General features: G+C 72.5%; 41 protein-coding genes and 1 riboswitch. Of the genes, 32 read left to right on the top strand and 9 right to left on the bottom strand.

All coding sequences use genetic code 11. The features are described from left to right. Together DN069_RS22600 and DN069_RS22595 are read left to right on the top strand one after the other, a co-directional pair. Nucleotides 1-799: helix-turn-helix transcriptional regulator (locus DN069_RS22600; RefSeq protein WP_133260015.1), on the top strand; the 799-nt coding region annotated here is incomplete at its 5' end. A 59-nt stretch (nucleotides 800-858) separates the two neighbouring features. After that, nucleotides 859-1389, top strand: a complete 531-nt coding sequence (locus DN069_RS22595; protein ID WP_165845599.1) for an SRPBCC domain-containing protein — start codon at nucleotides 859-861, stop codon at nucleotides 1387-1389. On the opposite strand, the gene DN069_RS22590 is transcribed toward DN069_RS22595, so the two are convergent. Next, a complete protein-coding gene (locus tag DN069_RS22590) occupies nucleotides 1386-2552 on the bottom strand; it encodes a winged helix DNA-binding domain-containing protein (RefSeq protein WP_111503625.1) in 1167 nt (388 codons plus the stop codon). The two genes, DN069_RS22595 and DN069_RS22590, sit on opposite strands and share 4 nt — an antisense overlap. A gap of 55 nt (nucleotides 2553-2607) precedes the next feature. Then, nucleotides 2608-2670, top strand: a riboswitch (guanidine-III (ykkC-III) riboswitch). 51 nt (nucleotides 2671-2721) lie between these two features. Between DN069_RS22590 and DN069_RS22585 the strand changes: the two genes are divergently transcribed. After that, nucleotides 2722-3036: a DMT family transporter gene (locus DN069_RS22585; RefSeq protein ID WP_111503623.1), complete on the top strand. Its 315-nt coding sequence runs from the start codon at nucleotides 2722-2724 to the stop codon at nucleotides 3034-3036. 32 nt (nucleotides 3037-3068) lie between these two features. On the opposite strand, the gene DN069_RS22580 is transcribed toward DN069_RS22585, so the two are convergent. After that, complete coding sequence (locus DN069_RS22580; RefSeq protein ID WP_243639587.1) at nucleotides 3069-4004, bottom strand: LysR family transcriptional regulator; 936 nt, start codon at nucleotides 4002-4004, stop codon at nucleotides 3069-3071. A 58-nt stretch (nucleotides 4005-4062) separates the two neighbouring features. On the opposite strand from DN069_RS22580, the gene DN069_RS22575 reads away from it, so the two are divergent. The 6 genes from DN069_RS22575 to DN069_RS22550 all read left to right on the top strand — a co-directional run bounded on the left by DN069_RS22575 (nucleotide 4063) and on the right by DN069_RS22550 (nucleotide 8424). Beyond that, nucleotides 4063-4866 (top strand): NAD(P)-dependent oxidoreductase, encoded by an 804-nt coding sequence (locus tag DN069_RS22575; RefSeq protein ID WP_111503619.1) that lies wholly within the window; start codon nucleotides 4063-4065, stop codon nucleotides 4864-4866. Nucleotides 4867-4908: 42 nt separating this feature from the next. Further along, nucleotides 4909-5604: a hypothetical protein gene (locus DN069_RS22570; protein ID WP_111503617.1), complete on the top strand. Its 696-nt coding sequence runs from the start codon at nucleotides 4909-4911 to the stop codon at nucleotides 5602-5604. A 237-nt stretch (nucleotides 5605-5841) separates the two neighbouring features. Then, on the top strand, nucleotides 5842-6270 hold the full coding sequence (locus DN069_RS22565) for a type II toxin-antitoxin system Rv0910 family toxin (RefSeq protein WP_111503615.1): 429 nt from the start codon (nucleotides 5842-5844) through the stop codon (nucleotides 6268-6270). A 103-nt stretch (nucleotides 6271-6373) separates the two neighbouring features. After that, nucleotides 6374-7147, top strand: a complete 774-nt coding sequence (locus DN069_RS22560) for an SDR family NAD(P)-dependent oxidoreductase (protein ID WP_111503637.1) — start codon at nucleotides 6374-6376, stop codon at nucleotides 7145-7147. Further along, the gene (locus DN069_RS22555; protein WP_133260014.1) at nucleotides 7144-7719 is read left to right on the top strand and encodes a hypothetical protein; all 576 of its coding nucleotides are present in this window, start codon (nucleotides 7144-7146) and stop codon (nucleotides 7717-7719) included. The genes DN069_RS22560 and DN069_RS22555 overlap by 4 nt, the downstream gene beginning before the upstream one ends. Before the next feature lie 66 nt (nucleotides 7720-7785). After that, nucleotides 7786-8424, top strand: coding sequence for a hypothetical protein (locus DN069_RS22550; protein WP_111503611.1), 639 nt, complete (start codon nucleotides 7786-7788; stop codon nucleotides 8422-8424). 77 nt (nucleotides 8425-8501) lie between these two features. On the opposite strand, the gene bldD is transcribed toward DN069_RS22550, so the two are convergent. Then, nucleotides 8502-9005 (bottom strand): transcriptional regulator BldD, encoded by a 504-nt coding sequence (gene bldD / locus DN069_RS22545; protein ID WP_111503609.1) that lies wholly within the window; start codon nucleotides 9003-9005, stop codon nucleotides 8502-8504. 336 nt (nucleotides 9006-9341) lie between these two features. On the opposite strand from bldD, the gene pyrR reads away from it, so the two are divergent. From pyrR to DN069_RS22465, 16 genes are all read left to right on the top strand, one after another. Beyond that, the gene (gene pyrR / locus DN069_RS22540; protein WP_111503607.1) at nucleotides 9342-9899 is read left to right on the top strand and encodes a bifunctional pyr operon transcriptional regulator/uracil phosphoribosyltransferase PyrR; all 558 of its coding nucleotides are present in this window, start codon (nucleotides 9342-9344) and stop codon (nucleotides 9897-9899) included. Then, nucleotides 9896-10879, top strand: coding sequence for an aspartate carbamoyltransferase catalytic subunit (locus DN069_RS22535; protein WP_111503605.1), 984 nt, complete (start codon nucleotides 9896-9898; stop codon nucleotides 10877-10879). The genes pyrR and DN069_RS22535 overlap by 4 nt, the downstream gene beginning before the upstream one ends. Then, nucleotides 10876-12168, top strand: a complete 1293-nt coding sequence (locus DN069_RS22530) for a dihydroorotase (protein ID WP_207892232.1) — start codon at nucleotides 10876-10878, stop codon at nucleotides 12166-12168. Before DN069_RS22535 ends, DN069_RS22530 begins: the two co-directional genes overlap by 4 nt. Further along, entirely contained in the window at nucleotides 12165-12770 is a 606-nt protein-coding gene (locus DN069_RS22525) for a PH-like domain-containing protein (RefSeq protein ID WP_243639584.1), read from the top strand. Before DN069_RS22530 ends, DN069_RS22525 begins: the two co-directional genes overlap by 4 nt. After that, nucleotides 12770-13924, top strand: coding sequence for a glutamine-hydrolyzing carbamoyl-phosphate synthase small subunit (carA, locus tag DN069_RS22520; protein ID WP_111503603.1), 1155 nt, complete (start codon nucleotides 12770-12772; stop codon nucleotides 13922-13924). Before DN069_RS22525 ends, carA begins: the two co-directional genes overlap by 1 nt. Next, a complete protein-coding gene (gene carB / locus DN069_RS22515; protein WP_111503601.1) occupies nucleotides 13917-17222 on the top strand; it encodes a carbamoyl-phosphate synthase large subunit in 3306 nt (1101 codons plus the stop codon). The genes carA and carB overlap by 8 nt, the downstream gene beginning before the upstream one ends. A 121-nt stretch (nucleotides 17223-17343) precedes the next feature. Then, nucleotides 17344-18441: a quinone-dependent dihydroorotate dehydrogenase gene (locus tag DN069_RS22510; RefSeq protein ID WP_111503599.1), complete on the top strand. Its 1098-nt coding sequence runs from the start codon at nucleotides 17344-17346 to the stop codon at nucleotides 18439-18441. Nucleotides 18442-18480: 39 nt separating this feature from the next. Continuing rightward, a complete protein-coding gene (locus DN069_RS22505) occupies nucleotides 18481-19332 on the top strand; it encodes a dihydroorotate dehydrogenase electron transfer subunit (protein WP_111503597.1) in 852 nt (283 codons plus the stop codon). A gap of 1 nt (nucleotide 19333) precedes the next feature. After that, nucleotides 19334-20353: a dihydroorotate dehydrogenase gene (locus DN069_RS22500; RefSeq protein ID WP_111503595.1), complete on the top strand. Its 1020-nt coding sequence runs from the start codon at nucleotides 19334-19336 to the stop codon at nucleotides 20351-20353. Nucleotides 20354-20369: 16 nt separating this feature from the next. After that, complete coding sequence (pyrF, locus tag DN069_RS22495) at nucleotides 20370-21203, top strand: orotidine-5'-phosphate decarboxylase (protein ID WP_111503593.1); 834 nt, start codon at nucleotides 20370-20372, stop codon at nucleotides 21201-21203. 254 nt (nucleotides 21204-21457) lie between these two features. Then, nucleotides 21458-21781, top strand: coding sequence for an integration host factor, actinobacterial type (mihF, locus tag DN069_RS22490; RefSeq protein ID WP_037610072.1), 324 nt, complete (start codon nucleotides 21458-21460; stop codon nucleotides 21779-21781). Nucleotides 21782-21842: 61 nt separating this feature from the next. Continuing rightward, nucleotides 21843-22400, top strand: a complete 558-nt coding sequence (gene gmk / locus DN069_RS22485) for a guanylate kinase (RefSeq protein WP_111503591.1) — start codon at nucleotides 21843-21845, stop codon at nucleotides 22398-22400. A gap of 44 nt (nucleotides 22401-22444) precedes the next feature. Beyond that, nucleotides 22445-22714: a DNA-directed RNA polymerase subunit omega gene (rpoZ, locus tag DN069_RS22480; protein ID WP_042382490.1), complete on the top strand. Its 270-nt coding sequence runs from the start codon at nucleotides 22445-22447 to the stop codon at nucleotides 22712-22714. 116 nt (nucleotides 22715-22830) lie between these two features. Further along, nucleotides 22831-24039 (top strand): bifunctional phosphopantothenoylcysteine decarboxylase/phosphopantothenate--cysteine ligase CoaBC, encoded by a 1209-nt coding sequence (coaBC, locus tag DN069_RS22475; protein WP_111503589.1) that lies wholly within the window; start codon nucleotides 22831-22833, stop codon nucleotides 24037-24039. Between the two features lie 180 nt (nucleotides 24040-24219). Then, complete coding sequence (gene metK / locus DN069_RS22470; protein WP_111503587.1) at nucleotides 24220-25428, top strand: methionine adenosyltransferase; 1209 nt, start codon at nucleotides 24220-24222, stop codon at nucleotides 25426-25428. 318 nt (nucleotides 25429-25746) lie between these two features. Next, complete coding sequence (locus tag DN069_RS22465; RefSeq protein WP_111503585.1) at nucleotides 25747-26154, top strand: aggregation-promoting factor C-terminal-like domain-containing protein; 408 nt, start codon at nucleotides 25747-25749, stop codon at nucleotides 26152-26154. 74 nt (nucleotides 26155-26228) lie between these two features. On the opposite strand, the gene DN069_RS22460 is transcribed toward DN069_RS22465, so the two are convergent. Continuing rightward, nucleotides 26229-26657 (bottom strand): CBS domain-containing protein, encoded by a 429-nt coding sequence (locus tag DN069_RS22460; protein WP_111503583.1) that lies wholly within the window; start codon nucleotides 26655-26657, stop codon nucleotides 26229-26231. A 59-nt stretch (nucleotides 26658-26716) separates the two neighbouring features. Between DN069_RS22460 and DN069_RS22455 the strand changes: the two genes are divergently transcribed. After that, nucleotides 26717-27271: a GNAT family N-acetyltransferase gene (locus tag DN069_RS22455; RefSeq protein WP_165845598.1), complete on the top strand. Its 555-nt coding sequence runs from the start codon at nucleotides 26717-26719 to the stop codon at nucleotides 27269-27271. 7 nt (nucleotides 27272-27278) lie between these two features. Here the strand turns inward: DN069_RS22455 and DN069_RS40985 are convergent, their stop codons facing one another. Together DN069_RS40985 and lepB are read right to left on the bottom strand one after the other, a co-directional pair. Next, the gene (locus DN069_RS40985) at nucleotides 27279-29171 is read right to left on the bottom strand and encodes a putative Ig domain-containing protein (protein WP_207892231.1); all 1893 of its coding nucleotides are present in this window, start codon (nucleotides 29169-29171) and stop codon (nucleotides 27279-27281) included. Nucleotides 29172-29378: 207 nt separating this feature from the next. Then, entirely contained in the window at nucleotides 29379-30185 is an 807-nt protein-coding gene (gene lepB, locus DN069_RS22445) for a signal peptidase I (RefSeq protein WP_111503579.1), read from the bottom strand. Nucleotides 30186-30310: 125 nt separating this feature from the next. Here lepB and DN069_RS22440 point away from each other — a divergent pair, with 125 nt between their 5' ends. The 4 genes from DN069_RS22440 to DN069_RS22425 are packed head-to-tail and all read left to right on the top strand — an operon-like array spanning nucleotide 30311 to nucleotide 34210. Further along, nucleotides 30311-30946 (top strand): TetR/AcrR family transcriptional regulator, encoded by a 636-nt coding sequence (locus tag DN069_RS22440; protein ID WP_111503577.1) that lies wholly within the window; start codon nucleotides 30311-30313, stop codon nucleotides 30944-30946. Continuing rightward, nucleotides 30936-32618 carry an acyl-CoA dehydrogenase family protein gene (locus tag DN069_RS22435; RefSeq protein WP_111503575.1) on the top strand — a complete coding sequence of 561 codons (1683 nt, stop codon included), beginning with the start codon at nucleotides 30936-30938 and terminating at the stop codon, nucleotides 32616-32618. The genes DN069_RS22440 and DN069_RS22435 overlap by 11 nt, the downstream gene beginning before the upstream one ends. A gap of 35 nt (nucleotides 32619-32653) precedes the next feature. Further along, nucleotides 32654-33295, top strand: coding sequence for a DinB family protein (locus DN069_RS22430; RefSeq protein ID WP_111503573.1), 642 nt, complete (start codon nucleotides 32654-32656; stop codon nucleotides 33293-33295). 6 nt (nucleotides 33296-33301) lie between these two features. Further along, nucleotides 33302-34210 (top strand): phytoene/squalene synthase family protein, encoded by a 909-nt coding sequence (locus DN069_RS22425; protein ID WP_243639581.1) that lies wholly within the window; start codon nucleotides 33302-33304, stop codon nucleotides 34208-34210. Between the two features lie 11 nt (nucleotides 34211-34221). Here DN069_RS22425 and DN069_RS42450 read toward each other — a convergent pair whose 3' ends face one another. Continuing rightward, entirely contained in the window at nucleotides 34222-34977 is a 756-nt protein-coding gene (locus DN069_RS42450; protein ID WP_279387922.1) for a peptidylprolyl isomerase, read from the bottom strand. A gap of 169 nt (nucleotides 34978-35146) precedes the next feature. Between DN069_RS42450 and DN069_RS41785 the strand changes: the two genes are divergently transcribed. Beyond that, complete coding sequence (locus tag DN069_RS41785) at nucleotides 35147-35470, top strand: hypothetical protein (protein WP_243639578.1); 324 nt, start codon at nucleotides 35147-35149, stop codon at nucleotides 35468-35470. A gap of 224 nt (nucleotides 35471-35694) precedes the next feature. Further along, entirely contained in the window at nucleotides 35695-39567 is a 3873-nt protein-coding gene (locus DN069_RS41780) for a SpoIIE family protein phosphatase (RefSeq protein ID WP_243639577.1), read from the top strand. 17 nt (nucleotides 39568-39584) lie between these two features. Here the strand turns inward: DN069_RS41780 and DN069_RS22400 are convergent, their stop codons facing one another. Both DN069_RS22400 and DN069_RS40225 read right to left on the bottom strand, forming a co-directional pair. Next, nucleotides 39585-39953, bottom strand: a complete 369-nt coding sequence (locus DN069_RS22400) for a YbjQ family protein (RefSeq protein WP_111503571.1) — start codon at nucleotides 39951-39953, stop codon at nucleotides 39585-39587. Between the two features lie 16 nt (nucleotides 39954-39969). After that, the coding region (locus tag DN069_RS40225) for a hypothetical protein (RefSeq protein ID WP_207892230.1) at nucleotides 39970-40471 on the bottom strand (502 nt) is incomplete at its 5' end.

The raw sequence follows: 40471 nt of genomic DNA, 5'->3' as shown, positions 1-40471 counted from the left end.
CGCCGCGCAGCGCGGCGACGAGGCCGCCTGCGCGGCCGCGCTGCGCGCGGCGGAGGCCGAGGCCCAGGGCGGCGCGCCCGCGCTGTCCGGCGCGCCCTGGCGCCGGTGGGCCACCGGCCTGCTCGACCTCGGCCACGGCCGCGCCGAGGAGGCCTTCACCGCGCTGGACACGCTGCTGCGCACGCCCGACCTCGGCGAGGTCTCCGCGCTGCGCGCCGTGCCCGACGCGCTGGAGGCGGCGGTGCGCCTGCGCCGGGGCGAGGAGCTGGCCGAGCCGCTGGCCCGGTTCGAGCGCTGGGCGGAGCGCGCCGAGCGGGACTGGGCCCGCGCGCTGGTGCTGCGCTGCCACGCGCTGCTCGCGCCGGAGGAACTGGCCGAGCGGTTCTACCGCGAGGCCCTCGCCCTGCACGCGGGCGGCGGGCGCCCGTGGGACGAGGCCCGCACGGCGCTGCTCTACGGCGAGTGGCTGCGCCGCGCCCGCCGCAAGTCCGAGGCCCGCGCCCCGCTGCGCGCGGCGGCGCGCGCCTTCGACCTGCTGGACGCCACCCCCTGGGCGGCCCGTGCCCGCGCCGAGCTCGACGCCTCCGGCGCGGCCCCCGCCGAACCCCGCGCCCGGGGCCCCCTGGCAGGCCTCACCCCGCAGGAGAACCAGATCGTCCGCCTGGCCGCCCAGGGCCTCTCCAACCGCGACATCGCCGCCCAGCTCTTCCTGAGCTCCCGGACGGTCGGCTACCACCTCTACAAGGCCTACCCGAAGCTGGGCGTCGCCTCCCGAGGGGAGCTCGCCGCGCTGGTCTGAGCAGGCTGCGGCCCGTGTCGCGGAGGCGGCGGGCGGGGTGCCCGGGTGATGATCGAAGGGTGGACGAGCAAGCGCAGCCGACTCTCGACGGGAACGTCGTGTCCGTGGACGCCGCGCATCAGGCGGTGGTCTTTTTCCGGAGGTTCCCGCATCCCGTCGCCGAGGTGTGGCCGTACCTGTCGCGGCCGCCGCTGCTGCGGCGGTGGCTCGCGGCGGCAGACCGGTTGGATCCGGCGGAGGGCGGCGGCGTCGTGCTGCGCTGGCTGAACACCGACCCCGAGGGCCGTACCGTGATCGCCACCGGCACCGTCAGCGCCTACGACCCGCCCACACTGCTGCAGTTGGACCTCGACCCGCACGGCCGCGTCCGCTTCGAGCTCAGCGACGACGGCGGCGGATCCGCCCTCGCCTTCAGCGCCGCCGTGCCCGCGCCGATCGAGCAGCCGGCGCTGCTGCTCGCCGGCTGGCACCTCCACCTCGACTACCTGGCCCAGGCCCTGGACGGCGCCGAGGTCGACTGGCCCACCTGGGACCCGGCGCGCGACTGGCAGCCCCTCCATGACGCCTACGCCGCGCGCGGCTCGGGTTAGGCGCTCAGTTCGCGTTCCAGCGGGGTGCGGAAGCGAGGGGTGACCCGGGCGTCGCCGAGGAAGGCCGTGAGGCGCTCGGCCTCGGCGCGGACGGCGGAATCGGCTTCGTCGCCCACGTCCTCCAGCAGCCGCCAGGCGACGGAGCCGTCGGCGGGCTGGGCCCAGCCGCCCACGACGTGACCGTTCCACCAGACCGTGGGGCCGATGTTGCCGGTGCGGTCGAAGAGCTGGGCCGCGTGGGCGGGGTCGGTGTACCAGGCGCGGGAGCGCCAGCCCATCGCGGTCGGGTCGAGGGCGGGCAGCAGCGCCGCGCGGGGCGCGGCCGGTGGCGTGGGGCCGTTGTCGCCGGGCAGTACGTAGCCGTCCCCGGCGGACGGGTCGCCGTCCGGCAGGGTCACGCGTTCGGCGCCGACGGTCTTCAGCGCCTTGCGGACCGCGCCGAGCGGCCAGCCGGTCCACCACTTCAGGTCGTCCTCGGTGCCCGGTCCGTAGCTCGCGAGCCAGCGCCGGACCAGCTCGGCGCGCGCCTCCTCGACGGGCGGCTCCGGCCAGGGCGCGCTCTCGACCCAGCGGTAGGCGCTGGAGGTCCAGCTGCCGCGCGGCCGGTCCCGACGGATCCGGTTCTCCGCGGCGAGGACCCGCAGCACCCGCGAGGCGACGGTCTGCACGGCCTCGTACGGTTTGCCCGCCGCGACCGTCACCCGCTCCCGCAGGGCCGGCACCGCCGCGCCCAACTCCTGGCCGGAGGAGGGTCCGAGACGGTGCAGCGCCGCCAGCGTCGCCTGCTCCGCCGCCGCCAGCCACGCGGCGTCCCAGCCGCCCCCCTCGTCGAGGAAGACCAGCAGCTTCTCCCGCTCCTTCGCGGCGATCGCCCGCGACGCGGCGGCATCGACGACGGGTGCGAGGTCGACCGGCACGACGAAGAGCGTCCGCCGCATCGCCAGCAGCCGCACCAGCGACACCTCGGCGTAGAGTGCCCGGTCGACCAGCTCCACGCCGGGGTCGGTCAACCGGGCCGCGAGGGAGAGGTAGACGGTCGCCGCGTCGGTGGCGTGCAGGGCGACCAGGTCGTCCGCGACGGCCAGCGGCTCGTCCCGCCGGAGCAGCAGGCGCGCGGTGATCCGCGCGCGGCGTTCGGCGGTGTCGATGCTCGGGAGCGCCATGACCAGCAGGCTAGCGCCCGCCGGGCCCCGAGCGTGTGTTAGCGTCGAATACGAGGCCGGGTCCTTACCCGGCGTCCCGGACGAGCGCGTCGTACCCGGTCGGACAAGACGACGCAGCAAGAGCGGTGGCCCGCAGGGCCCCGTCCCCTACTGCGAGAGGTCCGTCGTCATGGCCTGGGTCGTGCTCCTTCTCTCCGGCATGCTGGAGACCGTCTGGGCGGTCGCACTGCAGGCGTCCAAGGGCCTGTCCCGCCCGCTGCCCGCCGTCGTCTTCTTCGTCACCGTCGTGCTCAGCATGGGCGGACTCTCCTACGCGCTGCGCAGCGTCCCCCTCGGTACCGGCTACGCGGTCTGGGTCGCCGTCGGGACCCTGGGCACCGCGCTGTACGGCATGTTCGCCCTCGGCGAGCCGGTGACGGTGGCTCGCGCGTTCTTCCTCGCGATGATCATCGGCGGCGTGGTGGGCTTGAAGCTCGCCCACTGACCGCCCGTCACCCCGGCTGCCCGGCACGCCGGTCAGTGGTCCCGGAAGGCCTGCGCACCGGTGTGCAGCAGCGGCAGGAACGCGGCCAGCGCGGCGCTCGGTGCGACGCCGCGCGGGGTCGCGGCCCAGATCGCGCGGATCGGGACGTCGTCCGGGTGCACACCGGCGCGTGCGAGGTCCGGCCGCAGCGCGTCGGCGGCGAGTGCCGGGACCAGGGTGACCCCGAAGCCCGCGGCGACCAGGCCCTGCTTCGCGATCCAGTCGCCCACGACACTGCCGATCCGCGGCCGGAAGCCGGCGCGTACGGCCGAGCGCATCAGCGTGTCCTCGGGGCGCGCGCTGCCCGCGATCCACTCCTCGTCGGCGAGTTCGGCCAGCCGCACGTCGGCGCGTCCGGCGAGCGGGTGGCCGGGCGGCAGCGCGACCAGCATCGGCTCGTCCAGCAGGTGTTCCAGCCGCACGCCCGCGGTCGCGGCCGCTTCCTGCATCGCGTCCGGGTCCGCGTCCCCGGCGACGACGGCCAGGTCCAGGCGGTCCTCGGCCAGCCCGTGCAGCAGCCGGGCGGTCAGCTCGACGGCCAGCGTGACGGCGACCTCCGGATGTGCGGCGCGGAACTCCCGGAGCACCTCCGGCACCAGGTCGGCCGCGGCGGTGGCGAAGGCGCCCACCCGCAGCCGTCCGGCCTCCAGCCGGCCGAGGGCGTCCAGCTCCGTCCGGGCCCGGTCCAGCTGGGCCAGCGCGGCCTCGGCGTGCGGCAGCAACCCGCGTCCGGCCTCGGTCAGCCGGACGCCGCGCGGCAGCCGGTCGAACAGCGGCGCGCCGAACTCCGCCTCCAGGGAAGCGATCTGGCGCGAGACCGCCGACTGGGTGTAGTCGAGGGCGGTCGCGGCGGAGGTGAACGACCCCGTCCGGGCGACCTCCGCGAAGACGCGGAGCCAGGCCGTGGTGAAGTCATGCGAGCTGGGCATGGCACTCATGCTAGACATTCGCTGGTCGCATGGAGAGCGGAGCTCTAGCGTCGAGGCCATGGACACGAACACGCGCATCGCCTGGCTGGGGCTGGGCCGTATGGGCCTGCCGATGGCCCGTCGTCTGGTCGACGCCGGCCAGGCCGTCACCGTCTGGAACCGCACCGCCGCCAAGGCCGATCCCCTGGTCGCCGCGGGAGCGAAGGCCGCGCAGAGCGCGGCCGAGGCCGTCGCCGATGCGGCGGTCGTCGTCACGATGCTCGCCGACCCGGCGGCGCTCGCCGAGGTCGCCGAGGCCGTCCTGCCGGCGTTGCGCCCGGGCACCGTCTGGGTGGAGATGTCGAGCGTCGGCCCCGAGGCCGTCCGCGCCCTCGTCGCCCGGCTCCCCGAGGGGGTCCGGCTGATCGACGCGCCGGTGCTGGGCAGTGTGGACCGCGCGGCGACGGGCGAGCTGCTGATCCTGGCGGGCGGCGAGGTGGCTCCGGTCGCCGACCTGCTGGCGCTGCTCGGCACGGTCCGGGAGGTGGGCCCGGTCGGCGACGGCGCCGCCCTCAAGCTGGTGCTGATCGGCGCGATCGTCGCGGGCGTCGCCGTCGTCCACGAGGCACTGAGCCTGGCCGACGCGCTGGGCCTGCCCGCCGGTGTCGCCGAGTCCGCCCTCGCCGGCGGGCCGTTGCGCGACCTCCTCGGCCGGGCCCGCGCCACCACGGCGGACTTCGCCGTCTCGCTCGCCGCCAAGGACGTCGCCCTTGGCGCGGCCGCGGCGGACCTGCCCGTGGCCGACGCGGTGGTGAGCGCCCTGCGGAGCTTCCCGGAGATCGCGGACCGCGACCTCTCGGCGCTGACGGACCTGCGGCGCTAATTCGCTGGCACGTCCCGCGCGGCGTCGGCGATGATCCACTCGATGGTGGATCACATACTGCGGCCCGCGCTCCTGCGCGCCGCCGCGCGCAACAACGCCGACTGGTGCGAGGCGATGTGCCGTGCCCACGGGCTCCGCGGGGAGTTCCGCGCCGACGCGTGGACGAGTGCCGACCGGTCCCCGCCCTACTACCCCGACGCCGTCACCCTCTCCGAGCACGCCGACGCGGCCCAGGTCCTCGCCCGCATCGACGTGCGGGGCCCCGGTGCGACGGTCAAGGACAGCTACGCCCGGCTCGACCTGGAACCGCACGGCTTCGCGCCGCTGTTCGACGCCGAGTGGATCGCCCGCGACCCGCAGCCGGCCGGCGCGCGGCCGGTCTGGCGGCGGGTCAGGGACGAGACCGGGCTGGCGCGGTGGGAGCAGGCCTGGGACGGGGGAGCGGCCGGGCTGTTCCTGGCACCGCTGTTGGAGGATCCGTCCGTGCTGGTCCTGGCCGCGCCGGAGTTCGTGGCCGGTGCGGTGCTGAGCCTGGGCGCCGGTGTGGTCGGGGTGTCCAACTTGTTCTGCGGCGAGCAGGAGCCGGACCGGGTGTGGCGGGACTGCCTGATCGCGGCCTCCGCCTACTGCCCCGGTCTGCCCGTCGTCGGCTACGAGGACGGCGCGGACCTCGCCGCCGCCGAGCGGGCCGGCTTCACGCGGCTGGGGCCGCTGCGGGTGTGGCTCGCCGCCGGCTGACCAGCCAGGCGGCGGTGAGCAGCGACCCCGCGCCCGCCACGCCCATCGCCCCGCCCGCCTACCGGCCCGTGCCCGCCCGGTGCGCTCGGTGACGCGCTGGTCGGATGCGGCCCGAGCGAAACTGACGGCTCATCAGATAGTGCTGATCCGATTATTGATGGTACGTCAGATAGCGACTAGCCTCCGCTGAGAGCCCCACCCGGCGTGCTCGGTTCGACAGCCCGAGGAGGAACGGCCATGCCCGAGGTATCCGTCAGCGCCACCATCTCCGCCCCGGCGGACAAGATCTGGGCGGTCATCACCGACTTCGAACGCTTCGGGGAGTGGAACACCATCCACGTCGCCTTTCCCAACGGCGGCCCGGCCGAGCTCGCCTCCGGCGCGGTCTACGGCGAGAAGATGACCCTGATGGGCATGCCGGCCGAGGTCAGCTGGACCGTCGCCGAGGTCGCCGCCGCCTCCACCCTCGCCATGGACGGCAAGGGCCCGATGGGCATCACCCTGCGCCAGCAGTACACCCTCACCGCGGACGGTGACGGCACCAAGGTCACCGTCGACAGCGAGTTCAAGGGCGCCGCGGTCAACATGCTCGCTGCCCGCGTCAAGGAGGCCACGTCCAAGGCCCTGGTCGAGTCCCTGGAGAAGCTGTCCGGCCTGGTGGCCTGAGTCCGGCGAACTCGGGCCGGCGCGGCAGGCGTTGGACGGGCTCGTCGCGGAGGTCGAGGGGGCCTGACTGTTCAGTGTCACCGGAGCCGCTAGCGTGGGCGTCATGCGGACTGCACTCATCACCGGCGCCAGCGCCGGCATCGGCGCGGCGTTCGCGCGCCGGCTCGCCAAGGACGGACACGCCCTCGTCCTCGTCGCCCGCGACGAGAGCCGACTCGCGGCGTTCGCCGACGAACTCACCAAGGAGTACGGCGTCCCGGCCGAGGTGCTCACGGCCGACCTCGCCACCGACGCGGGCATCGACCGCGTCGAGGCGCGGCTCACGGACGCCGAGCGCCCGGTCGACCTGCTGGTCAACAACGCCGGGTTCGGCTTCCGCAAGGGGTTCCTCGACGTGCCCGTCGAGGACGAACTGACGATGGTGAAGGTCCACATCGAGGCCGTCCTCCGGCTCACCCGCGCGGCCGTCCCCGGCATGCGCGAGCGCGGCAAGGGCTATGTCGTCAACGTCGCCTCCGTGGCCGCGTTCGTGCCGCGTGGCTCCTACGGGGCGAGCAAGTCCTGGGTGGTCCAGTTCACCGCGGGCGTCAACCGCGACCTCGCGGGCAGCGGCGTGACGCTCCAGGCGCTGTGCCCGGGGTTCACCCACACGGAGTTCCACCAGCGCGCGGAGATGGACATGTCCCGCGTGGGCGAGTGGATGTGGCTGGACGCCGACTTCGTCGTCGACCAGTCGCTCCGCGACCTCGCGCGCGGCAAGTCCGTCTGCGTCCCCTCCCGCCGCTACCAGGCGCTGGTAGCCCTCTCCCGTAAGGCGCCGTTGGCGCTGCTCGCGGGCATGTCCAGCGGGTTCGGGCGCAGGCCCACGGAGAAGTGAACCCACCGCCGCCCTGCCCCAACTGCGGGCTGCTCGACCAGGTGGCACACGTGCCGGCGGTCCATCGGGCGGGCCTGAGGCAGGTCCAGGTCCATGTGCCGGACTCCGGACCGGGGTACTACGAGCTCCGTACGGTCGCCACGCCGCTCGCCGCCGCGCTCTCGCCCGCGCCCGCGCCCGTCGGGGCGGACGACGTGCTGGGTCTGGCGCTCCTGACGTTCTTGCTGTGCCTCGGCGGCCTGGTGATCGTGGTGTCCGGGATCGTCGCGCACTCGGTCAAGACGTGGGCGTGCGGGTTGTCGGCGTTCGGGGCGGCGATCGCCGTCCTGGTCCTCGCCGTGAGAAGCCGTCGTCGTATCGCGCGGGACCACGAGGAGCGGCGTGCGTGCTCGGAGCGGGTCTGGCAACAGGGGTGGTACTGCGCCCGCTGTGGGACCGTGCACACGGCCGGGCCCTCGCGGGCCATGGCGTTGGAGGAGTTCCGGCAACTCGTCTGGGGCGCGGGCAGTTTCGCTCTCCCTGGGGTCTTCCATCCCCAGGGCCGGCCGCCCGTCCGGATGAACCGCCCGTAGCCGCGGTGAACCGGCGTCCTCCTGTCGAGCGTCGTATCGGCCACGAGTTCGGCGAAACGGGGGACGATGAGCGAGATCCACGATGTGGGCCTACCCAGCTGCCCAGGGTGCGGGCAGCTGGACCGTGTGGCGGCGGTGCCCGCCGTCTATCTGAGTGGCAAGGACGCGATACAGGTCGCCGTGCCCGCGCAGGGGGACATGCCTGCGCGCACCGAGACACGGCAGGTGACCACCGCGCTGGCCGAGGCGCTCGCGCCGGTGCCGGCCGGTCCGCGCGGTCAGGGTTGTCTCGGGGGAGCGGGCGCTCTGGCGTTGTTCGTGGCGGTCGCCGCCGCAGGCGTCGCGGCGATCGCGCCCTCGCCCAGTGACGGAGCGAGCCCCGTCGGGTTTCCGGACGTCGATGGTGGGAGCGTGTTTCCCGACCTGTCGTGGCTCTGGTGGGTCGTCGGCTCCGCCGGGCTCGTCGGCCTGGCGCTCTTCGGCGCACTGGCGGCCCAGTCGCTGGCCCGGCGGGGCCGGATCGCGGGCCGCGCCCAGGCGGAGGCGCTCTGGTCGCGCGGCTGGTACTGCGCCCGCTGCGCCACCGTCCACTTCCGGGCGGCGGCCGACGTTCCCCAGGGGCCGCTGCCACTCGGCGAGTTCCGTCGCCTCGTCTGGGGCGCCGGCGGCTACGCCGACCTCGCAGGGCGCTACCCACGGGGGTGAGGCGCAGAAAACGGCGGGTTCCCCCCTCGGGAGGAACCCGCCGCAACGTTTCTGCAGAGCGGCGTGGGCCGCTCGGGTCAGACCGAGTCGTCCTCGCGGACCGCGCGGCGCGCGTCCGGGTCGAGGACGCCCCAGCTGATCAGCTGGTCGACGAGCAGCGAGGCGGGCTGGTCGTAGATGACGGCGAGGGTGCGCAGATCGTCCTGGCGGATCGAGAGCACCTTGCCGTTGTAGTCGCCGCGCTGGCTCTGGATGGTCGCGGCGTAGCGCTGCAGCGGGCCGGCCTTCTCGGACGGCACCTGGGCCAGGCGCTCCAGGTCGAGCACCAGGCGCGGCGGCGGCTCGGCCGCGCCGCCCGGGGTGCTGCCGGGCAGCAGCTCCTGGACCGGGACGCCGTAGAACTCGGCCAGCTCGGCGAGGCGCTGGACGGTGACCGCTCGGTCGCCGCGCTCGTAGGAGCCGACGACGACGGCCTTCCAGCGGCCCTGGGATTTCTCCTCGACGCCGTGCAGGGAGAGCCCCTGCTGGGTGCGGATCGCGCGCAGCTTGCCGCCAAGCTGTTTCGCGTAGTCGCTGGACAATGTGTCTCCCCGGACTTAAGTGGCCTGTGACGGCCCAGGGACGGCGCTAACCCCGATACGACACAGGGCGCTTCGTCGCGTGGCCGTAACTGAGTGTGAGGTTACGCAGAGTGATAAGCGTTCGTCAAGCCGAACGGGGCAGCAGGGGTACCGATCGGTAACGACCGAACGCGCCGCAGGTCGGTAGGGGTGCCGCCGGGCCGCTCGTGATCGCCCTGGTAGGGTTGACGGCGGCTCCCCGACGTGCCTCCGAACCGGAGGCGCGCCAGGTGGCCCCATCCCGTAGACATCCTTTAAGGCCCGTCCAGTGAGGCGGGGAAGGAGGTCGGCTTCGGCATGACCACTGCTGCCCAACGACAGGTGCTGGACCAGGGCGACATCGCCCGTTCCCTCACCCGGATCGCCCACGAGATCGTCGAACGCGCCAAGGGCGCCGACGACGTGGTCCTCCTCGGCATCCCCACCCGCGGCGCCCATCTGGCCCGCCGTCTGCACCGCAAGCTGGCCGAGATCACCGGCCGCGAGCTCCCCGTCGGCACGCTCGACATCACCATGTACCGGGACGACCTGCGGCTGAAGCCCGCCCGCGCCCTGGAGCACACCGAGATCCCCGTCGACGGCATCGACGGCAAGCTCGTCGTCCTCGTCGACGACGTGCTCTTCTCCGGCCGGACCATCCGGGCCGCCCTCGACGCGCTGGCCGACCACGGCCGCCCGCGCGCCGTCCAGCTCGCCGTCCTGGTCGACCGCGGCCACCGCGAGCTGCCCATCCGCGCGGACTACGTGGGCAAGAACCTGCCCACCTCGCTGCGCGAGTCCGTGAAGGTCAAGCTGGACGAGACGGACGGCGTGGACGCCGTTCTCCTCGGTGAGTCGGAAGGCAGTGCCCAGTGAAGCGCCACCTCATCTCCACCGCGGACCTGACCCGCGAGGACGCGCTGCTGATCCTGGACACCACGGAGCAGATGGCCCAGGTCTCCGCCCGCTCGGTCAAGAAGCTCCCCACGCTCCGTGGCCGCACCGTGGTCAACCTCTTCTTCGAGGACTCCACCCGCACCCGCACCTCCTTCGAGGTCGCCGAGAAGCGCCTGTCCGCGGACGTCATCAACTTCTCCGCCAAGGGCTCCTCGGTCTCCAAGGGCGAGAGCCTGAAGGACACCGCGCTCACCCTGCAGGCCATGGGCGCCGACGCGGTGGTCATCCGGCACAGCGCCTCCGGCGCGCCCAAGCTGCTGGCCGACTCCGACTGGCTGCACGGCAGCGTCGTCAACGCCGGTGACGGCACCCACGAGCACCCCACCCAGGCGCTGCTCGACGCCTTCACCATGCGTCGCCACCTCAACCCGGGCGTCGGCCACGACCTGGCCGGCCGCCGCGTGACGATCGTCGGCGACGTGCTGCACAGCCGGGTCGCCCGCTCCAACGTGCACCTGCTGCACACCCTGGGCGCCGAGGTCACCCTGGTGGCCCCGCCGACGCTGATGCCCTTCGGCGTCGAGACCTGGCCCTGCCAGACCAGCTACGACCTGGACGCGGCGCTCACCAAGGCCGACGCGGTGATGATGCTGCGCGTCCAGCGCGAGCGCATGAACGCCGCCTTCTTCCCCACTCAGCGCGAGTACACCCGCCGCTACGGCCTGGACGCCCGCCGGCTGGCCCTGATGCCGGAGCACGCGCTCGTCATGCACCCCGGCCCGATGGTGCGCGGCATGGAGATCGAGTCGACCATCGCCGACTCCGACCGCGCGGTCATCGTCGAGCAGGTCGCCAACGGCGTCAGCGTCCGCATGGCCGTCCTCTACCTGCTGCTCGGCGGCTCCGAGCCGGCGATCACGACTTCTTCTGCGAACACGTCCGAGGAGACCGGCAAGTGAGCACCACGAACTACCTGATCCGCAACGCCCGCATCCTCGGCGGGGAGCCGCAGGACATCCGCGTCACCGACGGGGTGATCGCCGAGATCGGCGCTGAGCTGGCGGCCGACGGCGAGCAGGAGATCGCGGCCGACGGCCTGATCGCCCTGCCCGGCCTGGTCGACCTGCACACCCACCTGCGCGAGCCCGGCCGCGAGGACGCCGAGACCGTCCTGTCCGGCACGAAGGCCGCCGCCAAGGGCGGCTTCACCGCCGTCCACGCGATGGCCAACACCTTCCCGGTCGCCGACACCGCCGGTGTCGTCGAGCAGGTCTGGCGGCTGGGCCGCGAGTCCGGCTACTGCGACGTGCAGCCGATCGGCGCCGTCACCGTGGGCCTGGAGGGCAAGCAGCTGGCCGAGCTCGGCGCGATGGCCGACTCCGCCGCGCAGGTCCGCGTCTTCTCCGACGACGGCAAGTGCGTCGACGACGCGGTGATCATGCGTCGTGCGCTGGAGTACGTGAAGGCCTTCGGCGGCGTCGTCGCCCAGCACGCGCAGGAGCCGCGGCTGACCGAGGGCGCGCAGATGAACGAGGGCGTCGTCTCCGGCGAGCTGGGCCTGGCCGGCTGGCCGGCCGTCGCCGAGGAGTCGATCATCGCCCGCGACGTGCTGCTCGCCGCGCACGTCGGCTCGCGCCTGCACGTCTGCCACCTCTCCACGGCCGGCTCGGTCGAGATCGTCCGCTGGGCCAAGAGCAAGGGCTGGGACGTCACCGCCGAGGTGACGCCGCACCACCTGCTGCTCACCGACGAGCTGGTCCGCTCCTACGACGCCGTCTACAAGGTCAACCCGCCGCTGCGCACCGAGGCCGACGTGCTGGCCCTGCGCGAGGCGCTGGCCGACGGCACCATCGACATCGTCGCCACCGACCACGCACCGCACCCCGCCGAGGACAAGCAGTGCGAGTGGTCCGCCGCGGCCATGGGCATGGTCGGCCTGGAGACGGCGCTCTCCGTCGTCCAGTCCGCGATGGTCGACACCGGCCTGATGGACTGGGCCGAGGTCGCCGAGCGGATGTCCGCCAAGCCCGCCGCGATCAGCGGCATCCCCGGCCACGGACGGCCCGTCTCGGTGGGCGAGCCGGCCAACCTGGTGCTGTTCGATGCTCAGTACCGTGGCGCCGTGAACCCCGACGCCTTCGCCACCCGCAGCCGCAACACCCCCTACCGGGGCATGGACCTGCCCGGCCGCGTCGTCGCCACCTTCCTGCGCGGCGACGCCAAGGTGCTCGACGGTGAGCTCGTATGAACCTCCTTGGTGAAGCCCCCCACTCCGCGGCGGTCACCCACGTGGGCGACCTGGTCGGCTGGGTCATCGGCATCCTGCTGGTCATCGCGCTCGTCTACTGGCTGATGCGCCAGGGCTGGAACTGGCGCAAGACGGTCCAGTCCGGTCTGCCCGAGCCCGCCGCCGTGCCGACGCGCACGACGGAGAAGATCCTGGAGACCGAGGGCCGCTACGTCGGTACGACCACGGCCGGTGACTGGCTCAACCGGGTTGCCGCCCACCGCCTCGGCGAGCGCAGCCTCGTCGAACTGACGCTCAGCGCCGAGGGCCTGAAGGTGGTCCGCCCCGCCTCGCAGAGCTTCTTCGTCCCGGTCGCCGACCTGCGCGGCGCCCGCCTGGACAAGGGCATCGCCGGCAAGGTCTTCCCCGAGGGCGGCCTGCTGGTGATCACCTGGCAGCTCGGCGACCAGCAGCTCGACTCCGGCTTCCGGGCCGACCGTTCGAGCGACCACGACAACTGGGTCACCGCGGTAGAGGTGCTGATCAAGGCACACGACAAGGTGACCGATACCGACAAGAACACTGAGCCCAATGTGAACGACAGGAACGTGGAAGGCGCATGATGACCGCACCGGCATCCACTACGACCAGCCGACGTGGCCGCATCGCTGCCGCCTATGTCCTCGAGGACGGGCGCATCTTCCGCGGCCAGGCCTACGGCGCCGTCGGTGAGACCTTCGGCGAGGCCGTGTTCAACACCGGCATGACGGGCTACCAGGAGACCCTGACCGACCCGTCCTACCACCGCCAGATCGTGGCCATGACGGCCCCGCAGATCGGCAACACCGGCGTCAACGACGAGGACCCGGAGAGCTCCCGGATCTGGGTCGCCGGCTACGTCGTGCGTGACCCCAGCCGGATCGCCTCCAACTGGCGGGCCACGCGCTCGCTGGACGAGGAGCTGCAGGCGCAGGGCATCGTCGGCATCAGCGGCATCGACACCCGCGCGCTGACCCGCCACCTGCGCGAGGCGGGCGCCATGCGCGCCGGCATCTTCTCCGGCGAGGCGCTGGCCGACGACGCGACGATGCTGGAGCGCGTCCGCCGGGCCCCGCAGATGGAGGGCGCGGACCTGTGCGGCGAGGTCGCCACCGACGCCGTCTACGTCGTCCCGGCCATAGGTGAGAAGAAGTTCACCGTGGCCGCCCTGGACCTGGGCATCAAGGGGATGACGCCGCACCGGATGGCCGAGCGCGGCATCGAGGTCCACGTGCTGCCGGCCAACGCCACCGCCGAGGACGTCTACGCCGTCAACCCCGACGGCGTCTTCTTCTCCAACGGCCCCGGCGACCCGGCCACCGCCGACGGCCAGGTGGCCGTGCTGCGCGAGGTGCTGGGCCGCAGGACGCCGTTCTTCGGCATCTGCTTCGGCAGCCAGCTGCTCGGCCGCGCGCTCGGCTTCGGCACCTACAAGCTCAAGTACGGCCACCGCGGCATCAACCAGCCGGTGCAGGACCGCACCACCGGCAAGGTCGAGGTCACCGCGCACAACCACGGCTTCGCCGTGGACGCGCCGCTCGACAAGGTCTCCGAGACGCCGTTCGGCCGCGTCGAGGTCTCCCACGTCTGCCTGAACGACGACGTGGTCGAGGGCCTGCAGTGCCTGGACCAGCCCGCGTTCAGCGTCCAGTACCACCCCGAGGCGGCGGCCGGTCCGCACGACGCCGCCTATCTGTTCGACCGCTTCTTCGCTCTGATGGAGGGCCAGCGTGCCTAAGCGCACCGACATCCAGTCCGTTCTGGTCATCGGTTCCGGCCCGATCGTCATCGGCCAGGCGGCCGAGTTCGACTACTCCGGTACCCAGGCCTGCCGCGTCCTCAAGGCCGAGGGCCTGCGGGTGATCCTGGTCAACTCGAACCCGGCCACGATCATGACCGACCCGGAGATCGCCGACGCGACCTACGTCGAGCCGATCACCCCCGAGTTCGTCGAGAAGATCATCGCCAAGGAGCGCCCCGACGCGCTGCTGCCGACCCTGGGCGGCCAGACCGCGCTCAACACCGCGATCTCGCTGGCCGAGGCCGGGACGCTGGAGAAGTACAACGTCGAGCTGATCGGCGCCAACGTCGAGGCGATCAACAAGGGCGAGGACCGCGAGCTGTTCAAGCAGGTCGTCGAGGCCGTCAAGGCCAAGATCGGCCACGGCGAGTCGGCCCGCTCGGTCATCTGCCACTCGATGGAGGACGTCCTCGCGGGCGTCGAGACGCTCGGCGGCTACCCGGTCGTGGTCCGCCCCTCGTTCACCATGGGTGGCGCCGGCTCCGGCTTCGCGCACGACGAGGAGGACCTGCGCCGCATCGCCGGCCAGGGCCTGACGCTCTCGCCGACCACCGAGGTGCTCCTGGAGGAGTCCATCCTCGGGTGGAAGGAGTACGAGCTGGAGCTGATGCGCGACAAGCACGACAACGTCGTGGTCGTCTGCTCCATCGAGAACTTCGACCCGATGGGCGTGCACACCGGTGACTCGATCACCGTCGCCCCGTCGATGACGCTGACGGACCGTGAGTACCAGATCCTGCGTGACATCGGCATCGCGGTCATCCGCGAGGTCGGCGTCGACACCGGCGGCTGCAACATCCAGTTCGCGGTCAACCCCGACGACGGCCGGGTCATCGTCATCGAGATGAACCCGCGCGTCTCCCGCTCCTCCGCGCTGGCTTCCAAGGCGACCGGCTTCCCGATCGCCAAGATCGCGGCCAAGCTCGCGGTGGGCTACACGCTCGACGAGATCCCGAACGACATCACCGAGGAGACCCCGGCCTCCTTCGAGCCGAGCCTCGACTACGTCGTGGTCAAGGTCCCGCGCTTCGCGTTCGAGAAGTTCCCGTCCGCCGACGCCACGCTGACCACGACCATGAAGTCGGTCGGCGAGGCCATGGCGCTGGGCCGCAACTTCCCCGAGGCGCTGAACAAGGCGCTGCGCTCGCTGGAGAAGAAGGGCTCGCAGTTCGACTTCGTCTCCGAGGTCGGCGACAAGGCCGCGCTGCTGGCCAAGGCCCAGATCCCGACCGACGGCCGGATCAACACGGTCATGGACGCGATCCGGGCCGGCGCCACCCCGGAGGAGGTCTTCGAGTCCACGAAGATCGACCCGTGGTTCGTCGACCAGCTCTTCCTGATCCACGAGATCGCCGAGGAGCTCGCCGAGGCCGAGAAGCTCGACCCGGAGCTGCTGCGCCACGCCAAGCGGCACGGCTTCTCCGACCAGCAGATCGGTGAGATCCGCGGCCTGCGCCCCGACGTGGTCCGCGAGGTCCGGCACGCGCTGGGGATCCGCCCGGTCTACAAGACGGTCGACACCTGCGCCGCCGAGTTCGCCGCGAGGACCCCGTACTTCTACTCGTCCTACGACGAGGAGACCGAGGTCGCCTCGCGCACCAAGCCGGCCGTGATCATCCTGGGCTCCGGCCCGAACCGCATCGGCCAGGGCATCGAGTTCGACTACTCCTGCGTCCACGCCTCCTTCGCGCTGAGCGACGCGGGCTACGAGACCGTGATGGTCAACTGCAACCCGGAGACCGTCTCGACGGACTACGACACCTCCGACCGGCTCTACTTCGAGCCGCTGACGCTCGAGGACGTGCTGGAGATCGTCCACGCCGAGGAGCAGGCCGGTCCGGTCGCGGGTGTGCTGGTGCAGCTCGGCGGCCAGACGCCGCTGGGTCTGGCCCAGGCGCTCAAGGACAACGGCGTCACCATCGTCGGCACCTCGCCCGAGGCGATCCACCTCGCCGAGGAGCGCGGCGCGTTCGGCCGGGTGCTGGTCGAGGCCGGCCTGCCGGCGCCGAAGCACGGCACCGCCTTCTCCTTCGAGGAGGCCAAGACCATCGCCGACGAGATCGGCTACCCGGTCCTGGCCCGCCCGTCCTACGTGCTGGGCGGCCGCGGCATGGAGATCGTCTACGACGAGCCTTCGCTGGCCGACTACCTCAAGCGCCACGCGGGCCTGATCTCCGAGCACCCGGTGCTGATCGACCGCTTCCTCGACGACGCGATCGAGATCGACGTCGACGCCCTGTTCGACGGCGAGGAGCTCTACCTCGGCGGCGTGATGGAGCACATCGAGGAGGCCGGCATCCACTCCGGCGACAGCGCGTGTGCGCTGCCGCCGATCACCCTGGGCGGCTACGACATCAAGCGCCTGCGCGCGGCCACCGAGGCCATCGCGCGCGGCGTGGGTGTCCGCGGCCTGATCAACATCCAGTTCGCCATGGCCGGGGACATCCTCTACGTGCTGGAGGCCAACCCGCGTGCCTCGCGCACCGTCCCGTTCACCTCCAAGGCGACGGCGGTGCCGCTGGCCAAGGCGGCGGCCCGGATCTCGCTGGGCGCGAGCATCGCGGACCTGCGCGGCGAGGGCCTGCTGCCCAAGGAGGGCGATGGCGGCACGCTGCCGCTGGACGCGCCGGTCGCCGTCAAGGAGGCCGTGATGCCGTGGTCGCGGTTCCGCGACATCCACGGTCGCGGCGTCGACACGGTGTTGGGCCCGGAGATGCGCTCGACCGGTGAGGTCATGGGCATCGACTCCGTCTTCGGCACCGCCTACGCCAAGTCGCAGGCGGGTGCGTACGGCGCGCTGCCGAACTCGGGCCGGGTCTTCGTCTCGGTGGCCAACCGCGACAAGCGCAACCTGGTCTTCCCGGCCCGCGCCCTGGTCGGTCTCGGCTTCGAGATCCTCGCCACCAGCGGCACGGCCGAGGTGCTGCACCGCAACGGCATCGAGGCGACGATCGTCCGCAAGCACAGTGAGGGTGAGGGCCCTCAGGGTGAGAAGACGATCGTCCAGATGATCCACGACGGGGAGATCGACCTGATCATCAACACCCCGTTCGGCACCGGCTCCCGCCTCGACGGCTACGAGATCCGCACGGCGGCTGTCGCGCGGTCCGTTCCGTGCCTCACCACCGTCCAGGCGATGGGCGCGGCCGTGCAGGGCATCGACGCGCTGCGCAACGGTGACGTCGGCGTGCGGTCGCTGCAGGAGCACGCGGCTGCGCTGAACGCATCGCGGTAAGGGGTTGGGGCGCGGGGAGCGCGTGCGGGTCCGTAGTGGGCTGGTCGCGCACACGCGGCGGAGCCGCATACTCGGCTCCGCCCCGCGCCCCTGGGCGGTTGCAACCTAAGGTCAGGTTTCTTTGTACAAGCTCTTCTTCAACCTCGTCTTCAAGCGGCTTGACCCCGAGAAGGCGCACCACCTCGCGTTCTTCTGGATCCGGCTGGCCGCCTCCGTCCCCGGGCTGCGCGACCTCGTCGTGGCCGTGCTCGCCCCGCGGGATCCCAAGCTCCGCACCAAGGCGCTGGGCCTGGATCTGCCCGGGCCCTTCGGGCTCGCGGCCGGGTTCGACAAGAACGCCGTCGGGATCGACGGGCTGACGATGCTCGGGTTCGACTCCGTCGAGATCGGCACGGTCACCGCCCAGGCGCAGCCGGGGAATCCGACGCCTCGCCTGTTCCGGCTGATCGAGGACCGGGCGCTGATCAACCGGATGGGCTTCAACAACGAGGGCTCCGCCGCGGTCGCGGCGCGGCTCGCGGCCCGGCCGAAGTCCTCGAAGGCCGTCGTCGGCGTCAACATCGGCAAGACGAAGGTCGTCCCGGAGGCTGAGGCCGTCGCCGACTACGTCACCTCGACCGAGCGACTCGCGCGGCACGCCGACTACTTCGTCGTCAACGTCAGCTCGCCGAACACCCCCGGCCTGCGGAACCTGCAGGCCGTGGACCAACTGCGCCCGCTGCTCAGCGCGGTCAGGGAGACGCTCGACGCCAAGGCGGACGGTCACGTCCCGCTGCTGGTGAAGATCGCGCCGGACCTGGCCGACGACGACGTGGACGCCGTGGCCGACCTCGCGCTGGAGCTCCGGCTCGACGGCATCATCGCCACCAACACCACCATCGGGCGGGGCGGCCTGCGGACCGACGCCGCCAAGGTGGAGGCGATCGGCGCCGGCGGTCTCTCCGGGGCACCGCTGAAGGCGCGTGCCGACGAGGTCCTGAAGCGGCTGTACGCCCGCACCGAGGGGCGGATCACGCTGGTCGCCGTCGGCGGCATCGAGACCGCCGAGGACGCGTGGCAGCGGATCCTCGCCGGGGCATCGCTCGTCCAGGGATACTCCGCGTTCATCTACGAGGGTCCGTTCTGGTGCCGTCGCATCCACAAGGGACTTTCGGCGCTGTTGGCCGCGAGCCCGTATGCGACCCTGGGGGACGCGGTCGGGGCTTCGGCCCGCCGCTGACCGATCCCACGGGCTCCGACTGAGAGGCGAGCAGGCACGATGGCGCACCCGGTGCAACGGCAGGCCGAGATCGTGGAGCTCTCGCCGGTGGGTGCCTACCACCGGCTCGTGCTGCGCGCGGAGGGCATCGCGGGGCGTGTGCTCCCCGGCCACTTCGCCGCCCTCGCCGTGGACCGCGCCGACGGCTCGCTGCTGCTGCGCCGGCCGTTCTTCGTGCACCGCGCCGACCCGGCGGAGGACACCATCGAGGTGGTCTTCGCCGAGGTCGGTGCCGGCACGCGGGCACTGGCACGGCAGCGGGTCGGGGACCTCGTGGACGTGGTCGCGCCGCTCGGCACCGCGTTCCCGGTCCCGACCGGTCCGGCGTCCGCGCTGATGGTGGCCGGCGGCTACGGCAGCGTCCCGCTCTTCGGCCTCGCCGACCGGATCACCGAGCAGGGCGGCTCGGTCGGCTTCATCCTCGGCGCCGCCTCGGCCGACCGTCTTTTCGGTGTCGAGCAGGCCCGGGCGCTCACCCCCGACGTGCTGGTGACCACCGAGGACGGCGGCTACGGGATACGCGGTCAGGTCACCCTGCCGCTCACCGAGGCGATGCGGGCCATCGAGGCCCGCGTCGTCTACGCCTCCGGGCCGACCGCCATGCTGCGGGCCGTGGCCGAGGTCTGCGCGAACGAGGAGGTCCGCTGCTTCACGGCCGTGGAACAGACGATGGCCTGCGGCGTCGGCGTCTGCATGTCCTGCGTGCTGCCGGTCGTCGGCGAGGACGGCGTCAGCCGGCTGGTGCGCTCCTGTGTGGACGGGCCGTGTTTCGACGGCTCCCGGGTGCGCTGGAAGGACTTCGGGACGGTTCCGCCCGATCTCGAGGGCGCCGCGGCGATGGGAGGCCACTGAGATGAGCGCCGCCGACCCGACCGTCTTCGTGCAGACCGGCTCGATCGAGGAGCCCCCGGACGCCGAGGCCGTCGACCTCACCGCGCCGTTCGGCGGCGGCACGCTGCCGAACCCGGTGACCACCGCCGCCGGCTGCGCCGGCTACGGGCGGGAGCTGGCCAAGTTCCTGCCGTTGGCGGAGCTGGGCTCGATCACCACCAAGACGATCACCGCGCAGCCGCGGGCCGGCCGCGCCACGCCCCGGGTGGCGGAGACGCCGAGCGGCCTGCTCAGCGGTGTCGGCCTGCAGGGCTCCGGCATCGAGCACTTCGTCGAGGCGGAGCTGCCGTGGCTGGCCGAGCGCGGCGCGCGGGTGCTGGTGTCACTGGCGGGGGAGAGCGTCGAGGAGTTCGCGGCGTGCGCCCGGGCGCTGAACGGGCAGCCCGGTGTGGTCGGCCTGGAGCTCAACCTCTCCTACCCGAACGCCGACAACCAGGGCCTGGTCTTCGCGTCCAACCCGGCCACCTCCCACGACGTGGTCCAGGCGGTCCGCGAGGTGGCCGATCCCGAGCTGCCCGTCTACGCCAAGCTGGCGCCGGACGTCACCTCGGTCACCGACGTCGCCAAGGCCTGCGTGCGCGCGGGGGCGGACGGGCTTTCGATGATCAACACCCTGCCGGGCGTCGTCATCGACACCGACACGCTCCGCCCGCGCCTCGCCCCGAGCGGTGGCACGGTCGTCGGCGGGCTCTCCGGCCCGGCGATCAAGCCGGTCGCGGTCCGCTGCGTCTACGAGGTGCACGCCGCGATGCGGGCGGGGGAGTGCGCCACCGTGCCGATCCTCGGCATGGGCGGCATCCGCACCGGCCTGGACGCCCTGGAGTTCGTCCTCGCGGGCGCCTCCGGTGTCGCTGTGGGAACCGCGATCTTCAACGACCCCACGGCGCCGCTGCGCGTCCTGGACGAGTTGCGCGAGGCCCTCGCCGCGCGCGGCTTCGCCAGGCTGACGGACGCCGTCGGCCTGGCCCATCACCAGAACTGAGAAGAGGAACAAGAACATGACCGCGCCCTTCGGTGCACGCCTGCGTCAGGCCATGGACGACCGCGGCCAGCTCTGTGTCGGCATCGACCCGCACGCCGCGCTGCTCGGCGCTTGGGGTCTCGGCGACGACGTGGCCGGTCTGGAGCGCTTCTCGCGGACGGTGGTGGAGGCGCTGGCGGACCGGGTCGCGGTGCTGAAGCCGCAGGCGGCGTTCTTCGAGCGGTTCGGCAGCCGCGGCGTGGCCGTGCTGGAGCAGTCGGTCGCCGAGGCACGCGCGGCCGGGGCGCTGGTGGTCATGGACGCCAAGCGTGGCGACATCGGCTCCACCATGGCGGCCTACTCCGAGGCGTTCCTCAGCGAGTCCAGCCCGCTCTTCTCCGACGCGCTGACCGTCTCGCCCTACCTCGGCTTCGGCTCTCTGCGGCCCGCCGTGGACCTGGCTCGCAAGAGCGGCTCCGGTCTGTTCGCGCTCGCGCTGACCTCCAACCCCGAGGGGGCTTCCGTGCAGCGCGCGGTCGGCGCGGAGGGCCGCACCGTCGCGCAGTCGATCCTGGCCCAGCTGGCCGCCGAGAACGCCGGCGCTGAGCCGCTGGGCTCCTTCGGCGCGGTCGTCGGCGCCACGCTGAGCGACGTGGACGAGGCGGACCTGGCGATCAACGGCCCCCTGCTGGCCCCGGGGGTCGGCGCCCAGGGCGCGACGATGGCGGACATCCCGCGGGTCTTCGGCGCGTCGGCGCGCAACGTGGTGCCGAGCGTCTCGCGGGACGTGCTGAAGCACGGCCCCTCCCTCTCTGGCCTGCGGGATGCCGCGCAGCGCTTCGTGGACGAGATCCGCGTGGCGGTGGGCTGATCCCCGCTCGTGAAGAGCTTGTGAACGGCCGGTGTGCGCGCTGAACTGCGCGTTCGCCGGCTGTTCCGTTTTGTGCCGAAAAATCCGCACGGATCGATCCCGAGACAGCCCTGAGCAGGACTTTTCTGCTCTTTTCCCTGACTATCGGCCCCAACAGCGGTAGGGTCCGGCCATAGGTAGTGAGGGAAGGGCCCTTCCCCCACCGACCTGCGCAAAGTCCTGTTCCATTCATTCGAAGTACTGAGGTGAACGGCGTGGCACTTCCGCCCCTTACCCCTGAGCAGCGCACGGCTGCGCTCGCCAAGGCAGCTGAGGCTCGCCGGGAGCGCGCCGAGATCAAGAACCGGCTCAAGCACAGCGGCGCCTCCCTGCACGAGGTCATCAAGGCGGGCCAGGAGAACGACGTCATCGGCAAGATGAAGGTCTCCGCCCTGCTGGAGTCCCTCCCGGGTGTCGGCAAGGTCCGGGCCAAGCAGATCATGGAGCGTCTGGGCATCTCCGAGTCGCGCCGCGTGCGCGGCCTCGGTACGAACCAGATCGCCTCGCTGGAGCGCGAGTTCGGCGGCGCTGTCTCCTGAACCCCACCGCTCGTGCCGCCCGATGGTTCGAGAACCCTCGCGGTTACTGGATAATCGGGGCATGAGTGAACGTCCGCGGCTGACCGTGCTCTCCGGCCCCTCCGGGGTCGGCAAGAGCACGGTCGTCGCTCATATGCGCAAGGCCCACCCGGAGGTCTGGCTCTCCGTCTCCTGCACCACCCGCAAGCCGCGGCCAGGGGAGCGGAACGGCGTCCAGTACCACTTCGTCGACGACGACCAGTTCGACAAGCTGGTGGCCAACGGCGAGCTGCTCGAGTGGGCCACCTTCGCCGGCAACCGCTACGGCACGCCGCGCCAGGAGGTGCTGCGGCGCCTCGAGGCCGGCGAGCCGGTGCTGCTGGAGATCGACCTGCAGGGCGCGCGCCAGGTGCGCGAGTCCATGCCGGAGGCGCAGCTGGTCTTCCTCGCGCCTCCCTCCTGGGAGGAGCTGGTCCGTCGCCTCACCGGCCGCGGCACCGAGTCCGCCGAGGTCATCGCCGAGCGGCTGACCACGGCCAAGGTGGAGCTCGCGGCCGAGAGCGAGTTCGACACGACCCTTGTCAACACCTCCGTCGAGGATGTAGCAGCCGAGCTGCTAGCCTTGATGCGCGTAGTCTGATTTTTTTCGGACTCTCCTTATCTTTTCGTTCGGAAGGTTCCCGCGTGTCCTCTTCGATGACAGCGCCCGAAGGCATCATCAACCCGCCGATCGATGAGCTGCTCGAGGCCACCGACTCCAAGTACAGCCTGGTGATCTACGCGGCCAAGCGCGCGCGTCAGATCAACGCCTACTACTCGCAGCTGGGCGAGGGCCTGCTGGAGTACGTCGGCCCGCTCGTCGACACCCACGTGCACGAGAAGCCGCTGTCGATCGCGCTGCGCGAGATCAACGCCGGTATGCTCACCGCCGAGGCCGTCGAGGCGCCGCAGTAGTCGGAGCCTGGCTCATGGGCTTGGACGCCGCGGAACGTCGGATCATCCCGACGCTCCGCGGCGTTCTTTTTTGAGTCGTCGCAGTCGTGTCGAGTGTGGGTCGGGAGTGGGTCGGGGTGTCCGGTAAGAACGTGGTCCTCGGGGTCAGCGGTGGGATCGCCGCCTACAAGGCGTGCGAGCTGCTGCGGCGTTTCACGGAGTCCGGCCACGCGGTGCGGGTGGTGCCCACCGAGTCGGCGCTGCACTTCGTCGGGGCGGCCACCTGGTCCGCGCTCTCCGGCCGGCCGGTGTCGACCGAGGTGTGGGAGAGCGTCCACGAGGTGCCGCACGTGCGGATCGGCCAGAACGCCGACCTGCTGGTCGTCGCCCCCGCCACCGCCGACATCCTGGCCAAGGCCGCCCACGGGCTGGCCGACGACCTGCTCACCAACACGCTGCTCACCGCGCGCTGTCCGGTCGTCTTCGCCCCCGCGATGCACACCGAGATGTGGGAGCACGCGGCCACCCAGGAGAACGTCGCCACGCTGCGCCGTCGCGGCGCGATCGTCATCGAGCCGTCCGTCGGGCGGCTGACGGGCGTCGACACCGGCAAGGGCCGCTTCCCCGAGCCCGAGGCGATCTTCGAGCTCTGTCGCCGCGTGCTGGACCGCGGCCCCGCGGCGGCGACCACCGATCTGGCCGGGCGGCACGTCGTCGTCTCCGCCGGCGGCACGCGTGAGCCGCTGGACCCGGTGCGCTTCCTGGGCAACATCTCCTCCGGCCGGCAGGGCTACGCCATCGCCGCGGTGGCCGCCGCGCGGGGCGCCAAGGTGACGCTGGTGGCCGCCAACACCGAGCTGCCCGACCCGGCCGGGGTGGACGTGGTGCGTGTCGGCACCGCGCTGGAGCTGCGGCAGGCCGTGCTCGGCGCCGCGGCGACCGCCGACGCGGTCGTCATGTCCGCCGCCGTGGCCGACTTCCGGCCGGCCGCCTTCGCGGCACAGAAGATCAAGAAGGTGGACGGCGTCGAGCCCGCCCCGGTCGAGCTGGTCCGCAACCCCGACGTGCTGGCCGAGATCTCGGCGGAGCGGGCCCGTCCCGGGCAGATCGTGGTCGGCTTCGCCGCGGAGACCAACGACGCGCTCGTCAACGGCCGGGCCAAGCTCGCCCGGAAGAAGTGCGACCTCCTGGTCGTCAACGAGGTGGGCGAGGACCGCGCGTTCGGCAGCGCCAACAACGAGGCCGTGGTGCTGGGCGCCGACGGCTCCGAGACCCCCGTTCCCTACGGGCCCAAGGCGGCTCTGGCCGACCTGCTGTGGGACCTGGTCGCCGCCCGATTTGCCTGACCGTTGCCGGTCGTGTCGGAATCGTGCCTCCGGCAGGGTGATCCAGAACATGAGATCCGGTGGACGCAACTCGCTGTCTGTTCGTTACACTCCGGACAGTAGTTCTCCAAGTCTTTCCGGATCGCCGGGCAATCCCGCCCGACCGGTTCAGTCAGCAGCCGCTGCAACCCAGGGAGCGCTGTGTCTCGCCGCCTGTTCACCTCCGAGTCCGTGACCGAAGGTCACCCGGACAAGATCGCTGACCAGATCAGTGACACCATTCTCGACGCCCTGCTGAAGGACGACCCGTCCTCGCGCGTCGCCGTGGAGACGTTGATCACCACGGGCCAGGTCCACGTCGCCGGTGAGGTGACCACCGCCGCCTACGCGCCCATCGCGCAGCTGGTGCGCGACAAGATCCTGGAGATCGGTTACGACTCCAGCAAGAAGGGCTTCGACGGCGCCTCCTGCGGCGTCTCGGTCTCCATCGGCGCGCAGTCCCCGGACATCGCCCAGGGCGTCGACTCCGCCTACGAGAACCGCGTCGAGGGCGACGAGGACGAGCTGGACAAGCAGGGCGCCGGCGACCAGGGCCTGATGTTCGGCTACGCGTGCGACGACACGCCGGAGCTCATGCCGCTCCCGATCTACCTGGCCCACCGCCTGTCGGCCCGCCTGTCCGAGGTCCGCAAGAACGGGACCATCCCGTACCTGCGTCCCGACGGCAAGACCCAGGTCACCATCGAGTACGACGGCGACAAGGCCGTCCGTCTCGACACCGTGGTCGTCTCCTCGCAGCACGCCTCGGACATCGACCTCGACTCGCTGCTGACCCCGGACATCCGCGAGTTCGTGGTGGAGCCGGAGCTCAAGGCGCTGGCCGAGCGCGGCATCGAGCTGACCGTCGAGGGCTACCGCCTGCTGGTCAACCCGACCGGTCGCTTCGAGATCGGCGGCCCGATGGGCGACGCCGGCCTGACCGGTCGCAAGATCATCATCGACACCTATGGCGGCATGGCCCGCCACGGTGGCGGCGCCTTCTCCGGCAAGGACCCGTCCAAGGTCGACCGCTCCGCCGCGTACGCGATGCGCTGGGTCGCCAAGAACATCGTCGCGGCCGGCCTGGCCAAGCGCGCCGAGGTCCAGGTCGCCTACGCGATCGGCAAGGCCGAGCCGGTCGGTCTGTTCGTCGAGACCTTCGGCACGGAGACCGTCCCGGTCGGCAAGATCCAGGAGGCGGTGACCAAGGTCTTCGACCTGCGTCCGGCCGCCATCATCCGGGATCTGGACCTGCTGCGTCCGATCTACTCCCAGACCGCCGCGTACGGCCACTTCGGCCGTGAGCTGCCGGACTTCACCTGGGAGCGCACCGACCGCGTCGAGGCCCTGAAGAAGGCCGTCGCCGAGTAGTCGCACCCCACGGAAGGGCGCGGAGCGAAAGCTCCGCGCCCTTCTTTTTTGTCCACTCGGTGGGGTTCGTCCGTCACGCTGAGCGAGATCGGCGGTGACCTGCGCCACGTGCAGATCGGGTCTACTAGCGGGAATAGGAGTCACGCCCCGTCGGGCTAAGCGTCAACATGCCGATAAGTCCGAATTGTCCACTATGGGGCATCGTATTTGGGCCTCTTGCACCATTTGGGCCAGTTCCTGCACGGTGGTTGTCGTCAGGCCGCGCCGCTCGATCGGCCGCCTGGTGACCTGCCCCCTAGCTCAGAGGTTCTGCTCCGTATGGCTTTCCGCATTCGTTCGCTGCGTACCCTGTCCGCCTCGATCGCCGGCGCCGGCATTCTCGCCTCCGCCGCCGTGGTCGGTATCGGCGGTGCCGCCCACGCCGACACGGCCATGGCGCCGAACGAGGCGCAGTCGCTCGCCGCGTCGATCGTGCCGGCCGACCAGCTCGCCTCCTTCGACCAGATCATCTCCCACGAGAGCGGTTGGAGCGTCACCGCGACCAACGCCTCCTCCGGCGCCTACGGCCTGGGTCAGGCCCTGCCGGGCTCCAAGATGGCCTCCGCCGGCGCCGACTGGCAGACCAACCCGGCCACCCAGATCAAGTGGGCGCTGAACTACATGGACTCCACCTATGGCAGCCCGAACGCCGCCTGGTCCTTCTGGCAGGCCCACAACTGGTACTGACCGAGCCGCGCACGCGCCGCCACGAGGCAGGGCCCCGTCCGACCGGACGGGGCCCTGCCTCGTTCTGTGTGGGGCTACTCGTCCTCGGCGCAGATCGCCGAAACGAACTCCGCGACGCGCGCCTGCGGCATGTGGCGGGCCAGGTCGGCCTCGCTGATCATGCCGATCAGTCGGTGCTCGGGGTGGTTGATCACCGGCAGTCGCCGGACTCGGTGCTGTTCCATCACCCGCAGCACCTGCTCGATGTCGTCCTCGCCCTCGATGGTGAGCGGACGCCCCTCGGCCAGCTCGCCGGCCGTGGTGGCCGACGGGTCCAGGCCCGCGGCGATGCACTTCACCACGATGTCGCGGTCGGTGAGGATGCCGAGCAGCTTGTCGTCCTCGCCGCAGATGGGCAGCGCGCCCACGCCGCGGTCCCGCATGAGCTTGGCCGCCGTGGCAAGCGACTCGTGCTCGGTGACGCACTGGGCGCCGGGGTGCATGATCTCCTGGGCTGTGGTCATGATGCGGCCTCCTGGGATACACGGCCAGCAGCAGTCACGACCATCGTAGGCTTCCTCGGGTGAGCTCACGTCCTCCGGTGCTGCGCACCGCACGTCTGCAACTGCTCCGGCTGGTGCCGGAGGACCTCGAAGCGGTCCACGCCATCCACGGGGACCCGCGCACCAACCGCTACAACCCCGACGGCGCGGCCTCGTTCGAGAGCTGCCGGCGCTGGCTCGGGACGTGGATCGCCGACTGGGAGCGCGAGGGCTTCGGCTACTTCGGCGTCGTCGAGCACGGCGCGCCGGACGAGGTGATCGCGATCGCCGGGCTCAAGGCCGCCGAGCTCCGGCTCGCCGAGGACCGGAGCGTGCGGGTGCTCAACCTCTACTACCGCTTCCGTCCCACCGCCTGGGGTCGCGGCCTGGCCCACGAGGCCGTCGGTGCCGCGCTGGACCACGTCCGCCCGCTCCGTCCGGAGCTGCCGGTCTGCGCGGTGATCCGGGACAACAACCTGCCTTCGCGGCGGCTGGCCGGGCGCCTGGGGCTGCGCGAAACGGCGGAGGTGGACGCGGCGGGACGCCGCGTCCACCTCCTGGGGGACGCCGATCTGCTACTGGCGCACTACTCCTGAGTGGGCGTCAGGAGGTGGTGACGTCGTCGTAGTAGGTGTAGGTCGGGTCGCCCGGGTAGTTGTCGTCCTTGTTGGTCAGGGTCAGCGTGTAGCTGTGGCCGGCCGTGATCGTGGTGGAGACCTGGGTCCAGGCGGAGCTGGCGGCGCAGGTCTTGGCCAGGACGGTCTTCGTGGTGCCGGTGGTGTTGTCCTTCAGCGTCGCCGTGGCCCAGTCGTAGGTGACCGTGTCCGGGCAGGTGTTGCTGTAGTAGAAGGACAGGTGGGTCGAGCCGGTCGGCGCGGTGAAGGTCTGCGCCGCGGTCGAGGTGTTGCTCGGGGTGGTCAGGCCCAGCATGGCCCCGTAGCTGCCCGAGTGCGCCGCCGAGGCGGTCACCGCGGCGTTGCCCGTGGTGGTCCAGCTGGAGAAGCTGCCCGTCTCGAAGCCGCCGTTGGCGACGCCGTTGCCGCCGCCACCGCCGGAGCTCTCGGTCCAGCTGAAGGAGGTGCTGCCGGATGCGCCGGTGGTGTCCTTCGCGGTGACCGTGACCGAGGAGGTGCCGGCCGTGGTCGGGGTGCCGGAGATCAGGCCGGAGGAGGAGATGCTCAGGCCCGCCGGGAGACCCGTGGCGGAGTAGGTCAGCGTCTGGCCGCTGGCCGAGTCGGAGCCGCTGATCTGCAGCGAGGCCGCGGTGCCGACGGTGCCGGTCTGGCTGCCCGGGTTGTTCACGGTGACGGTGTTACCGGTGCCGCCGTGGTTCAGGATGGCGTGCGACAGGTCGCACTCGTTGGTGTCGTTGGACCAGCTGGCCTGCTCGGCGAAGGTGCCGGTGCCCATGGTGACCATGCCGGCGCCGCCCGCGGTGCCCGGAGAGAGCCAGGCGCACTCGTCGGAGTTCTCCTGGCCGTTGTAGGAGCTGCCGGAGACGTGGTTGGTCCAGCCGCCCGCCGGGAACTGGTCGGACATTGTCTCGTGCCACTCGTGGCCGAGGGTCATCGTCCAACCGTCGAGCGTTCCGGGCGAGTTGATGAAGCCGACGCCGCAGCCCGAGCCGGAGTCCATGTTGTAGGGCTGGTTGGAGAACGCCAGGTCGCCGTAGGGGCTGTTGACCGCACCGCCGGTCAGCGAGGAGTCGCCGGTGTAGTCGTGCCAGGCGCAGTACTGGCCCTGGTAGTTGTCCGGGTTGGTGCCCGTCGGCGACAGGATCACGTAGTACGCGTCACGGTTGGACGCGGCCGTGGTGTTGCCGAAGTGGCCGGCCGCGTTGACGGCCTCCGTGCCCAGCTGGTTGCCGGACGCCGCGGACGGGGAGGCACCCGAGTTGTCGTACCAGACGCCGGAGAGCACGCCGCCGCTCTGGTACGGCACGAAGCTGGCGTTGGACGGGCAGCTGACCGCGCCGCTCGCGACGTTGGGACCGTCGCACCACTGGGTCAGGTCCGCGGACCAGGTCTCGCCGCCGGTGCCGATGTCCTTGAACATCTCCTGCGCGACCGGGGCGGCGCCGTCGGCGTCGCCGGAGAAGGTCGCGTCACCGCTGCTGTTGGTGGACTGCGAGCCCCACTGGTTGCCGTAGAAGACCAGGTAGACCTTGGCGTGGCCGTCGAGCACGCCCACGCCGTTGGTCCCGCCGCCGTAGCTCAGCGTCTCCGGGCCGGTGGCCGTCGTCGCCTGGTGCGAGGCGTGCCCGTCGGCCCACTGCTTCATCTTGGCGTCCTGACCCAGGGTCGGGAGCACGCCGTGACGGTAGGAGTGACCGTAGGCCGGGTCGTAGGGGTTGCTCACGGAAGAGCCGTGGTCAGCCGCCGGGGCGGCCGTGGCGGGGGTGGTGGCCACGGCCAGTGCCGCGGCGGAAGCGAGGGAGAGCGAGGCGAGGCCGGTCACGGCCAGGCGGCGCCATTCTCGCCGAGGGGGGTTGCCCATCTTGGGGGTGGTCCTCTCTGCACTCTGCCGGCCGCCCGGCCTGGTCGGCACGGGCGGTGGTGCCTTGCACGCAGAACGCCCGTCCTGGCCCGGATCCGGGAGACGGGGAGAAGAGCTGGAGGAGCAGCCAGCGCTTACACCACTGGCCGGGGTGTAGCAAAGCAGAGTTGTTGACCGGCGGTCAACAGTGCGTACCGGACTGGCTGTTCAGGCCCGTCCGCGGCGGCGGCGCCGACCCCGGCCGAGCAGGGCCGCGCCGGAGAGCGGCAGCAGCACGAGCGTCGCGAGCGCGATCGGCTCGGCCACCCCGTCCCCGGGTCGGGGCAGGCCCGCCTGGTGGAAGGTGTCGGGCTCCGGCAGCGTCGCCCAGCGGCCGACCGGCCACACCACCACGTCCGCGCGCCCCACCACGTCCGCGACCGGCACGAAGCCACCGTCCCGGCCGGCCCGGCGCTGGGTGCGCGAGTCGGCCGAATCGTTGCGGTGGTCGCCCATCACCCACAAGTCGCCCTTGGGCACCACGACGGTGCCGACCGCGTCGTTGTCGCAGGGCGTCGCGCCCGGGTAGAGGTACGGCTCGTGCAGCACGACGCCGTCCACGCGCAGCGGTCGGCCGGCCTGGCAGCTCACCGTGTCCCCGCCGACCGCGATCACCCGCTTGATCAGGTAGCTGTCGTCGGCCGAGGGCATCAGCCCGACGTCGCTGAGCACGGACTGCACGTCGTGGCCGAGGCCGGGGTGGGGCTGCGGCGCCTCCGGGGTGCCGTCGAGCCAGTGGTCGGGGTCCTTGAACACCACCACGTCGCCCCGGGCGGGCGTGGCGCCGAACCACGGGCTGAACTTGTCGACGAGCACCCGGTCGCCCTTGAGCAGCGTGTTGTTCATCGAGCCGGAGGGGATCGAGAACGCCTGGAAGAAGAACGTCTTCACCAGCACCGCGATGACGAGCGCGGCCCCGACGACCACGATCGTCTCGCGCAGCAGTGACCGACCGCCGCGTCCGGATTCAGCCATGGATCCCCCCACCGTCGCCCGTTCCTCGACCGTTCAACGCGGGCGAGTTCCCGGGGGCGGGCCGGCCCGCCGGACACCGCGGCGCGGCGGTTCCGCAAAGGTCTGAATCGTGGTTCACTTCTTGCATGGCCTATCGCGAGACCCCCGCCGTGCGGATGCGTCTTGACGCGGCGCGGGAGCGGCTCGTCGAGGAGGCGACCGCCGTCGTCGCCGAGGTGGGCTGGGCCGGCGCGTCCGTCGGCGCGGTGGCGGCGGCCGCCGGGATGTCGGCGGGCTCCGTGTACCAGCACTTCGCGTCCAAGACCGCGCTCGCCGTCGAGGTCTTCCGGCGGGCGGCCGGGCGGGAGGTCGAGGTGCTCGGCGCGGTGCTTCGCGACGGCAGCGGCGACGCCGTGGCACGGCTGGCCTGCGGGGTCGAGGTGTTCGCCCGCCGCGCCTTCGAGCGGCGCGGGCTCGCCTACGCCTTGCTCGCCGCCCCGGCCGACGAGTCCGTCGGCGCCGAGCGGCTGGAGTTCCGGCGGCGCTACCGCGCCCTGTTCGCGGCGGTGGTCCAGGAGGGCATCGCGGCCGGGCTGCTGCCGCCGCAGGACCCGGAGATCACCGCGGCCGCGCTCACCGGAGCCGTCGGCGAGGTCCTCGTCGACCCGCTCGCCGTCCCCGGCAGCGACGCGGCCGCCGAGGCGCTGCTCGCCGGACTCACCGCGATGGCGCTGCGCTGCGCCGGCGCACGAACCCTGCCAGGAGGCAACGATGACGCATGACCTGCCCCGCAGTGAACCGCTCGCCCGCACCCACGAGGTGACCAACCAGCCCTCGCCGCTGGTCGGGCACGACGTCGCCGCCGACCCGGTGCTGCTGGAGGGTCTGCACCGCGAGGGCGCCGGCTGGTACGAGGAGGACCTGCACCGGGTCGGCCGGCTGGCCGGCAGTGAGCAGGTGCAGCACTGGGCCGACCAGGCCAACCGCAACGAGCCGGAGCTGCGCACCCACGACCGCTACGGCCACAGGATCGACGAGGTCGAGTTCCACCCGGCGTACCACCAGCTGATGGACGTCGCCGTGCGCGAGGGACTCGCGGGCGCGCCGTGGGCCGACACCCGGCCCGGAGCCCATGTCGCCCGCGCGGCGGGCTTCATGGTGTGGAGCACGCCCGAGTCGGGCCACGGCTGTCCGGTCTCGATGACCTACGCCGTCGTCCCTGCGCTCCGCACCCAGCCCGAACTCGTGGCCCAGTACGAGCCGTTGCTCACCAGCCGGGTCTACGAGCCGGGCCTTTCGGCCCCGCTGGGCAAGCGCGGCCTGCTGGCCGGGATGGGCATGACCGAGAAGCAGGGCGGCACCGACGTGCGCGCCAACACCACCACGGCCGTCGAGAGCGCGGACGGCAGCTGGCGGCTGCGCGGCCACAAGTGGTTCACCAGCGCCCCGATGAACGACCTCTTCCTGGTGCTGGCCCAGGCCCCCGGCGGGCTCTCCTGCTTCCTGGTGCCGCGGGTGCTGCCGGACGGCAGCCGGAACACCTTCCGGATCCAGCGGCTCAAGGACAAGCTCGGCAACCGGTCGAACGCCAGCAGCGAGCCGGAGTTCGACGACACGGTGGCCTGGCTGGTCGGCCCGCAGGGGCAGGGCGTGCGCACCATCATCGGCATGGTCGCCGCCACCCGGCTCGACTGCGTCCTCGGCTCCGCCTCCGGCATCCGCGCCGCCCTCGCCCAGGCCGACCACCATGTGTGCCACCGCGCGGTGTTCGGCGTGACGCTGATCGACCAGCCGCTGATGCGCAACGTCGTCGCCGACCTCGCGCTGGAGTCCGAGGCGGCGACCACGCTGGCGCTGCGCCTCGCCGGCGCGACCGACCGCGCGCAGCGCGGGGACGCGCAGGAGCGCGCGTTCCTGCGGCTGGCCACGGCGGTCGGCAAGTACTGGGTCTGCAAGCGGCAGCCGGCGGCCGTCGCGGAGGCGCTGGAATGCCTGGGCGGCAACGGCTATGACGAGGCGTCAGGCCTGCCGCGGCTCTACCGCGACGCCCCGCTGAACGGCATCTGGGAGGGCTCGGGCAACGTCCAGGCCCTGGACGTGCTGCGGGTGCTGGCCCGCGAACCGGAGGCGGTGCACGCCTTCGCCGCCGAGATCGAGGCCGCCAAGGGCGTCGACGCCCGCCTCGACGCGGCGTGGGAGCAGGCACGTGCGCAGCTGACGGCCGCCGCCGCGGCCGCGCCGGGCGAGGTCCAGCGCGGCGCCCGCCGCCTGGTCGAGTCCCTCGCCCTCGTGCTTCAGGGCTCCCTGCTGGTCCGCCACGCCCCCCACGACGTCGCCGACGCCTTCTGCGCCTCCCGCCTGGGCGCGGACCGCGGCCTCGCCTTCGGTACCCTCCCCGACGGCGTGGCGCTGGAGAAACTGCTCGCCCGCACCCCTGCGGGGCTGCGAGACTGACGCAAGATCAACCGGCTTATGGAGGTGGCTGCGGCATGACGGTTCCTGGGCGGCTCGCGCCGCTGCTCGACCAGTACGACTTCGGGTGCACCCGCCTGGTGCAGCGCCTCGGCGGACCGCTGCTCGACAGCGGCAACGGCCTGGAGGTCCCGGTGCCGACGCTGACCGACGCCGAGTACCGGTGGGAGCCGGCCGCGGGCATGTGGAGTGTCCGGCGGCGCGCCGACGGCGTGCTGGGCGAGGGCGCCACGGTGCTGGTCGGCGCGGGGGAGTGGGGGCGCGACGCCGCGCCCGTCCATCCGGTACCGCCGCCCTTCACCACCCTCGCCTGGCGGCTCAGCCACCTCGCCGAGATGCTGGCGCTGCGCGCCGACCACACCGTCGGCGCGCACCGCCTCACCCGCGACGACCACGTCACCCCTGGCGACGCGGTCGGTGCGCTCGCCGCGTTCGAGGCCGCCGCCCAAGCCTGGCGCGAGGCGCTGCTGGCGGTTCCGGACGAGGCGACGCTCGACCGGATCGGCCACAGCCAGTACCCCAACGGCAGCGACCCGGAGGACCGGTTCCTGGACACCGTCTGGTGGGTCAACCAGGAGATCCTCCACCACGGCGCCGAGATCGCCCTGCTGCGCGACCTGTACCGCGAGCGGGGCCGGTGGTCGGCTGTGCCAGGCTGATCACCCGTGAGCCCTCTCCGTCCTCCCGCCCGCTGGTCCCGCACGCTCGACGCCGCGGGCGTCACCGACCCAGCCCTGCGGGCCGCGTACAGCGCGCAGCGCGCGGTGGTCCGGCGCTTCAAGCCCGAGGGCTACCTCGCCGTCCGTCTGTTGGTCCCGCCGGAGTTGGTGCCGCACGTCGTCGTGGCGACGGCGTTCATGCACCGGACGGACGACTTGCTGGACTCCGGCCCGGTGGAGCAGCGACGGGACGCCTTCGGCGCGTGGGAGCGCGACGTCCGGGCGGGGTTGCGCGGTGAGCGCACGGCGCAGGACCCGCTCGTCCGGGCCTTGGCCTCCTCGTGCGGGCTGGTGCCGCCCCTGGGGGAGCGGGTCTCGGCGTTCCTCGACACCGCGCTCACGGATCTCGACTTCTCGGGCTTCGCGACCGAGGCGGACTACCAGGACTACCTCGACGCGTACTCGCTGCCCGCGGTGCTGGTGGCGAGCGTGCTCACCCCGCTGACACCGGAGATGCGCGTCGCCTGCCGCGCCTGGATCGACGGCGGCCAACGGCTCGACTCCGTCACCGACCTCGCCGAGGACCTGGCCGCCGGCCGCCTGACGGTTCCGCAGGAGACGCTCGCCGCCTTCTCCGTCACCCGCGACGACCTGGCCGCCGCCCGCGACACCCCTGCGGTGCGGGCTCTGCTGACGCACCTGCTGGACCTCGCTGACGACTCCCTCGCCAAGGGGGCGGTCCTGGCCGAACTCACCCGGCCCGCGAGCCGCCCCATGGTCCGCGCCCTGCTCGGCCTCGACGACCTCACCGCCCGCGCGGCGCGCGCCAAGGGCGCCGCCCTGCTACGGGACGGCGCCCGGCCTTCCGTTCCCGGCGCGCTGCGCTTGCTGCTCCGGGAAGTGGCCGCCCGCTAGGGGCGCGTGGTTCAGCCCCGGACGAGCTGGGCCTTGTGGATCTCGACCGGGAGGGTCGGGAAGCCGTCGCCCGGGCCGTTCTGGTCGTCCTCGCCGGCGGCGGCGATCTTGGCCAGGACGTCCATGCCCGCGGTGACGCGCCCGAACGGCGTGTAGGCGGGGGAGAGCTTGGTGTCCTTCCAGACGAAGAAGAACTGGCTGCCGTTGGTGTTCGGGCCCGCGTTGGCCATCGCGACCGTGCCTGCGGGGTAGGTCGCGCCGGCGAGGTTCTCGTCGTTGAACGAGTAGCCGGGCGCGCCGCTGCCGGTGCCGGTGGGGTCGCCGCACTGCAGCACGTAGATGCGCTGGGTCGTCAGGCGGTGGCAGTGGGTGTGGTCGTAGAAGCCGTGCTGGGTCAGGAAGCGGAACGAGAAGGTCGTGCACGGCGCCGCGGCCGTCAGCGCCTGGACGGTGATCGCGCCCTGGCTGGTGTGCAGCTTGACCGAGAACGGCTTGGCGGCCTGCTGCGCGTCGAAGACGGGGATGCCCTTGAACCGGTCCGCCGGGACCGAGGCCACGAAGCCGCAGGGGTTCGCGGCCGTCGCCGCGTGCAGGTGCGCGGCGGCCGCGTGCGGGGCCGGGGCGAGGCTCTCGCTGCCCGTGCCGCCCGAGGCGTCCGCCGCGGCAGTGGTGCCGAGGCCCAGCACGAGCGCGGAGGCGGCGGCGAGCGGGAGCCAGCGGCGGCGGGGCGTGGCGGTGCGGCGGTTCCGGCGGGGGAACGAGGGCATCGGGGGGTCCTTCCGGGGACAACGGTGTCCGTGCTCTGACATGACCCGAATGGACTTCCCCGCGGTGTGCTGGACTACGCGCCTCCGCTTGCCCGCGCGTACCGTGGAGGTGTCCGGCGGGACGTTCACACAGCTCAGCCGGGGTCGTGACCACGGAGGTGGACACACGATGAAACTGCTCCAACGACACAAGAAGCCCACCCAGCCCATGGGGACCACACCCGGTGGCCGCACCGACGACGTGGTCGACAGTGAGGGCGGCAGCTTCCACCACGCGGACCAGCAGCCGCTGGTCGACGTCGCGCCGTACGGGTCCGACAGCCGCTACCGCCTGGTCCGGATGGGCGGTGGGCAGCCCGAACCGCTGGCCCGGGAGGAGTTCGTGCCGCGGGTGCACCAGGTCTTCCCGCAGCTCGATCTCGACGACGCGGAGCTGGTCCACTGGGCCGACCGGCCGTGGGAGTGGCCGCCCTGGCACCCGGGCCAGGCCTGAGCCGGCATGCCCCGTGACCTGGGAAGGTCGCGGGGCATGCGGTTGCCCTCCGGCGCCCGTCCGCCGACCGGCCGCGCCCCGAACGGGGGGCCCTGGACGCGCGGCGGTAGGCACTCACGGGAAGAATGGGGAGGAAGTTCCCACACGGTGCGGGCTGCACGGCGCAGCCGGCGCACCCGACACGCGGGTGCGCGGTCGGCTGTCTTCTGGGCGGTTACCTGGCGATGCGATCCGAGGAGCAGGGCAGCGCGCAGCCGGGCGGCGGCGGGCTCGGCCCCGGTCGCGCGGCCGGGGCGGAGACGCGCCCGCCGGGTCTGCTGACGATACCGATCGCGACGGCGCTGATCCTGGACGACGGCACCATCCTGCACTGGAGCAAGGACGCCGAGTCGCTGCTGGGCTACAGCCCGGCCGAAGCGATCGGTCGCCGGGCCGCGGACCTGCTCACCACGCCGCAGAACCGCGAACTCGTGCTCGGTCTCTTCGCCTCGATCCTGGCCGGGCGGGACTGGTCCGGGGTCTTCCCGGTGCGGCACCGCGACGGACACCTGGTGAACCTGGAATTCCGCACGCATCCGCTGAAGGGCCCCAACGACCACCCGCTGGTGCTGGCCGTCGCCTCCGACGTGCGTTCGCTGCGTCAGCTGGAGTCCGACCTGGCGGTGCTGGACAGCTTCTTCACCCAGGCTCCCGTCGGGATGGCCGTCTACGACGAGCAGCTGCGCTTCGTCCGGCTCAACGACGCCCTCGCCGACATGAACGGGGTGTCGATCACCGAACACCTCGGCCGCAGGGTCACCGAGGTGCTGCCGGGGCTGAACGGCGAGGAGATCGAAGCGGTCATGCAGCAGGTGCTGACCAGCGGCGACCCGGTGGTCGACGCCCGGTCGCACGGCATCACCCCGGGCGATCCCGACCACGAGCGCGCCTGGTCCGCGTCCTACTTCCGGCTGGAGGAGCCCACCGGCCGGGTGCTCGGCGTCAGCTCGACCATCGTCGACGTGACGGCCCGGTTCCGGGCGGAGCAGCGCGCGGCGGCCGCCCGGCAGCGCCTGGAGGTGCTCTCCGACGCGAGCGCCCGCATCGGCACCACGCTGGAGCTGGTCCGCACCGCCCGCGAGCTGGTCGAGGCCATGGTGCCGCGGGTCGCCGACGTGGCCGGCGTCTTCGTGATGGACCACCTCGTGACGGCCTCCCAGGGTGACGGCCACCCCGAGCAGCACGCGGATCCCGCACCGTCCGCCCGCCCCGAAGGGCGTTCCGATCAGGACGGCGAGGGGCAGCCCGCCGCGGTCCGCCCGGCGAGCGGCCTGCCGCGGACCGTCCGGCGGCTCGCCGTCGCGGGCTTGGAGGAGCGCGCCGACGACCGGTCGGGCTCCGACCGGGACAACGACCCGAGGCGCGTCGCGGGCCTCGCCGTTCCGCCGCGCTCCGGCTACGCCGTCGCCATGGCCACCGGCCGCACCGTCACCCTGCCGCCCGAGCAGGCGGACCACCTGCTGACCACGCTGCTCGGCGCCTCATCCGGGGACGCCGAGGGCCTGGCCGGTCCGGTGCGGATCACGCCGCTGGTGGCGCGCGGGACCGTCCTCGGCATGGTGGTCTACCTGCGGCGGCGGGATCGGGCGGCGTTCGAGGACGAGGACGTGACCCTCGGCGACGAGCTCGCCTCCCGCGCCGCCGTCGCCGTCGACAACGCCCGGCTCTACCTGCGCGAGCACCAGACGCTGCTGGCCCGCCAGCTGGCGCTGGAGGAGGCCAACGCGGCCCGCAAGCGCCTGGCGCTGGTCAACGAGGCCTCCGCCCGCATCGGCACCACGCTGGACCTGCAGCGCACCGCGCAGGAGCTGGCCGAGGTGGCGTCACCGGGGCTCGCCGACAGTGTCGTCGTGGAGATCCTGGAGGACATCGCCCACGACGACCACGGCTCGATCGAGCCGCGCGGGCCCGCCGACCGGTCCGCGCTGCTGCGCCGGCTCGGCTACCACAGCTCCCCGGGCGCCGGCATCAGGCCGATCTCTCCCGTCGGCAGCGTGCAGCGCTTCCACCCGGCCACGCCCTACGCCTGGTGCCTGGCCCACCGGCGGCCCGTGCTGGTGCCGGAGCTGGACGAGCAGGCGCTGCACTGGTTCGACGCCGACCCGGCCCGGGCCAAGGCCGTGCGGGAGGACGGGGTGCGGTCGTTCATGATCGTGCCGCTGATCGCGCGCGGCGCGGCTCTCGGCGTCGCCTGCTTCTACCGGGTCGTCACCGACCGCCCCTACGACCAGGAGGACCTCGCCCTGGCCGGCGAGCTCGCCTCCCGGGCGGCCGTCGCGATCGACAACGCCCGCCTGTTCACCCGCGAGCGCGACGCCTCCAACGCCCGCGAGCAGGCGCTGGTCGACGCCCAGGCCGCGCAGGGGCGGCTGGCGCTGCTCAACGACGCCAGCAACCAGATCGGCACCACGCTCGACCTGCAGCGCACCGCCGAGGAGCTGGTCGAGCTGGTGGTGCCGCGGTTCGCCGACTTCGTCACCGTGGACCTGCTGGACGCCGTGGTGCAGGACGGGTTCACCGAGGAGGACCAGCCGCTGATGCCCGAGAACGGGCGGGTGCTGCTGCGGGCCGTCGCCGTCGGGGAGGTCACCGGGCACGCCCTGGGCAGCGCCGCGGACCAGGTCGGGCAGGTCTCCCGCTCGGCCGCGATCTACGCCGAGAGCCTGCGCACCGGCCGCTCGATCCTGATCGGCGAGGTCGACCAGGCGTCGATGAACCGGATCACCGCGCACCCGGACCGCGTCGACCCCGCCATCCAGGCGGGCGTCCACTCGTATCTGATGGTCCCGCTGCTGGCCCGCGGTCAGGTGCTGGGCGGCGCCGAGTTCATCCGGATGCGCCACAACCCCAAGCCCTTCGACGAAGCCGACGTCGCGCTCGCCGAGGAGCTCGCCTCCCGGGCGGCCGTCGCCATCGACAACGCCCGCCTGTACCGGCGCGAGCGGACCACCGCGCTGATGCTCCAGCACAGCCTGCTGCCGCAGGAGATCCGCACCACCCCCGGCCTGGAGATCGCCTACCGCTACCTGCCCGCCAGCGTCATCAGCGAGGTCGGCGGCGACTGGTTCGACGTCATCCCGCTCTCCTGCGGCCGGGTCGCCCTCGTCGTCGGTGACGTCATGGGCCACGGCATGCGCGCCGCCGCCAGCATGGGCCAACTGCGCACCGCCGCACGGACGCTGATCGGCATGGACCTCGCCCCCGACCGGGTGCTGCGCCGTCTCGACGAGACCGCGGCGGCGATGGGCGAGGCCCAGTTCGCCACCTGCGTCTGCGCCGTCTTCGACCCGCTCGACGGCCGCGTCGTGCTCGCCTCGGCCGGCCACCTGCCGCCGGTCCTGGTCGAGCCCGACGGCGCCGCGCAGCTGCTGATCCTGCCGACCGGCGCACCGCTCGGCGTCGGCGGCGTGCCGTTCGAGGCCGTCACCTTCACCCTGCCCGGCGAGGCGCTGCTCTGCCTCTACACCGACGGCCTGGTCGAACGCCGCGGCCGCGACCTGGATGTGGGCCTGGAGCTGCTGCGCGACACCGTCGCCGAGCACCGCACCTCGCTCGAACAGCGCTGCGACGCCGTGCTGGAGGCCCTGGCGGCCGGCAACAGCGAGGACGACATCGCCGTCATCCTCGCCCGCGTGCTGCCGCGCCGTCCCGACTGGATCGCCGTGCTGGAGCTCTCCGAGGACCCCGAGGTGGTCGGGGTGGCCCGCCGCTTCGTTCGCGAGACGCTCGCGGCCTGGCAGCTCACCAGCCTGACGGACGTGGCCCAGCTGCTGGTCAGCGAGCTCGTGAGCAACGCCCTGCTGCACGCAGGCCACCCGACGCAGCTGCGCCTGATCCGCGACCGGGTGCTGAGCATCGCGGTCGCGGACACCGACGCCCGCGCGCCCCGCGTCCGCCACGCCGAGGCCGACGACGAGGGCGGCCGCGGCATGCACCTCATCAACGAGCTCGCCTACCGCTGGGGCAGCCGCGCGACGGTGGACGGCAAGCTGGTCTGGCTGGAGCTGGAGATCCCGCTGGGCGCGAACGCGGCGATGAGCGGGACCGGCGCGCCCTGAGGTGGTGCAACCGCCCGTCAGGAAGCAGGGCTGATCACGGCCGCCGTGCCGTAGGCGCAGACCTCCGTGCCCATGCCGGCCGCGTCGGAGACGTCGAAGCGCATCATCAGGATCGCGTTGGCGCCGCGGGCGCGGGCCTGTTCGACCAGGCGGTCCATCGCCTGGTTGCGGCTGGCCACCAGGGTCTTGGTGAGGCCGCGCAGCTCGCCGCCCGCGAGGGACTTGAGGCCCGCGCCGATCTGGCTGCCGATGTTGCGCGAACGCACCGTCAGGCCGAAGACCTCGCCGATGATCCGGTCCACCCGGAAGCCGGGGACGTCGTTGGTCGTCACGACCAGGACGTCCTCCGTGTGCTGACCGCCGCCGTAGTCGCTGATGTCCGTCATGGTGTCATTCTGCGGCTCAGCGGTAGTCGGTGTAGTGGTCGACACGCACGCCGCTCGGGTCGTAGAGGTCGATGACGGAGATCACCTGACCGGGTGCCACCGGCAGCACGGCGCCCAGCGTGGTCGAGCCGGGGAGACGGACGGCGTCGGCCTTCCGGCTGGTGCCGTCCATGAAGGTGACCACCACCCGGGCCAGCCTGTCCGAGCCGAACGCCGTGATCAGGCGCAGCGGGCCGCCGCGTGCGACGTGCACGCCGACCGACTCGCCCGGCGTGATCATGGTCAGGGGCAGGCAGTTGTTCCAGTAGCCCGCGGGCGCGTCCACCACGGCGCTGCCGATCGTCAGGTGCAGGCAGAAGTTCGGGCTCGTCAAGTGCGCCTGAGCGTGCCAGTCGACCCCGTCCAGGGTGCCCGCCGCGAGGTTGAACGTGATCGGGCCGGTCGGGGTGGGGATGGAGGGTGAGGGCGACGGGGGAGGGGACGCGGGCGCCGAGGCCGTGGGCCGGGGCGCCGCGGCC

This window comes from Streptacidiphilus pinicola (assembly GCF_003258295.1).
Taxonomy (GTDB): Bacteria; Actinomycetota; Actinomycetes; order Streptomycetales; family Streptomycetaceae; genus Streptacidiphilus; species Streptacidiphilus pinicola.
Note: the sequence above shows the minus strand (reverse complement) of the source record. Positions and strands in the feature narration are given on the sequence as shown.

Bases quoted from the DNA above. Each gene is read 5' to 3' on its own strand.
- DN069_RS22590 (WP_111503625.1), bottom strand. From the start codon at position 2,552: ATGGCGCTCCCGAGCATCGACACCGCCGAACGCCGCGCGCGGATCACC.
- DN069_RS22585 (WP_111503623.1), top strand. From the start codon at position 2,722: ATGGCCTGGGTCGTGCTCCTTCTCTCCGGCATGCTGGAGACCGTCTGG.
- DN069_RS22580 (WP_243639587.1), bottom strand. From the start codon at position 4,004: ATGCCCAGCTCGCATGACTTCACCACGGCCTGGCTCCGCGTCTTCGCG.
- DN069_RS22575 (WP_111503619.1), top strand. From the start codon at position 4,063: ATGGACACGAACACGCGCATCGCCTGGCTGGGGCTGGGCCGTATGGGC.
- DN069_RS22570 (WP_111503617.1), top strand. From the start codon at position 4,909: ATGGTGGATCACATACTGCGGCCCGCGCTCCTGCGCGCCGCCGCGCGC.
- DN069_RS22565 (WP_111503615.1), top strand. From the start codon at position 5,842: ATGCCCGAGGTATCCGTCAGCGCCACCATCTCCGCCCCGGCGGACAAG.
- DN069_RS22560 (WP_111503637.1), top strand. From the start codon at position 6,374: ATGCGGACTGCACTCATCACCGGCGCCAGCGCCGGCATCGGCGCGGCG.
- DN069_RS22550 (WP_111503611.1), top strand. From the start codon at position 7,786: ATGAGCGAGATCCACGATGTGGGCCTACCCAGCTGCCCAGGGTGCGGG.
- pyrR (WP_111503607.1), top strand. From the start codon at position 9,342: ATGACCACTGCTGCCCAACGACAGGTGCTGGACCAGGGCGACATCGCC.
- DN069_RS22525 (WP_243639584.1), top strand. From the start codon at position 12,165: ATGAACCTCCTTGGTGAAGCCCCCCACTCCGCGGCGGTCACCCACGTG.
- carA (WP_111503603.1), top strand. From the start codon at position 12,770: ATGACCGCACCGGCATCCACTACGACCAGCCGACGTGGCCGCATCGCT.
- DN069_RS22505 (WP_111503597.1), top strand. From the start codon at position 18,481: ATGGCGCACCCGGTGCAACGGCAGGCCGAGATCGTGGAGCTCTCGCCG.
- DN069_RS22500 (WP_111503595.1), top strand. From the start codon at position 19,334: ATGAGCGCCGCCGACCCGACCGTCTTCGTGCAGACCGGCTCGATCGAG.
- pyrF (WP_111503593.1), top strand. From the start codon at position 20,370: ATGACCGCGCCCTTCGGTGCACGCCTGCGTCAGGCCATGGACGACCGC.
- gmk (WP_111503591.1), top strand. From the start codon at position 21,843: ATGAGTGAACGTCCGCGGCTGACCGTGCTCTCCGGCCCCTCCGGGGTC.
- DN069_RS22465 (WP_111503585.1), top strand. From the start codon at position 25,747: ATGGCTTTCCGCATTCGTTCGCTGCGTACCCTGTCCGCCTCGATCGCC.
- DN069_RS22460 (WP_111503583.1), bottom strand. From the start codon at position 26,657: ATGACCACAGCCCAGGAGATCATGCACCCCGGCGCCCAGTGCGTCACC.
- DN069_RS40985 (WP_207892231.1), bottom strand. From the start codon at position 29,171: ATGGGCAACCCCCCTCGGCGAGAATGGCGCCGCCTGGCCGTGACCGGC.
- lepB (WP_111503579.1), bottom strand. From the start codon at position 30,185: ATGGCTGAATCCGGACGCGGCGGTCGGTCACTGCTGCGCGAGACGATC.
- DN069_RS22440 (WP_111503577.1), top strand. From the start codon at position 30,311: ATGGCCTATCGCGAGACCCCCGCCGTGCGGATGCGTCTTGACGCGGCG.
- DN069_RS22435 (WP_111503575.1), top strand. From the start codon at position 30,936: ATGACGCATGACCTGCCCCGCAGTGAACCGCTCGCCCGCACCCACGAG.
- DN069_RS22430 (WP_111503573.1), top strand. From the start codon at position 32,654: ATGACGGTTCCTGGGCGGCTCGCGCCGCTGCTCGACCAGTACGACTTC.
- DN069_RS42450 (WP_279387922.1), bottom strand. From the start codon at position 34,977: ATGCCCTCGTTCCCCCGCCGGAACCGCCGCACCGCCACGCCCCGCCGC.
- DN069_RS41785 (WP_243639578.1), top strand. From the start codon at position 35,147: ATGAAACTGCTCCAACGACACAAGAAGCCCACCCAGCCCATGGGGACC.
- DN069_RS41780 (WP_243639577.1), top strand. From the start codon at position 35,695: ATGCGATCCGAGGAGCAGGGCAGCGCGCAGCCGGGCGGCGGCGGGCTC.
- DN069_RS22400 (WP_111503571.1), bottom strand. From the start codon at position 39,953: ATGACGGACATCAGCGACTACGGCGGCGGTCAGCACACGGAGGACGTC.